Annotated in this window: 36 protein-coding genes and 8 pseudogenes; 19 read left to right on the top strand and 25 right to left on the bottom strand. The window is 54.8% G+C overall.

The genetic code is table 11. The annotated features are described in order from the left end of the window. Positions 1-244 (top strand): annotated as a pseudogene (locus C489_RS20530) (aldolase); the annotation flags it as partial. A gap of 913 nt (positions 245-1,157) precedes the next feature. On the opposite strand, the gene C489_RS21790 reads toward C489_RS20530, so the two are convergent. The 9 genes and pseudogenes from C489_RS21790 to C489_RS23190 form a co-directional block, all read right to left on the bottom strand. Further along, entirely contained in the window at positions 1,158-1,364 is a 207-nt protein-coding gene (locus tag C489_RS21790; protein WP_152423231.1) for a hypothetical protein, read from the bottom strand. A 362-nt stretch (positions 1,365-1,726) separates the two neighbouring features. Beyond that, positions 1,727-2,509, bottom strand: a complete 783-nt coding sequence (locus tag C489_RS21785) for a hypothetical protein (RefSeq protein ID WP_152423230.1) — start codon at positions 2,507-2,509, stop codon at positions 1,727-1,729. 777 nt (positions 2,510-3,286) lie between these two features. Further along, a complete protein-coding gene (locus C489_RS20520; protein WP_006433328.1) occupies positions 3,287-3,580 on the bottom strand; it encodes a PadR family transcriptional regulator in 294 nt (97 codons plus the stop codon). A gap of 125 nt (positions 3,581-3,705) precedes the next feature. Then, positions 3,706-3,936 carry a UPF0175 family protein gene (locus C489_RS20515; RefSeq protein ID WP_006433327.1) on the bottom strand — a complete coding sequence of 77 codons (231 nt, stop codon included), beginning with the start codon at positions 3,934-3,936 and terminating at the stop codon, positions 3,706-3,708. A 237-nt stretch (positions 3,937-4,173) separates the two neighbouring features. Then, positions 4,174-4,566 carry a type II toxin-antitoxin system VapC family toxin gene (locus tag C489_RS21320; protein WP_006433326.1) on the bottom strand — a complete coding sequence of 131 codons (393 nt, stop codon included), beginning with the start codon at positions 4,564-4,566 and terminating at the stop codon, positions 4,174-4,176. A gap of 419 nt (positions 4,567-4,985) precedes the next feature. Continuing rightward, complete coding sequence (locus C489_RS20510) at positions 4,986-6,233, bottom strand: phage NrS-1 polymerase family protein (protein ID WP_049891202.1); 1,248 nt, start codon at positions 6,231-6,233, stop codon at positions 4,986-4,988. Positions 6,234-6,590: 357 nt separating this feature from the next. After that, positions 6,591-9,376, bottom strand: a pseudogene (locus C489_RS20505) (TraM recognition domain-containing protein). Between the two features lie 196 nt (positions 9,377-9,572). Next, the gene (locus C489_RS20500; RefSeq protein ID WP_006433322.1) at positions 9,573-10,817 is read right to left on the bottom strand and encodes a glycosyltransferase; all 1,245 of its coding nucleotides are present in this window, start codon (positions 10,815-10,817) and stop codon (positions 9,573-9,575) included. A gap of 125 nt (positions 10,818-10,942) precedes the next feature. Beyond that, positions 10,943-11,149 (bottom strand): annotated as a pseudogene (locus C489_RS23190) (RNA-guided endonuclease TnpB family protein); the annotation flags it as partial. On the opposite strand from C489_RS23190, the pseudogene tnpA reads away from it, so the two are divergent. Next, positions 11,141-11,404 (top strand): annotated as a pseudogene (gene tnpA, locus C489_RS20495) (IS200/IS605 family transposase); the annotation flags it as partial. The pseudogenes C489_RS23190 and tnpA overlap by 9 nt on opposite strands. A 448-nt stretch (positions 11,405-11,852) precedes the next feature. Here tnpA and C489_RS20490 read toward each other — a convergent pair. The 3 genes from C489_RS20490 to C489_RS20480 all read right to left on the bottom strand — a co-directional run bounded on the left by C489_RS20490 (position 11,853) and on the right by C489_RS20480 (position 15,905). Then, positions 11,853-12,065 carry a hypothetical protein gene (locus C489_RS20490; RefSeq protein WP_152423228.1) on the bottom strand — a complete coding sequence of 71 codons (213 nt, stop codon included), beginning with the start codon at positions 12,063-12,065 and terminating at the stop codon, positions 11,853-11,855. A 432-nt stretch (positions 12,066-12,497) separates the two neighbouring features. Continuing rightward, a complete protein-coding gene (locus C489_RS20485) occupies positions 12,498-13,616 on the bottom strand; it encodes a DUF1616 domain-containing protein (RefSeq protein ID WP_006433319.1) in 1,119 nt (372 codons plus the stop codon). 198 nt (positions 13,617-13,814) lie between these two features. Next, the gene (locus C489_RS20480; protein WP_239642108.1) at positions 13,815-15,905 is read right to left on the bottom strand and encodes a hypothetical protein; all 2,091 of its coding nucleotides are present in this window, start codon (positions 15,903-15,905) and stop codon (positions 13,815-13,817) included. A 151-nt stretch (positions 15,906-16,056) separates the two neighbouring features. Between C489_RS20480 and C489_RS20475 the strand changes: the two genes are divergently transcribed. The 3 genes from C489_RS20475 to C489_RS20465 are packed head-to-tail and all read left to right on the top strand — an operon-like array spanning position 16,057 to position 19,090. Beyond that, positions 16,057-17,586, top strand: a complete 1,530-nt coding sequence (locus C489_RS20475; RefSeq protein WP_049891200.1) for a DUF58 domain-containing protein — start codon at positions 16,057-16,059, stop codon at positions 17,584-17,586. Continuing rightward, positions 17,583-18,152: a hypothetical protein gene (locus tag C489_RS20470; protein ID WP_006433316.1), complete on the top strand. Its 570-nt coding sequence runs from the start codon at positions 17,583-17,585 to the stop codon at positions 18,150-18,152. Before C489_RS20475 ends, C489_RS20470 begins: the two co-directional genes overlap by 4 nt. After that, complete coding sequence (locus C489_RS20465; protein WP_006433315.1) at positions 18,149-19,090, top strand: hypothetical protein; 942 nt, start codon at positions 18,149-18,151, stop codon at positions 19,088-19,090. Before C489_RS20470 ends, C489_RS20465 begins: the two co-directional genes overlap by 4 nt. Positions 19,091-19,206: 116 nt before the next feature. On the opposite strand, the gene C489_RS20460 is transcribed toward C489_RS20465, so the two are convergent. Genes C489_RS20460 through C489_RS20450 form a run of 3 tightly spaced genes read right to left on the bottom strand, consistent with a single transcriptional unit; the run spans position 19,207 to position 21,678 of the window. Further along, positions 19,207-20,244, bottom strand: coding sequence for an AAA family ATPase (locus C489_RS20460; RefSeq protein WP_006433314.1), 1,038 nt, complete (start codon positions 20,242-20,244; stop codon positions 19,207-19,209). Next, on the bottom strand, positions 20,241-21,365 hold the full coding sequence (locus C489_RS20455; RefSeq protein ID WP_006433313.1) for a DUF4350 domain-containing protein: 1,125 nt from the start codon (positions 21,363-21,365) through the stop codon (positions 20,241-20,243). Before C489_RS20455 ends, C489_RS20460 begins: the two co-directional genes overlap by 4 nt. Positions 21,366-21,414: 49 nt before the next feature. Continuing rightward, positions 21,415-21,678: a hypothetical protein gene (locus C489_RS20450; RefSeq protein WP_006433312.1), complete on the bottom strand. Its 264-nt coding sequence runs from the start codon at positions 21,676-21,678 to the stop codon at positions 21,415-21,417. Positions 21,679-21,860: 182 nt separating this feature from the next. Here C489_RS20450 and C489_RS20445 point away from each other — a divergent pair, with 182 nt between their 5' ends. From C489_RS20445 to C489_RS20430, 4 genes are all read left to right on the top strand, one after another. Beyond that, positions 21,861-22,418 carry a metal-dependent hydrolase gene (locus C489_RS20445; protein ID WP_006433311.1) on the top strand — a complete coding sequence of 186 codons (558 nt, stop codon included), beginning with the start codon at positions 21,861-21,863 and terminating at the stop codon, positions 22,416-22,418. Between the two features lie 258 nt (positions 22,419-22,676). Then, positions 22,677-23,459, top strand: coding sequence for an ABC transporter ATP-binding protein (locus C489_RS20440; RefSeq protein WP_049891197.1), 783 nt, complete (start codon positions 22,677-22,679; stop codon positions 23,457-23,459). A gap of 152 nt (positions 23,460-23,611) precedes the next feature. Next, the gene (locus C489_RS20435; protein ID WP_049891195.1) at positions 23,612-24,802 is read left to right on the top strand and encodes an ABC transporter permease; all 1,191 of its coding nucleotides are present in this window, start codon (positions 23,612-23,614) and stop codon (positions 24,800-24,802) included. A 2-nt stretch (positions 24,803-24,804) separates the two neighbouring features. Then, on the top strand, positions 24,805-26,037 hold the full coding sequence (locus tag C489_RS20430; RefSeq protein WP_049891194.1) for an ABC transporter permease: 1,233 nt from the start codon (positions 24,805-24,807) through the stop codon (positions 26,035-26,037). Positions 26,038-26,090: 53 nt separating this feature from the next. Here the strand turns inward: C489_RS20430 and C489_RS20425 are convergent, their stop codons facing one another. Beyond that, entirely contained in the window at positions 26,091-27,053 is a 963-nt protein-coding gene (locus tag C489_RS20425; RefSeq protein WP_049891192.1) for a transcription initiation factor IIB, read from the bottom strand. Positions 27,054-27,141: 88 nt separating this feature from the next. On the opposite strand from C489_RS20425, the gene C489_RS21305 reads away from it, so the two are divergent. The 6 genes and pseudogenes from C489_RS21305 (at position 27,142) to C489_RS21285 (ending at position 34,813) form a co-directional block, all read left to right on the top strand. After that, positions 27,142-28,269 (top strand): hypothetical protein, encoded by a 1,128-nt coding sequence (locus C489_RS21305; RefSeq protein WP_083902881.1) that lies wholly within the window; start codon positions 27,142-27,144, stop codon positions 28,267-28,269. Between the two features lie 359 nt (positions 28,270-28,628). Further along, a complete protein-coding gene (locus tag C489_RS20415) occupies positions 28,629-30,794 on the top strand; it encodes a PGF-pre-PGF domain-containing protein (RefSeq protein ID WP_049891191.1) in 2,166 nt (721 codons plus the stop codon). Between the two features lie 64 nt (positions 30,795-30,858). Continuing rightward, positions 30,859-31,514: pseudogene (locus C489_RS21300) on the top strand (IS6 family transposase); the annotation flags it as partial. 68 nt (positions 31,515-31,582) lie between these two features. Continuing rightward, on the top strand, positions 31,583-32,368 hold the full coding sequence (locus C489_RS21295; protein WP_083902880.1) for an ABC transporter ATP-binding protein: 786 nt from the start codon (positions 31,583-31,585) through the stop codon (positions 32,366-32,368). After that, a complete protein-coding gene (locus tag C489_RS21290) occupies positions 32,355-33,569 on the top strand; it encodes an ABC transporter permease (protein WP_083902879.1) in 1,215 nt (404 codons plus the stop codon). The genes C489_RS21295 and C489_RS21290 overlap by 14 nt, the downstream gene beginning before the upstream one ends. Then, complete coding sequence (locus tag C489_RS21285) at positions 33,569-34,813, top strand: ABC transporter permease (RefSeq protein WP_006433301.1); 1,245 nt, start codon at positions 33,569-33,571, stop codon at positions 34,811-34,813. The genes C489_RS21290 and C489_RS21285 overlap by 1 nt, the downstream gene beginning before the upstream one ends. A gap of 64 nt (positions 34,814-34,877) precedes the next feature. On the opposite strand, the pseudogene C489_RS22820 reads toward C489_RS21285, so the two are convergent. Next, positions 34,878-35,116 (bottom strand): annotated as a pseudogene (locus C489_RS22820) (RNA-guided endonuclease TnpB family protein); the annotation flags it as partial. Positions 35,117-35,390: 274 nt separating this feature from the next. Here C489_RS22820 and C489_RS22815 point away from each other — a divergent pair. Beyond that, positions 35,391-35,654, top strand: a complete 264-nt coding sequence (locus tag C489_RS22815) for a hypothetical protein (protein WP_049891203.1) — start codon at positions 35,391-35,393, stop codon at positions 35,652-35,654. 537 nt (positions 35,655-36,191) lie between these two features. Here the strand turns inward: C489_RS22815 and C489_RS21275 are convergent. Both C489_RS21275 and C489_RS20400 read right to left on the bottom strand, forming a co-directional pair. After that, positions 36,192-36,404: a HalOD1 output domain-containing protein gene (locus C489_RS21275; RefSeq protein ID WP_083902878.1), complete on the bottom strand. Its 213-nt coding sequence runs from the start codon at positions 36,402-36,404 to the stop codon at positions 36,192-36,194. After that, positions 36,307-37,335 (bottom strand): DUF955 domain-containing protein, encoded by a 1,029-nt coding sequence (locus C489_RS20400; RefSeq protein WP_239642107.1) that lies wholly within the window; start codon positions 37,333-37,335, stop codon positions 36,307-36,309. Before C489_RS20400 ends, C489_RS21275 begins: the two co-directional genes overlap by 98 nt. Before the next feature lie 238 nt (positions 37,336-37,573). Between C489_RS20400 and C489_RS21770 the strand changes: the two genes are divergently transcribed. Next, a complete protein-coding gene (locus C489_RS21770; RefSeq protein ID WP_152423227.1) occupies positions 37,574-38,011 on the top strand; it encodes a hypothetical protein in 438 nt (145 codons plus the stop codon). A gap of 118 nt (positions 38,012-38,129) precedes the next feature. Here the strand turns inward: C489_RS21770 and C489_RS21270 are convergent, their stop codons facing one another. Together C489_RS21270 and C489_RS20390 are read right to left on the bottom strand one after the other, a co-directional pair. After that, entirely contained in the window at positions 38,130-38,654 is a 525-nt protein-coding gene (locus C489_RS21270; protein ID WP_239642109.1) for a transcription initiation factor IIB, read from the bottom strand. A gap of 10 nt (positions 38,655-38,664) precedes the next feature. Next, the gene (locus C489_RS20390) at positions 38,665-38,988 is read right to left on the bottom strand and encodes a HalOD1 output domain-containing protein (protein WP_006433297.1); all 324 of its coding nucleotides are present in this window, start codon (positions 38,986-38,988) and stop codon (positions 38,665-38,667) included. Between the two features lie 121 nt (positions 38,989-39,109). Here C489_RS20390 and C489_RS20385 point away from each other — a divergent pair. Then, positions 39,110-39,369: pseudogene (locus C489_RS20385) on the top strand (MarR family transcriptional regulator). 2 nt (positions 39,370-39,371) lie between these two features. On the opposite strand, the gene C489_RS20380 reads toward C489_RS20385, so the two are convergent. The 4 genes and pseudogenes from C489_RS20380 to C489_RS22375 form a co-directional block, all read right to left on the bottom strand. Next, positions 39,372-39,881 carry a hypothetical protein gene (locus tag C489_RS20380; protein WP_006433295.1) on the bottom strand — a complete coding sequence of 170 codons (510 nt, stop codon included), beginning with the start codon at positions 39,879-39,881 and terminating at the stop codon, positions 39,372-39,374. Then, a complete protein-coding gene (locus tag C489_RS20375) occupies positions 39,878-40,474 on the bottom strand; it encodes a DUF7437 domain-containing protein (RefSeq protein ID WP_006433294.1) in 597 nt (198 codons plus the stop codon). Before C489_RS20375 ends, C489_RS20380 begins: the two co-directional genes overlap by 4 nt. A gap of 49 nt (positions 40,475-40,523) precedes the next feature. Beyond that, positions 40,524-40,888, bottom strand: a pseudogene (locus C489_RS21265) (DUF7558 family protein). After that, on the bottom strand, positions 40,857-41,024 hold the full coding sequence (locus C489_RS22375) for a hypothetical protein (RefSeq protein WP_006433292.1): 168 nt from the start codon (positions 41,022-41,024) through the stop codon (positions 40,857-40,859). The pseudogene C489_RS21265 and the gene C489_RS22375 overlap by 32 nt, the downstream one beginning before the upstream one ends. A gap of 475 nt (positions 41,025-41,499) precedes the next feature. On the opposite strand from C489_RS22375, the gene C489_RS20365 reads away from it, so the two are divergent. After that, positions 41,500-41,884 (top strand): HpcH/HpaI aldolase family protein (locus C489_RS20365; protein ID WP_239642106.1); only part of this gene is annotated, 385 nt, incomplete at its 3' end.

Raw genomic sequence — 41,884 nt, 5'->3', positions numbered from 1 at the left:
GCTCGGCATCTTTGGCGAAACCGACGGCGACGAGTTCGTCGAGGCCGTCGATCGTGTGCTCGAGGCGGGCCACGCCGTCGACAAGCCCGTCGCGACGCTCGCGTTCGAGGAGGACGAGATCGAACGGTGGGTCGACCGCGGCTTTGACTTCGTGCTGGCCGGCGTTGACATCGACTACGTGAAGGCGGGCGGACTGCGGGCGAAGGCGATGTTTGAGGACGCGATGGAAAAGCGAGACGGGTAAGCTGCGCGTCTCAGTTCCCGTCGTCAGTCATGTCGGATGCGAGCGCCGTCGGTCGCGATATCGTTCGGGTCGCGGCGTCGGGATTGACGAGCAGGATCTCGGGCGGCGCGCGACAGCCGCAGGGGCTGCGATGGCCTCCATCGGTCCTCGGATCGTCACAGTTGCGACCGACTGCCCACAAAGTGGACAATCCGGTAGCGAGATCATCGCTCATGCTCACCGCTGACCGTCGATCGTAGCAGTAGCTGGTGGGATGAGAGCGATGGTACTCTTCATCCTTCCCACATGGAGCATAGAACTGTGATTTTTCAATAGGAGACAGTAGCGATATCTAGTTGTGCGGTTCACGTTCAGTACAGTGACTTCACAGTACAATTGTTGTGTCACAAAGGTTATTTCGAGAACAATCAGACTACGAATATGTGGTTTCCCGTGAAAACAGGATTATCGTCGCATTCACTGTGCTAGCAGTCCTGCTTCTGGTCGTAGTTTCTGAGTATTTACCACAGTCCATGTGGGCCGGGAGCGCAGTCGTGCTTGTCGTTGGCGTTCTCGCCCCGTTGCTCGTCAATACCTATCTCAACAGAACTAGACAGTAACGTAGTTAGTAGTCTGCTTGGTCAGCAGTTCGGAATCGACCCTAGGTAGCTGATGTAATTGAGTACTGTGTGAAGGACGGGAAGATCAAACTCCGTGGAGGGTGCGAGTAATGATTTGAGACGTGAAAACCACGACCTCACGCGGTTTCCCGCTTTTTGGGCACGAATCCAGCAGACGGTATTCGAGCCAAATAAAGTCGACAAGAGCGGCAAATTATCTACCGATGACTTGCAAGAGGTGTCTGCAAAGCGCGTCATTGAAGCAAGAAGACTTAGGGTTTGACCCTCAGATCCTCAGGTTATTCACATCGATTTTAATCCCGAAAAGGAGGGATGAGATTGAATGCAGCAGCCGCTATAATAATTGCACTAACAATAAATCCTACACCAAGTATGGTTGATCCTCCAATTACGAGTGCTCTTGTTCCAATAGAAATGAATAATAATGCAATTATGAGTAGAGATATCGTTCCAACCAAATCAAAAATCGCATCCTTGCCTCCACTGTTTTCTTGAACCATATTCCTAAGTTGTGCTTCGTCCGCTAGCGGTATAAATATTGTAGAATAGCACTGATAGGAAGAATGCTTGTTAGTCTATTATCGTTGAAATATTGGGGTGATAAAAGATGATAATTATATAGAGCGTTCAGGTGCGTGTGACACTAATTAGCTAGGGTGTATTTCGTGCTCTAAACCACGGACCAGAGCGTTCACATCTATCAGAAAATCCAGACAAGATTCTTGAAAAGCACATGCGTTGACAACGGGTCTGAGGAAAGAGAATAAAATAACGTATGATATAGTTTTGAAGATTATATTTACATCGAAGAATGAAATATGCACCTCTACGGGTTCAACAGAGCCGTAGTGCTCTGTTGTAACTAGCGAAGTTCGTGACGGCTAAGATTACCATCACCACTCCAATTACCACTTACCCTCGTATAGAGACGATCTGTTGTTGTACAAGTGAAATTAAGGCCAGTAAGAACACATCTGTCGAATACTCCAGTTAGATCTGAATTGAAGAAATTACCATCTTGGCGGATTGTGATCTCTTCATCTTCATCACCCTCATAAGACCACTTTGCAAGAGTAAACCTTTCTCCGCTACCGGATCCAGTAGAACTGATAGCACGTACCCCTTCACCAGCTTTATGCTCCCACTCAACTGAATGAGTATATTCAATCGCGTCAAAGGATTTATCCACGATAGGGACCTTAACGTTTGCTGATACGGTCTCTTCAAACGAAGCTAATTCCCAAACATCAACGTCTTGTGTACTTGTTGATTGAACTTCTAGGGATTCTGTATCCAAGTTAGTTATCTTCCTTTCTTGTTCCATTCCTACTTCTTTATTCCAGAACCGCTCAATAGCTCTGAGTTGCTTTTCGGAAAGGCGTTCAAGTATGCGATCACGTTCTGCTTTGATTTTTTCTTCTGTTTGTGACGCATCTTTCGAACGTTCTCTGACTAGGTTTGCATATTCAAACGAATTATCGATAAACTGAGCTACTTCTTCCTTATTCCGAGGATCAAATGAAGTATCTACTAAATTATCTCCATTATCAGCCGATACTGAACTTGTTGCAAAGACCGAAAGTGCTCCAGTCGACACCGCTTTTAATACTGTTCTCCGAGTCTGATCTCTTCTCTTTTCAGACATCATTCTCATAAAAATCACCAATCAATATAAGGTTTTCTAATATTACAGTACATCTATATCTTCACTACGGAATTAAAACCCGGTACTGGTCACAGGGGTTCCAAACCGATGATCTTCTACAGATTGTAACAGAACCGGAGATTCTACAGCGTGGCCATTACATAATAATTCGTCTAACACATGACGATGAGTCCATACTGTTGTTGCTGAAACGTTTGTAATCTCCACGAAAGTTGATCGTGTGAGCTACCATCCGTCTTCCCGACCCGGTTTGTACAGACAGGTGGCGGCAAATCTCGACAGGAGAACACCTATGGGTAAGTCCATCGATTCCGCCCGATATTTGGCTCGATGGTGGATTCGCTCCAGAATCTCGAGTTCCAGTACAAGTCGTGGCACGAATCCACTGGAAGTCGCGGGTTTGGCTAAAACCGCGAGGTCTGTGTTTATCGTCTTGTAGCCTTCCTCGGTCGCCGATCAAACCCGTCGAGTTTGCGGGAAATATCTGGCACGCCTGAACCAAGGCAACCGAGTAGCGTCCTGGAATAGCGCGTTGGAGACGACTGGAGGGAGGAGGCGGATTACGTTCGCCGTAGCACTCGACATATTCGCCAAGACTCGTGAGATACCCGCAGCCCGCCCCGCTGGAGCGACTCGAGGAGCGTCACAACAAGACTCGAGACAAGAGGATTTGTTCAATTTGACCACGCGTATTATCCGAGAAAACGGCGTATTCGTACGAGGGAGGGTCCGTCCTTCGATACCCGGCCGAACTAGCTACTCGTCGCTCGCGTCGAATCCATCAACGTACTGGTCTTCCCACTCGCGCCGGGCTTCAAGTTCACGCTGGCCGCGGGCAGTGATCGTGTAGTAGTTCGTTCGCTTGTCGAGTGTGCCTTTCTCGACGAGACCCTTGTCGACGACCTCGTCGAGGTTGGGATACAGCCGGCCGTGATGGATCTCTGTCTCGTAGTACTTCTCGAGTTCGTCTTTGATCGCAAGCCCGTGGGGTTCGTCTTGGCCGGCAATCGTATACAGGACATCACGCTGAAAGCCAGTCAAATCGTACATATCGAAATTATTGAGTATAGAGCTATAAGCGTTCCGAGAACGGGTGAAAGAAAACGTGATTCAGGGATAGCATGTACGTGAGAAGCGAGCCTCAGATCTTGACAAAACCACAGCGGACGACTCGCTCATTCGATGTCGAGCGCTGTCTCGACCTCGTCCTCGAGATCATCCATGGTCTGTGGGCCAAGTCGGATCTCAACACCGGCCGCAGTGAGAATCTCTTTCATCTCCCAGCGGGTGATACCAGCTCGCTCTGCAGCCTTCCCCAGGGAGATTTCACCGAGCACATAGAGTCCAATCGTGGTCGCAAACTCCTCCGTATTATTGATAGAAGGGTTATGACGATCAGTGGTCATAGTTCTGGGTAAACGAATGTGGGTCGTTAGTATCTCTCGTCTGGGTCGTTATTCCCGAGTAACTGGTAGTGCTGAATCTACCTTCTACTGTATTTCGATTCACTGACTATAGTGAGTTGAATAGAGACCCCGATATATTGAGTCTATCCTTCATTTGGCCCATTTGTGCACACTCCGAGATCCTCGTAGAGTATAAAGGCACGGATAGTTAGCTGTGTGAAGGAGATGTCTCAGTGATCATTCCAACACAGTTTGTGGACTGAGTGCACCTGTGTCTTGTAATTCTGAGTCAAACGTCACAAGATCAACGTCATGACTCTGTGCGCAAGCGAGGATCAAACAATCAAGTGGATATAAGAGCGTTTCACGCTGTAATCGGTTAGCATCCATCATATCGGATGCATCGGGTATTGTAACCTTGACGTCAGCGGTTATCTCATCTTGGATCGCTTCTGCTTGCGATAGCTCAAGACGTTCCTTTTTGGTGAGTACTGACCGCAACTCCATGAGATTAAGTGTTGATGTAAGAAAATCATGGTCACTATCAAGTATGTTTGCAGCAAGGGTTCCAGTATCCGGCTCATCGGTTACTGCAGCGATGAATATGTTGGTATCGAGAAAGAGTTTCATGTCTGTTCGCGGAGTTCGCGAACCTCGGCAACTGAGTCAATATCTAGATCGCTGGCCAGACCCTGAAGCCGTTCGCCGAGTGGTGGTCGATCACTGTCTTCATCCTCGTCGGTACGAGCAAATTCGTTCACATCGTCAGCATAGACTCCCATGAATAGGTTAAGGATCGCCGTCGGTAAAATAGTTCTCCACAGAGGGTGTGAGAGACCGTTTTCCATCTTGGAATACAGTATCTTTCTGCTCACTGATCACAATGAGTGCACTGGAATCAATTACAAATGATCTCCATCTCAAGCAGCCGATTGCTGATCTAGGCCACGCAATACGTTGTTGACTATCTCTCTGGTTGATTGCAGTCACCTGAATTCCTCACCCCTCTGGGGAGTCGATAAACTCGGTGGAGAGCGTTGGAACGGTCTTCAGTTGTCATCCCTGACGAACCGCCGTGCACGACCCCAGATCGAGTTACTGTCATCAGCATCTATTTCGTGGGATGAAGACTGCTCACGACGCTCGAGTGCCTCCTGACAGTCACTGAGTGCCTCCCGGAGCGTTTCGTTGGTCGCCTCGAGGTCCGCAATACGTTCGTCTTTCTCCTCGAGTGTTGCCTCGAGGTCATTGATGCGGTCGGTCAACAGTCGATTCTTCTCGACCAGATACGCATGGTTCCGCGCTGGTTCGTCACGACTGCCGGCGGTCGACGACTCGCTCTGTCTGGAACTCGCTTCACTCGAGTCCTCTCGAGTGTCTGGATCGTAGAACTCAGACGTGCTTGCAATCGCTCGTTCGATGGTCTTTTCGCCGTACGTCGATCCATCGGCATAGTGGACGTCGTCCCACTTGTCTCGAAGAAGCCCTGACTGCCGAAAGAGTCGATCCATTCGAGTGTGATCGCCGCCAGTCCAGAATGCCAGCAGACAGCACAGCGCCATATCGGCTTCCGACTGGCTTTCGTACCCGGCAGTCGAGCCACGCCATAACCGCTCGAATTTCTCACCGTTCGATGCATTTCGAGCCTTCTCGAGCAGGTCCTTGTCTTCGAGGTCAACGTCGGTATCGACTGCTGTATCCGTCGAAGCCTGCTCGGCAGTCACACCACGGTACCCTGACTCGGACGCTCCATCGCTCTCACTGTCTTGGACGTATTCCTGGTGAATCGCCTCGAGTGCATCCTGCCGACGAGCAACGCGACAAGGAGACTCCTCGAGGGTGTCACCAGTCACGGTGAAAAACCGGGCTGTGTCGTACAGTTCAATACTTCCACGTCGATTCCGTCCGTCCGGGAGCTCACCCTCGATAAGTACATGGAACCCAGTTTCCGAGGGAGAAATCTCCGTATAGGAATCAAGCCGCTCAATAATGTCCTCCGCTACGTCGTCGATGTCTCCAGTCTCCGGATCTCGGCAGTCATCGAGATCCACACCAACGATAGGATCATCGTCGGTAAACACGAATCCCACGCCATCCGCATCTCTCGAATGGGCGTACTCGAGCGCGGTTTCGACTGACACCCATGTTTCGGGATCCGTCGAAGACGCAAACTCACCACTGCCTGGTGTTACCGGGATCTTTGTTGGCTTCCCATCTCGAGGTTCTTCTCGCCAGCAGACCCACTGGTCACGCTCACGTAACTGCTCGGGGAGTACCGAAACCGTCTGTTCAGACATCGCCGATCTGCCTCGTACTGCGCGTCCATCTAGTCGCATACCACCCATTAGTATGCTGATAAACATGCCGTAGTCTGGTAGACTGTCCGTGACCTTGTCCAACGGGTGCAACCCGCTGTATACTAGTTGGTTTTGAGAGCTGATTTGCCCTGAACACCGTCACCGTACTGCGGTTTTGCCCTGAACAGCTACCAATTCCGTGACCTGAACGGGAAATTTGCCCTGAACAAATCCGGCTATATAGCGGATACTGGCAAATACACCAGTTACTAATCGGATTTTGGAATTTGGATTGTGGGGGCGAGATTTTCAGTGATCCAAGTGCCTGAATTATATTCATTGTTCTGATAGTATCTCTCACTCAAGGAACTCTGATCCATCACTGGTCAGATCGATACCGGTGTAGACAGTCACGAGATCGTCACCGTCTCTGACTCGGGTATCCTCATAGTCGACAACGTTCGACAGCTTCCGGCCGAACCAGCTCGCATTTGTTCCATCAATATCGTGCTGGTCAGTCCATCTCGAGTAGGCCTGAAACAGTGCTGCCTTTGGAATTTGTGCCCCATCTGCCTCTCTGATATACATCGCTGCGAACGCCTCAATGCCNTCCATCTCGAGTAGGCCTGAAACAGTGCTGCCTTTGGAATTTGTGCCCCATCTGCCTCTCTGATATACATCGCTGCGAACGCCTCAATGCCGTCGGTGTCTGGGTCAACCTCAACTGGCTCCGATACTGCTGAACCTGACTCTACTGATGAGGACAACTCCGTTGCTCGAGAGTGATTCCCTGAAGAGATGCCCGGCCATAGTTCCTCATCGCTTGGCGAATCCGACAAACCGTATGTCTCACCCTGCTGGAAGAGTACAGGACGCTCATCGTCAGAGAGTATCAGAATTAGGTAGCTCTCCCGTGAATAATCCGAGTCTGGTAGGTCAACAGCAGGTCGGAATGGCCGTTTGATCGGCGTCCATTCATCCTCAAAGTCGTCTCTCGAGTCGTAGACATGGGTTTCGCCAGCTTCGTAGACAGTATACTGGCCGGTTTCTCGATCATGGCTATAGTAGGCTGGCACACTGTCTTTCGAGAGGGTGCCCGCATCTGGAACACGGGCAAACTCTGTTTCACCGTCTGAAAGGACGATCTCTCCGTTCTCTCGTGTCCAAACCGTCCGATTCGTCTCAGACGTCTTGGGCCGAACGGCAGTGACGCCACCGTGAGCGGTCGCACCACCACCGAAGGTCACGACCTCGTCGCAGTTGTAGAATTGTTCAGTACCATCGGATCGTTCTTGCAGCGGTGGCGAAAGGATATTCTCGACTCGAGTCGCCCACTCTGTCTCGGAGTCACCAGGTCGAACGACGAAGATCGGAATCCGATCTGCTTCGTGGGCTCGCTTGAGATTCTGCAAGACCTTGACGGGTCGCTCTGGCGTCGTTGTCTCAGCCTCGATGTTGAACACGACATCGTGATCTGGATGCGTCGCGATGGCATCCGGTTGCTCGCTTCCATCCTGCTTGAGGATCTCGACACTGAATCCCCGCTCTGTAAGCGCTGTTTCCGTCTCGAGGAGGACTGCATCGTGTGTAGAGCTACCGGCAGATCTGACAGTGCCTGTCTCTGGTTCAACCACTGTTTCTCCGTCGTCAGTGAGCCGAACTACGATATCGTCGTTCTGTAGCATAACCTCGAGTAATCGAGATTCCTCACGAACGTCAGGCAAGTCTTTAGGGGCAACGTCGATTTCAGTCTCGGTATTCTCGAGACGGGCCGCGAGTTCCTCGTCGACGATAGTGACATTGACCCAGCCGTTTTCCGCTCGTACGCTTTCTCGAATCTGGACTGCACGAACGGCTTCTGCCATCGTCTCCTCAAGAATCTGCTTGGGGTTCGCTGCTTCGTTCGAATCACTATAGATGAGATCCTGCAGGATCTCAGCATCCGTCAGCGGATCAGTCCCATACCGCTCGAGACTCTGTTCGATGATTCGATCGACAGAATCAGGGTCCCGAAGGGGCGGGTATGGCGGAAACGTCCGGATCAGGACCGGTTCAGAGTAGCGCCCACCCGAGAGCGGGATCCGTGTCCAGACTTTGAACTGGTCGGTCGTGATGAGGTCCTCTGCCGTATAGTCGCGGAAGCGTTTCATCAATAACTCGGCATCATCGCTGTCATTGACCGAGAAGGTAAGGAGGTTATCACAGTTGTTTTGCATCGCTTTCAGCGTGTCCTCATCAAACTGCGAGGGATACTGCGACGCCAGGGTCACCGACAACCGCATCGATCGAGCACGGGCGAGCATTGACTCGATATCGAGATTGTCGCTCGCGATATCGTCGAACTCGTCACAGAGAACGAAGTAGGGGTCTGGATCGGTATCGAGTTCGTACGANTCGATATCGAGATTGTCGCTCGCGATATCGTCGAACTCGTCACAGAGAACGAAGTAGGGGTCTGGATCGGTATCGAGTTCGTACGACCGTCGCTGAATCGCACTCCACAGATTTCGCATCACACCCAGCGTCACCATCTTCTTGATGTCCGTGTTCTCGACGGGAGTTCGGACGATGACGATCCGATCGTTCTCAATGATATCGCGGAAGTTAATCGTACTCTCCCGGTGAGCGATAATCCGGCGAATCACCGAGTTTTCAACCCAGGACTTGATCCGTTTCAAGAGCGGGCGGACCGTCTCCTCTTCCATATTCGCGATCTCGAGACAGAATTCTCGGATATAGGGATCCTCGACATCGAGCGCGAAGTCTTCGCGACGGTCAGCATTCAACAGAATGAAGTACATATCGATGACCGAAAACGGCTGCTCGGATTTCATCATCGCCCGAGCCATCGACTCAGTGATCGCTTCCATGTTGATGCCCCAGTAGTCGGACGTATCGAAGACCGCTTTCAGGTTCTCGACCCGGTTTTCAATCTCGTTCTCGAGTTCCTCAGTCGTCTCGCAGTCGGGCACCTCGAGGAAATTCATCCCGACCGTGTTCTCGTGGGTTGTCGACCCGGGCTCGATCCAGACCACGTCCTCGAGGCGATGCTTGGGGAGCATTCGGAGCAGTTCTCGAGAATCACGGCCTTTCGGATCGAAATATGTGAAGCCGTAGCCCGAATACGCCCACTGCACCATCATATTCAAGAGTTGAGTCGTCTTTCCGTAGCCGGTCGTCCCCGCAATCCAGTTGTGCCGGAAGAGCGAGTCAAATCGGAGCGGGGCCTCACGGAAGCCAGTCTGGGGATCTTTCTCTTTTCCACATGAACTAAGGAAGGAGTGTGATCTTCCGAAGATGAACAAATGGTTGATCAGCGCCAGCAACAGTGTGTTCCTGTTACTCATCGCCGAACATGACATCGTCAATACCTCCGTCAGGAATGAGTATCTCCTTCCCGTCGTGGTTCTCGAGATCACCTTCCTCGAGCCATGGATTGGTTTGTTCGAGTGTCTCAGCCGAGACTTTCTCTGTTCCGGGTGCGACCTTCTCTGTTACGGTAAACGTCTGTACCGGCGAGACGTATCCCCATAATGCGCCAGCAGTGTTCAGTACGACTAGAAGCGGTGTCAATGGTACTGCAAGTAGTGTGACTCGTTCGTGGCGAGCGTAAACGACGACGCCGACACAGGTGATGATGAACAACATCATAAATCCGAGGGCAGAGGCTACTTGATATATGGATGTCTGCGGGACGTACTGTGGGAAGAGAAACAGTAGAAGAGACAAAACGGGAATGATCGGAGACAACGCCCAAGCTACCATCCGAAAAGAGAGAAAGAGCCGATACCGGCGTGGGAGTAGGTCTGATGAGTGTTGGGTCCCAGCGAACCAGCGGCGCCGCTGGCGGAACATCCCTCGCAACGTCGGCGGAGCTTGATTTCGGAATTTCAAATTGAGAACGCGGAAATCGAGGCTGCCAGCTTCCGCAGCACGCCAGATGAAATTTGTGTCCTCGGTGATCGTTTCTGCGTTCCACGTGATCTGGTCTTCTACCGACTTGCGAATAGCAATCCCGCCACCCCATGCGTAGAGTGGATACTTGAACCGACCGAATGCTCGCTGTTCATACTGGTACCCGATTCGGAACGTCTCCGAGAGATACGCAATCCACGACCCGGTGAATATCGGCATCTCGGTTATCTGAACGACATCCGCATCCGGTAAACCCTTGAACTGCTGAACGATGGTGTCTTCGTCCAGATATAGAATGAACTCTCGAGAGCAGGGGACGTTTCGGCGTGCCCATTCGAGTGCGCGGCCCTTATGACGTGCTTCACAGACGAACCCATCTGGAACGACATGAACTGTTGCTCCGTCAATTTGGATGTCTCGTTCGGCGATGACGCGAATATCGCTGACTTCCTCCGGAATAGAGTTGACTGTTCCTTGGACAACCGCCTCTGCCTCGATCGTCAAAATACGCACTTGAACGTCTTTGTGATCGTACATTAACTCATCATCGGATACGAGTTGGTTCCATGAGAGAATGACTACCTCAAGCAACCAAAACACGATTGAGGCGGAATATAGTAAGAAGATAGCCCAAATCACCGCAAGAATTGCGGACGTAGTTGATATCATTATAAGACAACCAATCAATAGGACGACTGGACTATAAATTGGCTGGATTGAATGAATATTTGGCTACCGAATAGGAGTGCTGTAAACAGCCTCGGGCACGGTGGCCCGAGGCTTTTGTAGTTTCCTCAGCCGTGTGGTAGCACTCCCTGCTCGGCGAGCGAGCGGGATGAGGGTGGGCGGCTTACGCGCCCCGACCCGGACAGACGGACCACCCGTACCTGCGGCTGGGTTTTGTGAGTCCGGTAATTCGTCGTGTTGCCGTCGAGTTTCGTCGTCTCGCGTCACACGATATTCACCGATGCATTCCGGTCGGCGTGATCTTGCACCACGTCATCGCCTTGGAGATCGTGGACGACCACATACACGTGTTTGTGCAGTGCGACCCGAAGCACAGTCCAGCGGACATCGCTCGGCAGTTCAAGTCGTACTCTGGGAAGCACTTACTGAAGCGGTATCCTGAGATTCGGGAGTCGTATTTCTGGAGAGGTGGGTTTTGGAAAATCGGATACTACGGGGGGACGACAGATGCGGTGTCGGAGGAAGTGGTTGAACGGTATATCGAGGAGATAGAACACGCGCCAGAGTGACGCGTTTCACCCCCGCCCACGGTGGGGCGGGAAACTTGCGCTGCTTTTCGTTTAGAAACCGGATCGCTGTCAGGACAAATTAGTCAGAGACTTCAAGAAACGCCGGCTAGAAGCCAGCGTTGAGCCCCCTTCCTGAATGGTGATCAGGCAGGATGGATCTGAGATCGACCGTTTGATACGTTGGCAATTGGCATCACGTTGGAGCGATCTCAGCGTGGCGAGTGGAAAGTGATGTCTCGGAATCGGACATGGTAAAGTGACCGACTCTTTCCCCCGCCACATTCATATTGGATATAGTGAAATTTAAATCTGTTGGCCATATAAGATGGTAACACTAGTGTTATCGACTGAAACGAGAATTACCTACTGATCAAACCAGCAGACGATAAGTTGAATTCGTGTAGAGAGATCTCAAGTCTGTTACTGTGGAATTGAACCAAAGTGAGTGCTAGTCATCCTCAGTCAGCCACCGTAACGCTTCGACCAAGACTTGGGTCGACGTTTCGACAGTCGTCCGTTTCGAGAGTGCTTGTGGTCCGTCAATCACCCCCTCAAAGATGCGCCACGTGCTGCCGTTTTTTGCAGCTATGAATCGTCGTTGCTGGTTGTAATCATCTACCGTGATCAACTCATCCTCAAGCTCGAGTTCGATATCAGCCACTACATAGAAGTTAGGGATTTGAAGGTTGAATCTGTCGGAAATCAACTACTATTTCTCGGACCATCGAGATTATTTCTAACTAAATATGAGTGTTTCATAACTAAATTATATGTTAGTTTTATTATCTATGGGAGTGCTGTGGCAAACGTGGATGCGAACGGTGCTGAGAACATTCGCCAGAAAGGTACCCCCCCCCCCACCCCGAGTCCTCAAATAGTGAATAGGAGTAACGGGTGTGTGGTGGCTCGAGAGACCGGAGGTCTCTCGTCATCACGAAAGGCGCTTTCGCGACTTTCGAACGACACAGCCATCGACACACCTGTTCGACCGCGAGAACGGGATATTTCGAACGAGAGAACCGGTCGTGTTGTGAACCGGCAAATATCCTACGGGGTATGGGAAGGTACCTCGCCGTTTACGGCGAGGAAGAGGTCACTCCTCGGAAACGTTCACCCAGAGGTGAACCGAGTACTCTGTATCGGCCATCGAGGGCTCAGGCGGCACGTCACCTCCGGGGAAGAGCAACCAAACGATACGTTGGTCTTCGCCGGACATCGTGGGCTCAAGGTCATACGGTTGATGCCAGCTTTCGTTGTGTGCTATCGTCGTGCTGAATCGGTCGAGTTCGCGCTGGTCCTGTACGATCGTCTCATTGACCGTTGTGTTAGCCTCTCCCTCGCTGGTAGCCGTCTCGTTTTCGACCACCTCGACATCTTGTTCGAGGACCACCACCGTGTACTCCGTCGTTTCCTGTTCGTGGTTGTCGATACCGACGATCACCTCTTGGCTCTCACCTTGAACGAATTCGGTCGGATAGTCGTCAGCAACTAATTCTCCGTCATCGTTCTCAGTCAAGAGATAGATCGATGAGAACTGCTCGCCATCAGGCGGGACCGTCACTGCATATCCCACACTCCCTGCCGCGAGCACGACTGAGAGTACCAGTAGAACGTTCAGTGCTGCATCAGCTCGGGTATCTGGCTCGAGTAACTCCGCTCGACCGGCGGCGTACCATTCCCGATATGGAACCTGAAACCGCTCCTCGACGGGCAGTGCTTGCCGGCGGCTTGCTGCGACGGCCGTCGCGATGAGCGTAAACCCGCTGACCGATATGATGATCGGAACCAGTCGAATTCCCCAGGGCGTGAAGTTCAATACGAGCCCGATCAGGGGGACGATTGCGATACTGAGCCCGAAGGAGAGAGCGACGCGCTCGACGCCATCGATTCCGGACTGTGTCGTCATCGACGCATACCAGCCATCTGAATCAGCGTCGTCGGTCATCGATTCGCTGTTGACCGATGAACTCGCCTCGTCTGCCGACACAGGTGATTCGCCGGCCTCGGGAAATAGTGCCGCGATGAATGCATAGCCGGGGACGAACAACACGAATACGAGCCCGAGCGGAACCCGAAGCGGCGTCTCTCGGATGAGAGGGGCCAGCGCGGCAACGTTTGTCGCAACAACGAGTACAATTACTGCGGCGAGATCGGCCGGTAAGCGCCTGATTAGCCGTGGAAGCAACAGCCACAGTGACCGGAAAGCGACCATTCGATTCCTAGTATCTCTGACGGCGATAAAAACGAATCGATAGCACGGACTAGTCGGCGGCCACTCTCGGTGCTCCACTAGCTACGACGGTACTATTTGGATATACCCGATCCAAGTGGGTCGAGAGCGTTATCCTCTGTCATTCCAAGAAAATTGAATATCAGACGGCCTTAGAAATCGCCTTTTCACGCCTGTATATCAGTCGTCTGCGTGAGTGTACCTGTCGTCCAAGTCATCGGGGCTGCACAGCTGCCGTGCCGTCTCGAGCGTGCCTGCAGCCTCGTCCGTCGAGACGTCGCCGCGATCGAAAGCAGCCCGTTCATACTCGGAAGTGATCTCGTATAGCAACTCGGTCTCTGTGCCGTCGTCACTGGGATAGTTACGGTAGAACTCCCAGTGGGTTAGGCTCCCCTGCTCGTCGATCTGTGACGATAACGCTCGTCGAACGGCGGCATAGCCAGTTCGTGCCGCGTTGTTGGGCTGTCCGTTTGAGAGCTGTTCGCTCGCCTGCTCGAGTAAGGGTTCGACGGTGTCGGGAGGTGTGCTCGATGACTGATCCGCGACAGTCCCCCCGCTTACGGCAGTCCCCTGATCATCTGCGGGACCGACCGGCACTGCCTTGTCATCGCCGGAGCGACGGAACCACCAAACGAGAAGTCCGGCCGCTATCACGACGATGAAACCACCTGCGACCCAGACAGCCGTCGAGAGCGGCCCCGTCTCGCCGATCGTAATGACCGTCTCCACTGTTGCTGGCTCGAGATTGGAGCCGCGTCCGTCGTAAGTGGCGCTCACCGTCACTTCGCCCTCATCGACCGATTCAGGAACAGTGACAGTGTCACCGAACGTTCCGCCGTCCTCAGTCGTAACGCTGCTGACAGTCATCCCGTCGATCCGGAACTGAACAGTCTGGCTAGCGACCCCGTCACCACCAGCCGTGGCGAGGGTACCGTTAACCATGAGTTCCCGTTCGCCGACCGATGTCGCTTCGACTGAGAGAGCACTCTCGGTCTCTCGGACCGTTACAGTCGTCGCGTCAGCGGCCGCAGCGAGGGCCTGCTCTTCGAACGGAAGTCGAACACGTAGGTCTTGGTCACCGTTCTCGACGGATGCCGGGATCGTTGCTGAGGTTCCAAATATCCCGTTCTGGACCTCAGCCGTTCCGATCCGCTCTCCCTCGAGGACCACTGCGAGAGTAACACCGTCGACCGGGACGCCGTCGACTGTCACCTCGCCAACAACGGTTGCTTCCTCACCGTACGATACCTCGTTACTGGCCTCGTTCAGTGAGACGGCCGGCTCGGATTGCTCGATAGAGACGTTAACTGTAGTTTCGTCGCCCAAATACGTCGACTGTGTCTCTGGAACGTACTGTACTTCGAGCTCATCGGTCGATAGCGACTCATTGGCCGGACGATATTCGAGTGTAAATCTGCCTGCCGAATCGGTCGCGACCCGCTCGGAGTGGTTTCCGATAGCGAGCTGGATCTCCTCATTTGCGATCGGATTGCCATCCGCTGTTCGTAGTTCACCCGCTGCGATCAGCGGCTCCGTAAACGAGATATCGGTGCGTTCTGGTTCGAGCGTCAGTTCCGTCTCCTCGAACTGCTGTTCACGAACGGTCTCCTGTTCGGTCTGGATGTCGTTGTTGACTTCCTCGACCGCTGCATCCGACTCAGAGAGATTTGCTCCAGTCGCTGCTTCGATCTCATCATAGCTCTCGCGAACGGAACCGCCAAGAGTCTCGATTTCGTTGGCGAGTGTCTCGAGCTCTCGCGCGAGTTCGCGTGCCCGTTCTTCATTGCCTGCCTCCCGGGCCGCCTCATACTCCTCTTTTGTTTCTCGATAGTCCGCAACGGCTTCGGATAATCGGGACTGGTTTTCGCCGGCTTCTTCGAAGTCTTCCTCGAGACTCTCGCCCTCTGTCTGCCCTGCCACATCGGCGTATTGGCTCAGTCGGTCACGATATTCCTCGCCGACGTACTCATTTGCGAGTTCATATTCGCCTTCACTCAGCTGGATCGCTCCGTCTCCAAGCTGAGACGTTAGCTGGTCTGTCAACCAATTCTCGACGCCTTCGATGTTGCCGCCCTCGGAATAGCTATCGGGATTTCGATGGGAGGGTGTCTCGTTTTGCTCCTCATCTGCAGTAGATTGTTGGATCACAACCCGCTGGATGTCGTCACCGTCGGCAGCAACAGCCGGATCCGTTAGCACGGCACCACTAGTACCGGCCATTGAGACGACAACGAGAGCGATGACGAGCGCACGACCGGCGGCAGTATTCACGGCTGAATGGTTTGCAGCGCACACAAATAAGGTATTCTCTCGAGCGACAGGATCCGACCACGGGACACAGACAGTATCCTACCGTCTCTCTAGAAGGGCGTCTGACGACGTAATCAATACTTTGAACACGGTTACCGAAATCTATCCAGACATGTATCTCACGCGCCGAGGGTGGACGGTCGTCGCACTCACTGTCGTGCTCGCCGTCTTGGCAGTGGTGTTCGCACGCCCGCTCGTGCTCCTCGGGGCAGCCCTTGTCGGCGCGTGGCTACTGACACAGCAGTATCGCTTCACGCGGGACCTCGAGCACACGGTCAAGTCGCTGTCGGTCGTTCAATCACCTGCACGGACGACTCTCCAAACCGGGGACGAGGTCCCAGTCACGCTCGCTGTAACACGCGGGAGTGACACGGAACTAACACTCGAGATTACCGCTGGACTCCCGGTCGCAGCTACTGTCTCAGAACCAGTCTCGGTGATCCTAGGGCCGGATACTGAGGAGACGAGTCAAACGCAAACGATTACTTGGCCAGTCGCAGGCCGACACATGTTCAATGCAGCGACCGTGACAGCGACGGATGGCTTGTTTCGTGAGAGGGTTACCGCGGGCTCGACGCCAATGATAACGGTCGAACCGCCCACTTCTGGGACGATCCACGTGGGTGAAGGCGGCGATCGCCTCGCCGCCTCATACGGCTCCCACAACGCTGGCCGGGCTGGATCAGGGATTGAACTCGCCGAACTGCGCGAATATGTCCCGGGTGATATGGGGACAGAAATCGACTGGAAGGCGACGGCACGACATGCAACGCCGTACGTCCGCGAGTATGAGGCTGAGACCGATCGGCGGACGCTGCTGGTCGTTGATCACCGGGCCGCACTCGCGACCGGGCCCCGGGCCAATACGAAACTCGAGATGCTCCGCGGGGTCGCAGTGGCCATCGCAGGGGCTGCACGGCGGCTCAACGACCCACTCGGACTCATTACGGTCGGCGACGATGGGATCACCAACCACCTCGAACTCGCCTCACCGGCCGTCAACTACGGCTCGGTCCGGCGTCGACTGCTCGCTCTCGAACCGACGGCCGCTACGGACGCGAGTCCTACGACGGCCGTCTCCGGCCGGACCGACTCGGAAGCGGCAGACAACCCTTCGGATTCACGGTCTCTATCGACGACGAGTAACGCGGGAGCTAGTCACGCCCCGTTCTTGCAGCGACATACGACACCCAGTGATATTCAACGCGTGCTTTCCGATCTCGAGGGAGCGGACGATGCCTTCACGCGGACACTGCGCCCGTTCTATGCCGACCGGCAAGTGTATCGGGAGCGCATCGCCGAGGCTCCGCTGTACGAAGCTATTCAACGGGGCGTAACAAGTGCACAGGGTTCGCTCTGGACCGTCATCTGTACCGATGACTCGCAGCCGGCGGAACTACGCGAGACAGTCGCGCTCGCAAATCGAGGCGGAAACGAGGTCATGGTTCTGCTCGCACCCTCTGTGCTCTACGAGCCGGGTGGACTCGCAGATATCGAACAGGCCTACGACCGCTACGTCGCGTTCGAGGAATTCCGTCGGGAACTCGCTCGAATGGACGGCGTAACAGCGCTCGAGGTCGGTCCGGCCGACCGGCTATCGGCCGTCCTCGAAGCGGGCCGCTCGAGAGGTGGTCGCGCATGAGTGTCCGCATCGATGCGGTCCCGGCTGCGACCGGTCGCGACTGGCTGACTGTCGGCACCTTCGCCATACTGGTCGCTACGTTCACCGTCGTCGCTGGTTCGCTCGGCGCGCTGGCAGGGATCGCGACCGCAGTCGTCTGGTATGTACTCGGCACACCGTACGCGCTGGCAGTCGGCCACGTCGCACTCGTCGCGTCCGCCCCGAGCGGGATCGATCCGCTCGCTGTCGTCATCGTCGAAGCCGCGTTTATCGTCGTCCTGCTTGCACCTGTCCGTCGGACCGCAAGTCCCGGGCGAATCGCACTTGTCGCGGTCGCCAGTTCGGTCGTGCTGACGGGCACTGCATGGTTGGTTGCCGACTTACAGTCGATCCAACTGGCCGCCACAACGGTTCTTTTACTGTTCGCAATCACCGTATACGGCTGCCACCGGTATGAGCTCGTTCGACTCGGATTGGTACCAAATGACGATGGCGGCTCGTCGTCACCTGCGACCGGAGAATCGACCGACGAACAGACGACCGAGTCGTCCGCGAAGACAACCACTGACCTCTCTACTGACATATGAGTACGAATGATATCGAGAGCGACGAGCCGATAACCGAACAAGAGACCGACCGAGCCAATGACCAAGATGACCAGCTCGCACTCGCAGCGCGGGCAGAGCTCTTAGAGAAGGAAAATGAGCGACTACGAGACGAGTACACTCGCGCCCGACAGTCACAGTACCGTCGCACCGCAGCGGGGCTTGCGATCGTTGGCATCCTTGCTTCCTTCGCTGCGGCCCTCTTTCCCGACAGCAGGGAGGTGCTCTTCGTGCTTGCCGCGGTGGGACTGTTTGGCGGGGTCCTCACCTACTACCTGACGCCTGGAACATTCGTCGCCGCCGATGTTGGCGAGCGAATCTACGCTGCGATGGCGGCCAATGAGGCCGCAATCGCCGAAGAACTTGGTCTAGATGACGACCATGTCTATCTCCCATCAAACGACGCCGCGGATGCACGCCTGTATCTCCCCCAACGATCAGCCGATGAGTTGCCCACGTTCGACGAACTCGAGGGGGCAATTCTAACCGACCCCGATCACCGTGGCCTCGCCCTCGAACCGACGGGTTCACCGCTATTCGAGTCATTCGAGCGTGCACTGACCGGCGATCTCGCGACCGCACCAGCACCGCTTGCGACTCAGCTCGCGGACGGGATCGTTGAGCAGTTCGAACTCGCGGGTGGCGCTGAACCAGATACCGATGCGTCTGCAGGCCGTGTCACGATCGCGATCAACGACAGTTCGTTTGGCGATATCAGTCGCTTTGACCACCCGATTGCATCGTTCCTCGCAGTTGGGTTCGTCTCCGGACTTGAGCGTCCGATCCGACTCGAGGTCTCGACAGGCGACGAACGATCGGACTGGCTGGTTACCTGTCGGTGGGACGTGAGTGACGGTGAAACCGCCGACACGGCTACCGTCGATGCTGATGAGAACGACAGCAGTAACGAAGCAGCTTGACATCCTCCCTGCCCTAAAGGCGGGGCTTTCTCCTCGCACTTCCGTAATGGCGTTACGAAAGCGACGATAACAACGTCGATCCGAGTTAGGGTGAATGCGTCATAGAGACCCACTCCTCACTCGAGGGTCTCGTTGCCACCGTCGCTCGCCGCGGCCGAACTGAACGCTTGATCTGTCTCGGCGCTCGGCGGCTCGGTCGTGTCGACAATCTCCGCAACGACCGCTGCAGGATCGACATTGCTCAGGTCGGCGTCAGTACTCAGAACGAGCCGGTGGCGCAACACTGGCTCGGCGATCGACTTTATGTCGTCGGGAATGGCGTAGTCGCGGCCATTGATCGCGGCGCGTGCCTTGGCACCGTTGAGAAATGCGAGCGTCGCGCGCGGTGATGCACCGTGGTCGATATCAGCATGCTCTCGCGTCGCAGCAACGAGATCGAGCACGTATTCTTTGACCGCCGGTGCGACGTAGACCGCCCGAACGGTCTGTCTCGCATCGACGAGTACCGATGGATCAATGGTCTGTTCGACGTCTTCGGGCCCCAGTTCCGGATCAGTATCGAACCGGTCGAGTAGCTCCCGCTCGTTGGCTCGCTCCGGTAGATCAAGCGTGAGCTTAAACTGAAACCGATCGCGTTGGGCTTCCGGAAGCTGGAACACACCCTCGGATTCGATCGGGTTTTGCGTCGCGACGACCATGAATGGATCAGGCAACGAGAGCGTCTCTCCTTCGATCGTGACGCGACGCTCCTCCATCGCCTCGAGCAGGGCAGACTGGGTTTTCGGCGTGGCGCGATTAATTTCGTCGGCGACCACTAGATTTGCGAAGACCGGGCCCCGCTGGAGTTCGAACGTCCCTGTTCCCTGCCGGTAGATATGAGTTCCTGTGATATCAGCCGGAAGGGTATCAGGCGTCATCTGGATCCGGTTGTACTCGAGGCCGGTCGTCCGAGCAAAGAGATTCGCAAGTGTCGTCTTGGCGATGCCGGGGACCCCCTCAAGAAGGAGGTGGCCGCGGGTCAGTAATGCAATCGTGAGGTATTCGATCGCCTCGTCGTTGCCGATGAGAACGCGGTTGATTTCCGTCTGCAGCAGATCGTAGACGGCTTCGGGATCGCTACTCTCCCCGTCGCCCGGATCAGTGGTGCCGTTCATTCGTTGTTTTTCCCTTCCGAACGGGGCGTGTTAAGCGCTGTTGTAACCCGCTGGATTTGTTCTTCGTCCCAATCGGGGTGATGTCTACGGAGATACTCGGCACGCTCGGAATCGGAGAGACCGGGGCCATCCAGCCCATGAGCACGACTCTCAGCGGACCGAAAGCGTGCCGGCAAATGAGACTGGAAAGTCTCTAGCGCGGATCGAACGCGTACTTGTGAGAGTATCATAACGAGCCCGATCCCGATAGTACCGACGAGTAACTGGAACACTGGTGAGTCGCGGATCGTTAGTAGCGCACCCATCAGTGGCGGCACTGCAGCACCGTGCGAACGGTCGAAGACAACGTGATTGGCGTCGGCGTATAGTCCGCGTACGAACGCAGCGTTGTCTGGCTGGCCGTACATCGTATTGATCGTGATACTCGGATCTCCGATAACGACAACTTGTCCCGAACTGATGTTCTCAACGGTAGCAACCGGATATGATCGAAGCTCATCCTGTTCATCCAGGTTATCTTCCTCGGGACCGAGGTATGCGAAGTCACTAGTCGAAACTAACACTGTCGCATTTCCGGGGTTGACAGTAGTCCCATAGTTGAGCGTCAATTGATCGACGCCGCTGGTGAACGTGTAATTCTCAACATTCGTTGCGACCGGCATCGTCGGGCCGCGGAAATGGTGGCGTTCGTCCCGCAGAAGCTGCCCATCTACACGTGCCTCGGTCTCGAGATTGGCTAGCAGCGAATTCCCCGGTTCGCCGAAATTCTCGAGCACAACTAGCGTCCCTCCGTTCGCGACAAATTCCTGTATCCGTTCGGCATCTTCGCCTTCATACGGTTCGTCCGGCGAAATGACGAAGGCAACAGTATCGTTGGCTGGCAGTTCCTCGTACTCTGCGGTATCGCGTAGTAGGTGGCTTTCGACGGTCGGGTCATCCTCCGCGGCTCCCCGGAGATCAGATGTGCCATCCCAGGATGGATTATAGAGTCCAAACGAAGATGACGATGTTGCGGCCACGGTGCCCAGTGCAACCAGCATGGTCACGGTGAGTGCGAGTAACAACACTCGCGGCCAGTCGATTCTACTCCCGTCACCGAGTACGCCCCGATGCCAGCTCATTGGGTCACCTCCGAGACAGGATTCGACAGCCCATTCCTTATACCGTAGCTCATACCGGAAGCACCTCCGGTGGCAGAATCTCGAGGATTCGTCGGACGACGACGACCGCGAAGCCGACGAGGCCGAGCAGGATGAGCCATCGCAGCCGGCGTCGCCACGTCAGCGTGACGTTGAACGGGGCCGTTAGCTCCGTGATAATCAGAAATCCGATCAGGGCGAGAACGAAGAATAGCTCGTAGGAAAGCGCGTTTAGCAACGCGAGCACGAGCACCGTCGCGACCATCCACGCGACGTGCCCGCGAACGAACCGCATCCGACGCTGGGTTGGCATCTACTCCAATAAGCAACATAGGGCTACCTAAACGTAGCGCACTTTCGTCACGTACGGATGGTCGAAACATAGTCTCTCTTCGGGTTGTCCCTCAATCTCGACTCGCAGATCGCTCTGCTCTGTGAACGACACACCTTTGCGGATACCTCCGAAAGTCCGAGTCAATGTGGCCCTGGGGACACCTTGCCGTCGCCTACTTACTGTATACCGTTTATAGCCACCGGCACAACGGACACTCTCCGCAAGCGGTGCCAGTGATGGCCCTAGCTATCGGCTCGCAGTTTCCCGACCTGATCGACAAGCCATTCGCGTGGACGTTCGGAGTACTCCCCGGTGGCCGAACGCTCACTCATTCGGTGTTCGTCGCCGCGCTCTTACTTCCGGCCGTCTATAGTCTCACCCTCCGTGTCAACCGCCCCGACATCGGAACCGCATTCGCCATTGGTCACGCATCACACCTGCTCACAGACGTTCCGCCGTCGGCTATCCTCTCCGGAGATTTCTCAGCAACAACGTTTCTATTCTGGCCCGTCCTCGAGCCGCCAGCGTACGAACCGGTTGACGGAATTCTTGCTGGATTCCTTCGCTATTCAATGGGTCTCTATGAGTGGACTCAGCTTGGACTCGTCGTCGTCGCACTCATCATCTGGTATCGCGACAATATGCCCGGTCTCGGCTACGTTCGGTGCGAGCTCGAGCGTACCGTTCGATGGATCAACTGATACAGATCATCCGTATCGATGGAAACGAGACAACCACTGTTCGTCTGCCGTTCTCGGTAGCGGGATAGAGACAGGAGTTGGTTTCCACGGTAATTCGTGCTTTCGAGATAGAGCTAGATTTTAGCTACTCTAAGGACACTGGGAATGAGTCAGCTTCCGATCCGGGATCGTAGTTGATCTCGTGAAATTGCACGCGAAACGCAGTAGGTGGATCGAAACAATGACTGCCCGCCGATAGTCCTCAGACGAGACAGTCGCATGGCACCCGATACACCGTCGAGTGTGGACGACGCCGCTCGAGGACCCCCGACTTCCGATGAGCCTGCTCGAGCGTCCGCTACAGCACCGATTACCGTCCACTGTGATGAGGTAACTCACGAGTACGGTGACAACTCCTCAGGGCTTCGTTCTGCATCATCGCGAACGGTGACCGCACTCGAGGAAATCTCATTCAATATTCACGCCGGCGAGATCGTTGGCCTCGTGGGTCCGAGCGGGAGCGGCAAGTCAACGGCGCTTCACGTCGTCGGCGGCTTACTCGAGCCGATTGAGGGGACTGTCGACGTCCTCGGTACGGATCTCACCGAACTCTCTAGTTCTCAGCGAACGAGATTGCGTCGTGATCACATCGGGTTCATCTTCCAGCAGTTTCACCTGTTGCCGGCGCTATCGGCCCGCGACAATGTTGCCCTCCCACTGGTCGAACGCGGCGTGGGGCGACGCGAGCGACAGCAACGGGCGACCGAGTTGCTCGAGCAGGTTGGTCTGGGTGATCGTTTGAGCCACCGGCCCGGCGAACTCAGTGGCGGAGAACAACAGCGTGTTGCGATCGCACGAGCGCTGGTAACTGATCCCGAACTCGTCCTCGCCGACGAGCCGACAGGTGAACTCGACACGGAAACGGGAGCACAGGTACTGGAATTGCTCGTCGATGTTGCAGAGGATCAGACAGTCCTAGTGGCGACCCATGATGAACGGGCAATCGATGTGACGGACCGTGTCCTCCGACTACTCGACGGGGAGATAACGACCGATGAGTGACGGTAGGGATCTCCCAAGCGATGGCTGAGAAGCGATCACTTCAATCACGAGAGCGACCACGAGTCCACCGGCTTCGACGGTGGCTCGGTCTCTTCCGGGTCTCTGTCGGGAGACTCGCATCGCAACTGCGGCGACTGCCGAGACAGACCGCCGTGACAGTCGCCCTTGTGGCACTTACAATTGCACTACTGATCATTGTTACCGGCATCTCGGCAGGGCTCGCGGTCGATTCGACGGCAGACGATGAGGCCGATATCCGTGTTCTTCCTCCAGGCGGAGGGACGCTCTCATCGGTCGTTGATGTCGAGAGCGCGCGGTTCGGAAGCGTCCATGAGACGGCGGCGTCAATCGATCAACGCGATGATGTCGCGTATGCAACACCGGTCCTCACGGAAGTAATTCAGATTCGAACCGAGGGGAGCGATGAATTCGAAACCGTACTCGCGATGGGTGTCATCCCACCAGAGGAACCAGCCACGATTGAGGGTGTTTCGACTGCTTCACTAGAGCCGGGTGACCCACATTTCGCAAACGGTACCTATGATGGGGCACGGACGGGAGAAATCGTTCTGACGGACTCTGCTGCCAACGGACTCAACGCATCGTCGGGTAACAACCTCGAGGTCACGAGTCCCACGCCCAGCGCATCACTCCGGCAAGAAAGAAACAATCAGTCACGATCCGCTATCTACACTGCGACTACCGTCGAGGAAACGGACTCTAACGATCTGACTGGCGAGCTCCCACTTGTCATGCTCCATCTAAGTGAACTACAATCGATTACTGGTGCCGACGATGACGACCTTGCCGATCAGGTACTCGTCGAGACGGAATCAGGGACATCGACAGCAGCCGCCGAATCGGCGGCCGCGGACACGTATCCGACCGCGACGATCCAGTCCGGAAGTGAGAGCGACTTCGGGTCGATCCGAAGTGACGACTTTGCTCTCGCGACGAGTCTCGTTGCACTAGTGGTTGCGATACTGATCTGCTCGTTGTTCGTCGCCACATCGTCAGCGCTGACTATCGATCGGGATCGGCGGACAATCGCCGTGCTCGCGGCAGTCGGTTTTTCGGTTCGCTCACGGTTGGCCATCGTCGCGATCACGACACTCAGCCTGACGCTAGCCGGTGCGGTGGCCGGTGTCGTGCTTGGTATCGTCGGTATCTCGATCACAAACCACGTCGCTACAGCGACCATGGCACCGCGGCCGATCGCAACGCTACGGCCGGCGTTCGTTCCCTATGCCATCGGGGTTGCCTTGCTTGCCGGCGTCCTCGCACTACCGTACCCGCTCTACCTCGTCGCACGAACAAACGTCGTCGCCGAACTGGGACGATAACCATGGGCAACCTACTCACCAAAGGACGTGCGATCACACGCTATGCGGTCGCACAGGTACGTCACGAACGCGGACGAACCGTGCTTGTGGTCCTTGCCATCGCGCTGGCCGTCCTCTCCGTCACGCTCCTCGCCAGCCTCGGGCTGGGCGTCCTGCAGACTGGTGAAGAACGGTTCGACCAGGCCGGACAGGATGTCTGGGTCACAAGCGACTCTGTCGAACTGACGGCGACCGGCAGTATCGAAAACCCGATCGCTGACTCCCACCAGCTCGCCGCCGACCTCGAGAACCGTGACGATGTTAAAACCGCTTCTCCACTGGCATTCCACGCGGTCTACGTCGGTACTGAGCTAGACGACCTTGAACTCGTGACGGGCGTCGGTGTCCCCGGTACTCGGAATACCAATACCGTTGATGGCGACGGTTTCTCGGAAGGCGACAGCCACTATGCCAACGGTACCTACGACGGACCGATGAGCCAGGAAATCGTCATCGATCCACAGACGGCTGAATTGTTCGATGTCGGCGTTGGCGATACCATTTATGTCGGGACGAGTCGGATGAACGCCGCGGAACGCGAGTTCGAGATTGTCGGTATTTCGACGCAATATTCGCAGTTCCTCGGTACGTCGACGGTGACGATGCCGATCAGTGAGTTACAGGAAATTGCCGGCACCACTGGAACTGACCGGGCGACATATGTGACCATCACTGCAGCAGACGGTGTCGATCGGGACGCTGTCAGTGAAGACATCCAGCAGTCCTATCCAGAATACGACGTGCGAACAAGCGAAGAACAACTCGAATCGATGCTGAGCGAGTACCTGCTGGTGCTCGCAAGCGGAGCGACGCTCGTCGTATTGGCCCTCCTAGCTGGGATCGCGCTAACGATGAACACTCTCGTTCTCGTGGCCGTCCAGCAGCGCGAGGAACTCGCGGCCTTACGGGCGATCGGCCTCTCACGCGGACTGATCGCGGGTGTCGTCGGCGGTCAGGGGTTTACTCTCGGTATGCTTGGTGGTGTCCTTGGGATCCTCGCGACGCCGGTAGCCGTACTCGCACTCGATCATCTGGCTGCCTCATTAGTTGGATTCGAGAATCTGTTGCGAACACCACCGATTATCTATGCGACTGGACTCCTGATTGCAGTCGGTATCGGGACGCTTGGTGCCGTCGTCGCTGGCTGGCGGGCGGCGCAATACGCCCATGTCGACAAACTTCACAGTAGACAGTAGTACGGTTTTATACGCGGAACGGGCCAATACCACGGCTCAGGCGGAGTCGGATATCAACGGAGATTCATCGCCTCAATCTGCTCTTGATAGCGGTTTCGAATCGTGACTTCGGTAACTTGGGCGACATCTGCAACGTCACGTTGGGTTTTCTTCTCGTTACACAGGAGCGAGGCGGCATAGATTGCAGCGGCAGCATACCCTGTCGGGGATTTTCCAGACAGGAGCCCTTGATCTGCAGTGACATCGATAATCTCGTTCGCTTTGGCTAGGACCTCCTCACTCGAGTCGAGTTCAGAGCAAAACCGTGGAACGTACTCTTTCGGATCGACCGGTTCCATCTCGAGCGATAGTTCCTGTGCTACGTAGCGGTATGTGCGCCCAATTTCTTTCCGTTCGACCCGTGAGACATCAGCGATCTCCTCTAAGCTACGTGGGATGCCGTCTTGACGACAAGCAGCATAGAGACAACTCGTCGCAACCCCTTCGATCGAGCGGCCCCGAATAAGATCTTCATCCAATGCTCGTCGATAGATGACACTAGCAATCTCGCGAACCGAGCGTGGGACACCCAGCGCACTTGCCATCCGATCGATCTCACTGAGCGCAAACTGGAGGTTGCGTTCGCCAGCATCTTTCGTTCGGATGCGTTCTTGCCACTTGCGGAGACGGTTCATCTGAGACCGCTTCTCTGAGGATAAGGAGCGACCATAGGCATCCTGATCTTTCCAGTCGATTTGAGTGGTAAGGCCCTTGTCGTGCATCGTCTGAGTTGTGGGTGCCCCAACACGGGACTTGCCCTCCCGCTCAGAGTGACTGAATGCTCGCCATTCTGGTCCTCGGTCGATATTGGTTGTTTCCATAATCAACCCACAGTCCTCACAGACGAGTTCCCCTTGATCCTCGCTCGTGGCGAGTTCGCTCGAGCCACATTCGTCGCATGTTTGCTCATTTGTGGACTCCGTCTCTTGTTGATCTGTTTCTGGTTCGCGCTCACGCTGGCGAGTCGGCCGACCCATAACATGGAGTGTATTCCCAGTGATCTTTAAGCCCTTGTTCGCGCGTAACAGCGGAAAGACTTTATTCGTAATGTTGGAAAAGTAGTCTATGCGAACAGGTCCCCTTTCAGTTGTAACCGTTGTCTTAGTGGTACTTGCAACGGTTTCGGTCGCCGTACCGGTCGCATCACAATCGGATTACAGTCTTGAAGTCGTTAACTCAGTTTCGACGCCTGAGGAGACGATTGAGCTCGAAGGAACAGAATATCAGGTTAATGGTGTCGGCGTTATTGAGCCGGGCGAGCCGATCGAGATCCAAGTCTCGTCTTCGGAGCAGTACCGTATCTTCTTGTATAATACGGATGAGAAATCGGAGTATGACGAGGTGTGGAACGCTGATAAAACTCATGTGAAAATGGGAACTGAGGACGACGCACTTGACACAAGCAACCTTGAACCGGGAACCTATATGCTATCGTTAGAACCACGTGGGGAGGGTCGACAAGAGGTTTATCCCGTCGTAGTGCAGGAATTTGGTTTGACGGTTGAGTTCCCTGAAACCGTGGAAGCCGGTGAAGAGGCTGAGTTTACTGCATCGATCGATCCTACCGAGGCGGCATCAAATGTCGACACAGTTGATGTCGCGATCTGGAACGATGACAGTGAGGAAGTAACAGAGCTTGAGTTAGAGTCGGATGGAGATGGTATGTACAGTACAACCGTCCAATCTGGCGAATTCGATGAAGGGGAATACAATGTTTACGGTGGTGTACTCGGTGAAGAGGAAGCACAGGGATATCCTGCACCGGTAGCGGTTGATAACGGTGCAACATTTACAGTGGTATCGGAGGGTACAGGCAGCGGAGATGGTACCGGTGGAAATATTGGCGGCGGTAGTGGAAATAGCGGCGATTTACCAGATGACAACACTGGGAATGAATCTGAGCCGTCAAACGATAATAACTCGACCACTGATCCCTCTGGAAATGAGACAGACACTGGAAACGAAACTAACTCCACTGGCGGGGGCGACAGTAATGATGAAAATTCTGTAATTGATGATGGGGATAATAACACTAGCTCAGACACTGGTCAAGACCAGATACTTGAGCCAAATAATGAATCGGATACATCCGGTGAGACTGAAGAAACGGACGACGCATCTGGAATCCCAGGGATGTTTCCGGCCCTAACACTTCTCGCACTGCTCATCGTTGGGTACCGAGCCTCACAGTGATAGACTGACAGTTAAACGTCATCTTGACTCCCGTGAATGTCGGTGGGTCGCGTCTGCTACCAACTATCCGGACATTTCAAACTCAGACTTCCCCATGAGACCATTTAACGCCCAGTTCAGCGAGAGCCGTTGTTGTCTCCCCAAGCGAACAACCATATGATGGAGGCAACAATCCGACAGGCATCGCGGTCTGCTTGTTCCCCAAGGTTGTTCTAAATTTTCCGTCTAATGCTCACTGAGCAGATCTGCGAGCATCTTAACCAATTCATTCAGTGATCTGCTCGTTTCTTAAACTAACTTAACTAGACAGTGCCGTCTACCCGATAACATTAAAATGGTTGAGTGTAACCATGTAGTATATGTCGAGACATAAGCGATTCATCATCACACTCCTTGTGTGTGCTATGATGATTCTCACTCCGATCGCCGGGGTGGTGGGTGGAACTAGCACGGCCGCATCAACAGCATCGAACGGTGAGTATATTGATACCACAGAGAACATAACAGTATGGGACCGATCACCGATCTCACTTCGCGCAAATACAAGCGCGACAGGCGCAGTCACTGTCGATAATCTGTGGCTTGGTGCAGAAACAGAACGCGGTGATTCCAGCTTACACCGTGATACTCTTGCGGTATTCGAGACGAACGAGGAAATACCGCTTACATTCGGAGAACATACTGATACAAGTAACTTCGAATCCAGGGATGATGTCCAGCTTCTCACCGGCTATCTTGAGGAAGATGTGAGTGAAAACGATTTGAGTGATGTACCAACAACCGGCCAAGAATTAATGGACGAGCTCACGTCCAAAAATATCGATAACCTAAACGATAACGTTTCGTTTAGTCTCAACCACTCCGTTAAATTCGATGGAGACGGCAACCTAACGACACCGGTCACACCGGACAAGCCTGGTCAATATATGTATGTGCTTGCGACTGGTGACAACCTTGAGGCCACTGATGAGGATGGTGATGGTAAGAAGGATGACCTCGAGATCAACGGTGAAACAACGATTGTCGGTGTTGAGCAACTCGCCGCACAGAACAGTCCATCTGATGTAACGGCTCCGAACTCGGCAGAACCAGGTGAAGATATTGACTTCAATGTCAATGCAGCCGAATTGAGTGGTGAAACCTCACATTCCGTCGTGCTCTATGAAGAAAACTCGTTCACTAAGAGTACAATGGCTGTTAATATCAGTGAACAATTGAGCAAGGATCTCTCAACTGAAGATGTTACAATCAAGCACGATATTAAGGAAGTCAACGGTGTGCAGAATCTTCAGGACGATGTAACATTCTTCGGACAGTCATTAGAAAGTCGGACTGGGACAGGGCTCGTCCAATTTGGCAATGTCGTTAGCTTCCTCTCAAATAATGCAGATGTGGACGAACCAGGAACGCAGGTATCCGGTGATGGGATCAGCCTTGATGCCTCTAGTACTGCGGTCCAAGCAGATGAAACCACGACCCTGACTGTAGAAACATATGACAACTGGACAGAAACGGACTACCGCTGGATCCACGTTGCATCTGGTTCCTCAAGCGATCAAATTCAGGTAAATACCGGGATGCTTGAAGTAGAGAGTAGTGGCGGTGGTGGCGGTGACGACGATGACGGTGATCCGGATCCTACCCCTGGTGATGGAGATGACGATAACGCCACTGTGACAGAAGAAGAGAAATCGACCCCAGTAGTTGATACGGAGAAAGGGAAGGCGACAGCATCGTTCGAGAAGACGAATGTTGAGCAGATTGTCTTTGATAGCTCTGACATCACCGGCGATGTGACCAGTCGCGATCTTGACCGCGAACCTAATGAGACTGGGCCATCCCCCGGTGTCTCTGCATCAGTGTCCGAGATTGTTGTCCCGGATAATGCGAAGAACACGAGCGCGACAATCCGTACAAAGGTTTCAACCGCCCGTCTTGAGGAGATCGATGCCGATGCCGAGGACCTCCGCGTCAACCGTTACAACGATGAGAAGGGGAAGTGGCAAGGCCTTCAAACTACTCTCGTTGAGAAACGTGATGATGTGGTTGTGCTAGAAGCTGAGACACCTGGATTCTCATATTTCTCGGTTAGCGCAGTAAGTGAGCCAGCCGCAGATGCAACGGCCTCATCGACGACGATTGATGCCGGTGGCGAAGTCGAACTCGATGGGTCCAGTTCTGAGAACCGGTACGGCGAGATTGTCGATTACCAGTGGGAAATCGGTGATCAGACCCTTTCCGGCGAAACTGTGACTACCACCCTTACGGAGAGTGGTGAATATACGGCTGAGTTGACGGTTACGAATGACGCTGATGAAGTAGACAGCGACTCTGTGACGATCACAGTTGAAGGAGAGGGCGGTGACACCGGAGACAGTGATGGAAGCGGTGAGGACGGAGATGGAGACAGTGACGGGAGTGACAGTGATGGCGGAGGCCTATTACCGGTTCCCGGATTTGGGCTTATTGTTACTGTCGTGGCGCTATCAGTAGCACTGCTGGCGCTCCGCCGACAATCTTCGTAGTAGCTGTCGCCAATCTCTCAGATTTTCTGTTATAGTATTTCTTATGGGTTGAGCGGACGGCGACCCCGTCAGGGCGTTCACCGTCCCACTCTACGCGACCGATTGTTCGCTTCGGGAGACACAAGCTATTCTCCGCTCACTCGGCGTTGAACCCTCTCATCAAGCGATCTGGAACTGGGTACATCGGCTGGCTGACAACGTGCCGGACCCGCCGACATCCACGAGAGCAAAGCTCTCGTGCGGCCCATCAGAACGCTTCGCGTTCTGAGGACGGCGAAGCCGTCGCGGGTCGCGGTTGATGAAACCGCTATCAGGATTAACGGCGACCGGTCTTGGATGTACGCTGCAATAGACCTCGACACGAAACTCATTCTCGATGTACCGCTCTTTGGACGGCGAGGCACCGATCCAGCTGCTGCGTTTCTGCATGGACTCACCGAGAAACACGATCTCTCCGACGCTGAGTTTCTCGTCGATGGTGCTGGCTATCTGACTGCCCTCTCTCGATTAGGATTGAGCGGTCACCTCGACTACGTTGATCGAAACCACATCGAAAAGTGGTTTCATACGCTCAAAATGCGGATCGACCGCTTCCATAACTCGTGGGTCGGCAGTCGGGTGAGCGTCAGAGAGTGGCTTGAACAGTACGTACACTACTATAACACACAGCGACCGCACCAGTCACTCAACGGACAGACGCCAGCGGAGGTGCTAAACTAGACGGTGCCGTGGTAGCTGTCTATCAATTAAGCGGAACAGTTAATTATCCATAGTCCTGTCCCAGAGATATGGCTAGGTCCGCCGCACCGGACATGAAAACATCTTCTCCCTCCACTATCGTCACAGCAAATGACGTGACGAAAGTTTATCAGCGAGGATCTGAGCCTGGTCGTCTTGCTCGAGTCCTTGGTCGTTCAGAACCACCGACTGTCAGTGCAGTTGATTCTGCCTCACTTGATATATCAAATGAGGAGATAGTTGGTCTCGCAGGTCCAAGTGGGAGCGGGAAATCAACGTTGCTGCACATCCTTGCTGGATTGGAACGCCCAACTGAAGGTAGCGTGTTGTTTCAGGAGACTGATCTTGCAACACTGTCGAAACGAAATCGAACGCGGCATCGACTCAAGCACATCGGCATCATTTTCCAACAATTTCATCTACTCGATTCCCTTTCAGCTCGCGCAAACGTCGCGCTCCCCCTTGTCGAACTGGGCATTGGTAAACAACAACGTCGACGACAAGCGACTGAACTGCTTGAACGTGTTGGACTTGGGGACCGCATTACACATCGTCCGGGAGAGCTTAGCGGAGGAGAACAACAGCGTGTTGCGATTGCCCGTGCACTGATAACGGATCCGGATCTCGTGGTTGCTGATGAGCCAACTGGTGAACTAGACACGGACACCGGTCGAACCATTCTGCAGGCCTTCAAAGAAGTTGCAGAGAATCGCGCTGTCGTTCTAGCATCACATGATCATGAAACCCTTGAGATCTGTGATCGCCTAATCCAACTACGCGATGGAACTGTCACTAACCGTCTGAAACAAGAGTCTTCCTCTGATGAAGATTCGTAAGTTGCTTATCCGGTGGCTTGGACTTGTTTCCGTTGGGATTCGCCGAACGGCATCACGTGCAACTTATACGGCAAAACAGCGGATTCGATTTAGCGTTCTTGGCGTAGCTATAGTGATTGCATTGCTGGTCATGGTCACTAGTCTCGGTGTCGGCCTTGCTACTAGTACAACGGTGTACGATGAAGATATTGATTATTGGATTGTCCCTGATACAAATAGTCCAGAATCACCGTTGATTGCGACTGATAATCCGCAGTTCAGTTCAGTCCATGAGACGAACAATCGTATCCGTGAACACGAGGAGGTGGAGTCTGCGACACCAGTACTGTCACAAGTACTTCAAATGGGGACTAACGAGACAAAGGAATATATTCTCGTTGTCGGAATTATAAATACTCCCGAACTAGATCGGGTTTCTGGCCTCGGCTCTAGCCCACTCACCCCTAACGATCCATACTACGCGAATGGAGAGTACAAGGGCGAATGGACCGGGAATACTGTGCTTTCACAGAGTGCAGCCGAAACTCTCTCTGTCTCGTCCGGCGATCCAATATCAGTCGCCGGCAACAACTCCTTTACTGTCACAGCTGTTGACAATCAATCTCGCTCTGTTGGTAATGTCCCGACAGCACTTGTCCAACTGAGTGAATTACAATCCCTAACGGGCTCTACAACGTATGATCAGGCGGAACAATTCGTTGTTGGTACAAACTCACCAACTGTTCAGAGTGATCTTCAGGAAATCTATCCGGACTCCTCTGTTCGTTCTCGTGGCGAAATGACTGCAAGTAACACGCGTGATTCTGATTTGTCGTTAGCACTTGCGCTTACCGCGTTCCTCGTATCGCTTTCTATTGGGTTGCTATTTGTTGTCACAACATCGGGGCTTGAGATCGTTGCGGATCGCCAGCAATTAGCGATCTTATCTGCAATGGGAATTTCTACTAAAAGCCAACTCAAATTAGTGGGTGTTCAGACAATTGTGATGACGGGGGTTGGAGGATTACTTGGTGCAGTTAGTGGCCTAGTCGGCATTCGACTGATGAATATTGCCGCAACTCGGACAATAACGACTGAGCCAATAGCGGTCTCTCATCCCCTGTTTGTTGGGTATGGAATCTCCGTTGCGCTATTAATTGGCCTGCTTTCATTACCGTTTCTACTGGTGGCAGCTCGCCGTGTTTCAGGAGGTGTCCCATGATGTTTAAATGGCTCTCTGATAGCCTTCTTCGGCTTCGTACCGCAGGAAGTCTTACTATCGCTCAATTCCGACAACAAAAACTCCGACTCTTATTAGCGATAATCGGTGTTGCGCTCGCTGTTCTCGCAATAACGTTACTTGCTGGAACAGGTATCGGTGTTCTTGAAACCGGAGAACAGCAATTTAATGCCGCTGAACGAGATTTATGGGTTACAGCAGGGGAGACTCGAATCACATCTGCAGGTGGTGGTGGATTCGAAAACACACTTTATGACTCTCGAAACCTCTCTACCGAAATGGAGTCTCAAGAGGGAGTCTCTCACGCGATTCCATTAGCTTTTGATACGGTATATGCTGGTACAAATAGTAGTGGTGAGTTTAATACGTTTATTGCAACGGGAACGCCACAGGGTGGTCCAGCAATTCACGTAACAGATGGCGACTCGATTCAAGGAGACCCTCATTACGCTAATGGGACATATGAGGGGGAGATGACGAATAAAGTCTTAATTGATGAAGAAACAGCTAATGAATTAGATGTCGGAATCGGTGACACCATCCACATTGGCGGATCACTGGCTGCTGCGAGGGGAAATGAATTTACGATTGTCGGAATATCTCCGACGTTCGAACAGATGCTCGGCACGCCAACAGTGACGATGCCACTCAGTGAACTACATGAAGTCACCGGTAATACACAAACTGAACCGGCAACGTTCATTACGATAACCGTTGAGGATGGTAGTTCTGTCGACACAGTCCAGCAAGACTTAGAAGAATCGTATCCCGAATACGAAATCCGGTCGAATCAAGAGCAACTCTCATCTGTATTACAAGAACAAGTGCTTTTACTCGCAGCTGCAGGGGTGCTTGTTTTCTTGGCAATTAGTGCTGGTGTCGCACTAACAATGTCACTTCTATCGCTTGTGATTCACCAACAACGCCAAACGTTTGCAGCGCTTACTGCTCAAGGTATCTCGTCATCGCTGCTTATTGCAACAGTGGTTGGACAGGGACTCATAATCGGAATTCTTGGTGGAGGAGCAGGTGTCCTACTCACTCCGCCTGCTGTCGCTGTACTCAATCGTCTCGCAGCAACCATTGTTGGCTTTGATGGTCTCGTGCAAACTGCACCGTGGATTTATGCGGGGGCTCTTGGGATTGCCGTAGTTATCGGAACAATTGCTGCAGCTACTGCTGGCTGGAAGATTAGCCGTGTTCCCCCACTCGAATTGCTTCATTGACATTCCCCGATGGCTAAAGCTGGAGGAAACCAGACATTGGGATATTGGAATTTATAGTATCTCTCTACTCCCTCGTCTGAAACGACGCTCTCGCGGTCGAACAAGAAGAATCCAGGATGTGCGAACCAGCTGTTACTCATATCCTCCGTTGGAGAAATCTGGGTTATCTTTCGACGAATGTCCACCCCACCACGTCTGCGTTCATCGTCGTCTCGCACGACGAACAAATGCACAGACCACGCTCCACAGGTTGCTGTCACGAACCTGCCCGCAACACGGACACGTCTTACTTATGTTCTCCTCGGGTCATGGCGCTGATCTCGGTGGATCAGGTAATCTGTACTCATGGGTACTCTCGAGGTACACATCGTCGCGCCTCACCCATCAGGCGTAAAAAACAACTCAGATTTCAAGTCAGGGAATCGGTTGTGACGAGTTGGTTCTGATCAGGGTTCTCAGTCTCCGTTTGTTCGACGGAGTCCCCGAGACTGGGTGGTTCCTCACGAGTCAGACCTGTTCCTCGCTGAGGAATACGCTTAAGCAAGCCGATAGCAAAGAATGGGGGTACGACGTCGAGATGAACGATCTCTCTGATCCACGGCCACCGCTTCCAGAGTGGATCCTAGACGCGTACGATGTCCTCTGTACTCACAGTCGTAACTCAATTGAGACAGAAGACATCCAGTCGATTCCGCGAGAGCAAGCGCTCGAGGTTCTCCACAGTACCGATGAATTGGCCCTCGAACCCGAGGACGCAACCCATGCACTCTCCCGGTTGATCGATCGAGGCTACTTCTACGAGGTTGACGGCGACCTTCGTGTGACGACGCCAGAAGACTAACGTCTGGATACGGGTCAAACCCGCGTTGATCACACCGCTTCAAAAGATGTGGTACCGGTGGTCTCAATCGCGTCACCGATTGCGTCTTCTTCAGAGGTCAGGCGACGCGACGTGACAACCACACGGTGCCGCAATATGCTCCATCGGACCGCGCGTGTGTACCAGAATCACTGCTTTCCCACAGTGCGGACACGGCGGCAGCGACCAGTCCTCCTCCTCTCCCGACCGCCGCTTCTCGCTCATAGCCATCTTGAGCGGCGACTGTCTGGATTGACGGCTACTCGAGTGCGATACGACTCTCGTGCGGGACGTTTATATCCCGTTAGAAGTAAGCGAAACTTGGCCTGCAAACCCACGCGGGTTGGAAGCCACGTCTCGGGTGTGCCATCACCCGGGGCATTTCAACGCATGCCCCCGCGACGAGGTGGAGCGCGGCTTCCATACTGATTGTGAGTTGGCAGATATTTATACTATAGGGATTTCTACTAATAGCAACACGACACAGAACGCATCCATATAAGTGTCGCCGTTTTGAAGCTACGGATCCGTGAGGACCCGTACATCGGACTGCGTGACGAGGACACGAAACTCTCCGACCGAGAATCTAATCTCGAGCTCATCGTTCGATGAGTCCGCGAGTTGCTCGAGTGCTTCAACATCGATTACCCGGTGGAGTTGGTACTCGTCGCGACTGAGTCCCGCCGTCTCGAGCGTGTCGACGATTTTGAAGAGGAGTTCCTGCCCACTCATCTATCATCACCTCGTCGACGACATCGATGATCTCTGCGGCTGTCGAACTGATCCGCTCGAGTCGGTCGAAGATCACTTCCGGCTCTTCGCCCTGCCACGCAGCGAGATAGAACGCCGAGCCGCTCGTATCCAGCCCGAAGTACCGTCCAACGATGTAGCCGACTGCCTCCGCCTCGAGTTCACGTTCTGACCGTTCAGTCTCGTCGTCGACGCCACTGTGTAACAGCGCGTGAGCGTACTCGTGGACGAGCGTCACAGCGAGATCGGCGCTGTTCTCACGGTCACGTGCTTTGACGAGTGGTCGGTCTGCAGGCGACCGATACTGACAGACGCCCTTGGCATCGCCATGAGGCCAATTCTCTCGGGAGACGATCTCCACGTCCACAGTGAGCGACGAGGCTGCCTCGAGCAGCGCTGGCAGTAGCTCATCGGCGGTTCCAGTCGCTTCGGTCTCGAGTTCGGGGGGTGGTTCCCCCTCAGTTTGGGAAATATCGAAGACTGGTGCTGGTCGAAAGCCGACGAGCCCTTTCGACCACTCCTCAGGCGGCGTCTCGTCGTATTCGCAGTCACTTCGATCATGGTACGACGGTGAGTTCTCACACTCGGGGCACTGCTTCGCGATGATCGGCGCCCAGATCCAGATTGCACTTTCGCCTTCTTTCACATGACGATCGAATTCGTTTTGCCATGTCCGATAGCCGGCGACGCGGGTCGCATTTGGATACTGGCGATTGATCAGCAGCGTATTTCGATGTGAATAGTCGTGAAAGCGGCTCTGCACCTCGAGCCACCGCTGAAATTCGTCGCTCGAGACGGCATCATCGACCTCGTCAACGAGATCTTCGACCCATGCTTCCATCGTGCTCTGCATCTCTTCACGTCTGGTGTCTGAGTCGTCGAAGGACACCTGCGAACAGTCACTCGGAGTCATCGTTTGTGACGATGGACGCTCCATTCTGGAACGCCCCTCACCCCTTCGGGGGAAGAAAAACATACTCGAGGGACCGCTCGAGAGACTCCATTACAGTAGGAAGCACCTCCAATATATTTCAAAATATAATAAGAAAACAACACCATGTACAGAGAACGCACCGATTGTTCGGTGCAGTCTATGTTCGTATATTAATCCGATAAGAAAGGATTTACGTATTTGTGACTTGCCTGCTTATATGAACCGCCGTCAGGCCCTCGCGGCCCTCGGTACAACAGCCTTTACCTGGGTCTCAGGATGCGCCACTCTTGAGTCCGAACTGGGAATGCGGGCAGATACGCTCGGTTCAGTGACGCTGGCAAACAGTCTCCCAAAGTCGGTTGAGGTTTCGCTCGAAGTCCTCCGTGATGGAACTCGCGTTCATCAGGCGTCGTATCAACTTGACTCAGGATCAGAACGAGAACGGCCACAGTACACCATTAATGAGTGGGGAGAGAATCCGAATGCACAACGGTGGGCTGTTCAAGCCAAGACACCACAAAGTGAGTGGAAAGACGCGACAATCGACGCTGCGACAGGTTCTGAAAACGAATGCTACAGTGTGACCGTCGTCACTGATGAGCAACCAGAGTCGCTTCTCGTCCTTCTTGGCGGATGCAAACCGCACAACCGCTAGTGATTGCTGCTACACACCTCGTTACCATCCCTCTATTCATCATCGCCCAGATTTCCGGATAAAGAAACCGCGCTATCTACTCGTTACAAGCGTCTTCTCTGGGTTTCGATGATCCGACTCAGGTATCGATCTCGAGTAACTCGTCTCGCCGATTGCGGAGCGTATTCGGTGATGTGCCTGCGGTATCGGCGATCTGCTGTTGCGAGAGACACAAGCCGACGCGCTGGGTAGCGAGATAGAGACAACCCGCGGCGACACCACTCGGTCGGCAGCCGATTGTCAGTCCGCGTTCGCGTGCCGTCTGTGCGAACTCGAGCGCTCGTCGACGAACATGATCTGGGACCCCGGGTTCTGTCGCAAGCCTCGGAATCCGATCCGTTGCTGCAATCGGCTGTGTCGGTAACTCGAGTTCGATGTTCATCGCGTTGTAGGCGGAGGTGAGTCTCTGGTGATCACAGCGCGCACAGGCTGTGACTTCAGCCCGTGATCGTCCGAGTCCGTTACACCGAGACGTTGCGTAGACGCTGGCTGCAGCCACCGCCTCGAGTGGTCGTCCGCAACAGAGCTGTTCAGATTGTGCCGTTCGGAACAGCGAACACGCCTGATCCCGGATACTCTGTGCGAGGCCGAGACTTGCAACGATCCGCCGGATTTCACTGAGACCGTAGGCGAGGTTCCGTTCGGCTTTCGACTGCCACCGAGCACGGGACTGTTCGCGACGGAGTCGGATACGAGTCTTCGTCGTCGATCAGGACGTCGACGCTTTCTGGTGTCACCGCAAGGCGGATTCCTTCCACGGTGAACTGTACTTCCACGTTTCCGTTCGACGAGTTCAAGATCTGCTCGAGTGCTTCGACGTCGACAGCGTCGTACAGCTGGTACTCGTCCCGATCCAATCCACACGCTTCGAGCGTCTCGATAATCTCGACGACGAGGTTCGGCGATGCCCCGGGCCCCGTCCTTGAAGAGCAATTCATCTCAACGCTCGAACCTTAGGATGACCGGCATTTAAAGACCAATGAGTCAATTGAAGTTGCTTGAAGATTTTCTGGTTGACTTAGCGCGTTCGGGATAGCGTCGGCGCAACCACAAGCGATTATGCGCTTTGACGCCGACTGGATGTCTCGCGCTGATGACCGTATTCTAGAGCATCCTGTGGAGCCGGCCCCGATACCCCAAAGGAAATGGCGGACAGCGATTGGGTTCGCTTCTCCCGCCAACACATCAATGCCCGCTGCAAGACGCTGGTCGAATACGGCCTCCTCGTCCACCTCGGGAACGGGGTCTACGATATCACGCGAACGGGAGAGCAGTATCTCGCTGGCGACCTCGACGCTCGTGGCCTCGACCCCGAATAGCGTCAGCTGTCGCCGGCGACCAGGTCCTCGATGAACCGGAAGCCGTTCACGAACGTCACCGAGTCCCCGTAGCCCTCGCTCGCGAGCACGGTTTCGGCCCCCTCGCCGGCCGCGATATCGGTCGTGTAGATGTAGACCTCGGTTGCCGCCCCCGCGCTGAGATGCTGGACAGCGAGGGCGGCGAGGGCGGCGTCCGCACGCTCGACATCGTTGGCAGGGCGGTCGTCAGTGTTCGCGATGTACCGCTGAACGCCGTCCATCACCCGCGAGACGACCGGCTTGGAGAACTCCAGTGGCGCCGCAACCGTCGCCCAGCCCTCGTCGATTGCGGCGTCGACGAGCGGGGTTTCGACATCCGGATCGTCGACGGTCAGCTCCTCGTACACCCGTTCGGGAAGGACGAAGGTGAGGTCGTTTCCGCGAGCAAACCGCCGAACGGCCTGATAGCGGCTATTCGACGGCTGCCCCATCGCGACGAATAGGCCGGTGTCGGCGATGTGGAGCCGGCTCACGCGTCGTCAGCGCCGTCGCCGTCGATGCCCAACTCGTCGAGTCCCGACCCTGACTCCTCGACGTCGTAGTGCTCGTGGACGACGGGCCGGAGTGCCTGGAGGATCATCTCCGCAGCCAGCGGCGAGATGCCGATGTCTTCCGCCATCAGTCGGTGGGTCACCTCGCCGCGTTCGCGGGCGACCGCATAGGTGAGCGCGGTCGCGAGGCCGGCGACGCCGTGGCGGTCGATGTAGGTGTCGATGTCGGCGTCTGTCTCTCGGCGGCCGACGGCGTCGATCAGCGCCGGCGTGATCGTGTACTCGCGGTTGCCGGTGGCCGTCGTTACAGTCAGGTCGATCTCCCGGGCGGCGTACCGGCGGGGCTGCTCGTCGTCAGTGACGTCGACGACGCCGGCGTCGTCGAGCCGGTTGACGTAGCTGTAGGCGGTCCCCTGGGCGAGTTCGAGGTCGTCCATCACGTCCTGGACGGTCGCCTCGCCCTCCCGAGCGAGGTACGCGTACAGCTGGGCCAGCTGTGGCTCCTCGAGGAGGTCCGCGACCGAGAGGAAGTCGCGGACGATGTCGCCGTCAGCCCGATTTGAGGTGCGTGACACGGTTTGTTCTTGATTACAGTTTACAGTGAATCAGTAATGAGTGTTGGGGTCACTCCGCCGCCGCCGTGACGAGGTGGTCCTCAAGATCGCGCGTCCAGTACGTCGCAAGACCACCCGGACTACAGCGAGCGCACAGTTGCAACGGGCCTTCGAGGTGTCCCAGTTCGACCCGGAACCGGGTGAGCGCCGCGAGCGTGTCGACAACCAGCCCACAGCCGTCACAGGCGACGTGATCGCGCTCGTCGGGATACGCTCTGTCTGGATCGCGCAGTCCACGCAGATCGGGTGAGTGACCCGCTCATCCTGGCCCCAAGTGTGCGCCTCACCAGTCTCGGCGCCGGGCGGAGCGTCACAGAAGGCACAGTTGACGAGGGTTTGTGCGTCACTCGGCCTCCGCGTCGGCGTCGCGGGCAGCCGTCCAGCCGCGATGGAAGACGGCCAGTTGAGTGGTCAAATCAAAGGTGGTACCGCTCGGCTCGTGGACGAGAAGTCCCTTCTCGAGCTGTTCGTAGTCGGCACTTGTGTCATTGCGAGGATTTGGATCAGGCATAGTGAATCCCGCCAGGCACGTGAGAGCTCACCTCGCGCCTCACGGCGCCGACAAACACATCGTCAGTAGCAGGTGGGGTGGTGAAGCAGGTCCCAAGCTTCTAGAGTGTTAACCAACAATTTGAGGTCATTCCTGGGGGCGTTGGTTAAGACAAGTCCCCTACTGCAGAGGAGAACACAAATTCGGGATACCGGGATCTACCTCTGACGAGCGACTGCCTATGCACAGTGACTGAGTCCCTACCATTTCGTTGCTCAGAATTGGTCGGTAAGTTGTTCATTGATCTTTCTCGACGCCTGTTCCGTCTTAATGGCCCTGTTGTTTTCATATCTAATAGTTATTTTACTCACTCTATCGAGGAAGACGAGGCGCGAAGTGAGTTCGAAGGCGGCGGAGTTAGGATTCGACTGTGACCGCACGGGGCTACAATTCCGTTACCGATGACCTTTTCTCACGAATCGGCGAACAGGGTGGCATGACGTTCTACTCCGCCCTGCGCGACCGAGAGCCGCTCGTCGGGACCTGGGTCGCGCTGAGCGATCCCGCGATCGCCGAACTCAGCGCTCGCCTCGAGTTCGACGCCGTGATGATTGACGGCGAGCACTCGACGAACTCGATCGAGACGATCACCGAGATGGCTCGCGCGATCGACGCTGCAGATGTCGACCCCGACCCTGGGGCGATCGTCCGCCTCTCGGAGAACGATCCGACGGAAATCAAACGCGTCCTCGACGCCGGCGTCAACGGCGTGATGGCCCCGATGATCGACACGCCCGAGGACGCGCGGGCGCTCGTCGAGGCCACCCGCTACCCGCCCGAGGGAATCCGCGGCGTCGGCTACGGCCGCGGCACCGAGTACG

Source organism: Natrinema versiforme JCM 10478 (assembly GCF_000337195.1).
Taxonomy (GTDB): Archaea; Halobacteriota; Halobacteria; order Halobacteriales; family Natrialbaceae; genus Natrinema; species Natrinema versiforme.
The sequence above is the reverse complement of the archived record's forward strand: the minus strand, read 5'-3'. Positions and strand labels throughout refer to the sequence as shown.

Coding starts and splice junctions, on each gene's coding strand:
- C489_RS21790 (WP_152423231.1), bottom strand. CDS start 1,364: ATGGTTCAAGAAAACAGTGGAGGCAAGGATGCGATTTTTGATTTGGTT.
- C489_RS21785 (WP_152423230.1), bottom strand. CDS start 2,509: ATGTCTGAAAAGAGAAGAGATCAGACTCGGAGAACAGTATTAAAAGCG.
- C489_RS20520 (WP_006433328.1), bottom strand. CDS start 3,580: ATGTACGATTTGACTGGCTTTCAGCGTGATGTCCTGTATACGATTGCC.
- C489_RS20515 (WP_006433327.1), bottom strand. CDS start 3,936: ATGACCACTGATCGTCATAACCCTTCTATCAATAATACGGAGGAGTTT.
- C489_RS21320 (WP_006433326.1), bottom strand. CDS start 4,566: ATGAAACTCTTTCTCGATACCAACATATTCATCGCTGCAGTAACCGAT.
- C489_RS20510 (WP_049891202.1), bottom strand. CDS start 6,233: ATGTCTGAACAGACGGTTTCGGTACTCCCCGAGCAGTTACGTGAGCGT.
- C489_RS20500 (WP_006433322.1), bottom strand. CDS start 10,817: ATGATATCAACTACGTCCGCAATTCTTGCGGTGATTTGGGCTATCTTC.
- C489_RS20485 (WP_006433319.1), bottom strand. CDS start 13,616: ATGGTCGCTTTCCGGTCACTGTGGCTGTTGCTTCCACGGCTAATCAGG.
- C489_RS20475 (WP_049891200.1), top strand. CDS start 16,057: ATGTATCTCACGCGCCGAGGGTGGACGGTCGTCGCACTCACTGTCGTG.
- C489_RS20470 (WP_006433316.1), top strand. CDS start 17,583: ATGAGTGTCCGCATCGATGCGGTCCCGGCTGCGACCGGTCGCGACTGG.
- C489_RS20465 (WP_006433315.1), top strand. CDS start 18,149: ATGAGTACGAATGATATCGAGAGCGACGAGCCGATAACCGAACAAGAG.
- C489_RS20460 (WP_006433314.1), bottom strand. CDS start 20,244: ATGAACGGCACCACTGATCCGGGCGACGGGGAGAGTAGCGATCCCGAA.
- C489_RS20455 (WP_006433313.1), bottom strand. CDS start 21,365: ATGAGCTGGCATCGGGGCGTACTCGGTGACGGGAGTAGAATCGACTGG.
- C489_RS20450 (WP_006433312.1), bottom strand. CDS start 21,678: ATGCGGTTCGTTCGCGGGCACGTCGCGTGGATGGTCGCGACGGTGCTC.
- C489_RS20445 (WP_006433311.1), top strand. CDS start 21,861: ATGTGGCCCTGGGGACACCTTGCCGTCGCCTACTTACTGTATACCGTT.
- C489_RS20440 (WP_049891197.1), top strand. CDS start 22,677: ATGGCACCCGATACACCGTCGAGTGTGGACGACGCCGCTCGAGGACCC.
- C489_RS20430 (WP_049891194.1), top strand. CDS start 24,805: ATGGGCAACCTACTCACCAAAGGACGTGCGATCACACGCTATGCGGTC.
- C489_RS20425 (WP_049891192.1), bottom strand. CDS start 27,053: ATGGGTCGGCCGACTCGCCAGCGTGAGCGCGAACCAGAAACAGATCAA.
- C489_RS21305 (WP_083902881.1), top strand. CDS start 27,142: ATGCGAACAGGTCCCCTTTCAGTTGTAACCGTTGTCTTAGTGGTACTT.
- C489_RS20415 (WP_049891191.1), top strand. CDS start 28,629: ATGTCGAGACATAAGCGATTCATCATCACACTCCTTGTGTGTGCTATG.
- C489_RS21295 (WP_083902880.1), top strand. CDS start 31,583: ATGGCTAGGTCCGCCGCACCGGACATGAAAACATCTTCTCCCTCCACT.
- C489_RS21290 (WP_083902879.1), top strand. CDS start 32,355: ATGAAGATTCGTAAGTTGCTTATCCGGTGGCTTGGACTTGTTTCCGTT.
- C489_RS21285 (WP_006433301.1), top strand. CDS start 33,569: ATGTTTAAATGGCTCTCTGATAGCCTTCTTCGGCTTCGTACCGCAGGA.
- C489_RS22815 (WP_049891203.1), top strand. CDS start 35,391: ATGAACGATCTCTCTGATCCACGGCCACCGCTTCCAGAGTGGATCCTA.
- C489_RS21275 (WP_083902878.1), bottom strand. CDS start 36,404: ATGAGTGGGCAGGAACTCCTCTTCAAAATCGTCGACACGCTCGAGACG.
- C489_RS20400 (WP_239642107.1), bottom strand. CDS start 37,335: ATGACTCCGAGTGACTGTTCGCAGGTGTCCTTCGACGACTCAGACACC.
- C489_RS21770 (WP_152423227.1), top strand. CDS start 37,574: ATGAACCGCCGTCAGGCCCTCGCGGCCCTCGGTACAACAGCCTTTACC.
- C489_RS20390 (WP_006433297.1), bottom strand. CDS start 38,988: ATGAATTGCTCTTCAAGGACGGGGCCCGGGGCATCGCCGAACCTCGTC.
- C489_RS22375 (WP_006433292.1), bottom strand. CDS start 41,024: ATGCCTGATCCAAATCCTCGCAATGACACAAGTGCCGACTACGAACAG.